The following is a 57671-nucleotide window of genomic DNA, read 5'->3' as shown; positions in this document are numbered from 1 at the left end:
TGAAGTGTGTCATTATTGATGGTTGGATGGGCGGTATAAGTATCATCGGCTAACTTACGAATGTTTTGAAAACGATTAAGAGGGTAGTTACTCTTGAGAGTCGTTTCATAAAAAAAATCGTACGCTTTATCCATCGAATAAGCATATAAAAAGGCATCTTTAGCGACGTTATCTGGTATCTTTTCAGCAAATGCAGAAGGGGCGCATGCAACGAGCAATGCACTTAACATAAACTTTTTCATAATGATCCTTATTGAGAGATATCCAACACTATTAATATAAGTGTTAATAGTGTGAGGTGTAGTAGCAAGGCTGATTAACATGCGATGGATCATCAAATTTAGATAAAAAAGGGGAATAAATGAGATCAGCATTACGCGATAAGATCATCAAAGTTTGTCAAAAGAAAATAGAGCAGAAAGGGGAGAATGTTGGAGTGTCTTTTTACGCTTTTTTTGCTAATAAGAATGATGAACCTGAATTATTGATGGAAGCCGCAACATGGTGGATTCAAACACACCAACTTGATCATTTCGAAAAAGCCCAAAAAATAATGGAAATGATTAAAGCAGAATAGTAGTTGGATTTTGGGCAATAAAAAAGGTCAAACACAGCAATGTATTTGACCTTTAAGCGAGCTTGTTGTTAGCGATATAGGCTTATAAAACCGTGATCACATCTTTTTTTGCTAAGCGTGCTTTCGGCTTACCAAAGTTATAATCTTCAGTTTCAAGTGGGTAACCCATCGCTAAAGCGAAATCACACACATAACCATCGAGTTCGTGGCCGAACATTTCGGTGATCATTTCAGCGTCAACACCTTCCATACAAGTTGAACCTACCCCCATGCGAGCAAGGGTATGCAGTGTATTGCCTAATGCAATGTATGTTTGTGCTTTTGTCCAATTACCATTAAAGCCTGTTTCATCGGTGTTGGATTCGGCAAAACCAAACGCACCATTTAGCATGCTATCGTAGTTTTCCGCAGGTAAATGACCAGAGGCGACTTCGGCATCCACCACTTTACGGTAATCATCTTTAGAAAATTTAGGATGGTTAGCGAAAAGAATAATATGAGATGCTTCTTTTGCGTGTGGTTGATTGAACTGGTACATGTTGGCAAACGTGCGATGGAAACGCTCTTTAGCTTCATCGCTTTCAATCACAATGAATTTCCAAGGTTGAGAGTTAATTGAAGACGCTGATAAACGAAGGGCCTCTAAGATCACTTCCATGTCTTGCGCAGAAATTCGTTTGTTTGAGTCGTATTTTTTAACCGTGTAACGGTGATTAAGATCGCTGATAATTTGATGAGTCATGTTTTCTCCAACACAGAATATTGTATGAGGTGAAGTGCTTGCACAAGTAATTGTGATTTGGCACTAAACGAATAGGGCAATTCTAGAGAAAAGATTATCTTGAATAAAGCGCTTTATGTTTGAATTACTTTCTCATATTTTTTGACAATGAGTTGGCGACCTTCAATTTTAATTCGCTTAATTAAAGTAAGTCTTGTAACTGTGTGTTGACGGTTTAATGGATCATATTAGTTTTGTTTGCGAACTAATTAGTGACGCTAGTTTCATGAGGAAAAATAGGGGTGTTGTGAGGGGTTAATGTGAAAATCCCCACATTAAAAGTGGGGATAGTCTGACAAGGTGGGTGAGTTGTTATGCTTTAGAGCATAAAACGCTAAGCAGTTTTAAAGCGTGTTCAGAGACTTCAATTCCTTCGCTAGTTAAGTAGCCACCATCTGGCAGAGTGCATAAATTTTTATCGAAAAGGCTTTTTGCAGCGTGTTGTAACTCTGGAGCTGCGTCATTGTGAACTTTGATACCAGTCTGCATGCTTGTTGGGTCAAATTGTAATAGTAGGTTGAGCTCTGCAACATGTTCAGCTGTAAATTTCATAATCGTTCCTTACGTTTTATCTTATTCATACATTAGTTCTGTACACCGACTTTTAGCAAGTAGAATTGATTGAATTGCTTAGATAATTAACGGTTACTTGATCTAGGTTCGTATATTGAAACAGATTTGAATAATTGTTGAACTTCAAGCTATGTGGATGCTGAACTGAGTAAATGCAGTAAATATTTTTGATGTGACCGATGACAAATTTTTTAAATAAGGTAAAGTAGCGAGCAAATTTATCCCTAGTTGTAATGCCGTTATTTTCCCCATTTTTTGGTGAATGATTAAAGATGGCGAAATGTCGTAAAATAGGAAAGCACATGATTCAAGTAGTTGGTCACAAAAACCCAGACAGTGATAGCATTTGTAGCGCCTTGGTTGCCACAGAACTTCTTAAGGCTCGTGGTCTTGAAGCCAAGCCAGTTCGTCAAGGTGAGTTAAACCGTGAAACTCGTTATATTCTTGAGCAAGCGGGTGTAGAGCAACCAGAAATGTGTACTGGCGTTGCAGGCGAGAAAGTTTGGTTGGTGGATTACACGGACTTGTCTCAAGCACCGGATGATATTGCTGAAGCCGAGATCCTTGGTATCGTTGATCACCACCGTTTAGGTGATGTGATGACGGTTAACCCTCTGGAAGCGTGGATTTGGCCAGTAGGTTGTACTTGCACCATTTTATTTAACCTATTCAAAATGGAAGAAACGGAAATCACTAAGCCTCTAGCAGTGCTGATGATGTCTGCTATTCTTTCCGATACCGTCGGTTTTGCTTCTCCAACTTGTACACCAAAAGATGAAGCAGCAGTAAAAGAGCTTGCTCAAATTGCACAAATCGAAAACTTAGATGAATTCATTAAAAACCTTCTTATCGCAAAAACTGATATTGAAGGCCTCACGGCTGCTCAGTTAGTCGAGAAAGATTTAAAAGCATACCCATTCAATGGTCGTGATGTTGTGGTTGGCCAAGTAGAATTAGCCACAATGGAACAAGTGGATGGCATGTTTGATGATTTGAATGCTGATCTTGAGCGTCGCTGTCAAGAAGACGGCCTAGCGTTTGCAGCATTAATGCTAACTGATATCACCACGAGTACCACTGAACTTTTGTTCAAAGGTGAATGGTCAGCTAAGCTTGAAAAGCATATGAAAGATGGTGCTTTAATCATGGAAAATACCTTAAGTCGTAAGAAGCAAGGTTGGCCGTGGTTGCAAGGTGAGCTAGTTTAATTTTACTCTTGGTAATTGACGCTGCAGCTTTATTGACTGCGTTCAATGACACCAATGACTTCGAGTAACATTTTTGATTACAAATCAAAAGGCGGGTGAATCACTCGCCTTTTTTGTTTTATAAAGGAGAACGCTAATGACTCATACTTTGGATACCGCAACGATTGACGCAATTAACGCCTATGATAGCGAAAAGCGTTTTCAATACTGCATTAAAGAAGTCGTTACCAATCGTGAGATCTGGATCTTAAAAGATGAAGATGGTTGTGTGATGCTTAACACCGAAGAAGAAGATTGTGTACCCGTATGGCCAAACAAAGAGTTTGCACAGGCGTGGGCAAATGGTGAGTGGGAAGAATGCCAACCAGAAGCGATTTCCTTAAATAAATGGCATAGCCGCTGGACTCACGGATTAGAAGATGATGATTTGTCTATTGTGGTCTTTCCAAATGCTGATCAAGAAGGCGTGATTGTCTTCCCTGATGAGTTTGATTTTGAGTTAAAGAAACAGGCTCAGAAGCGTTAAGAGTGACTATTTAGTAACACTAAAATTGATGACAGTCTTTGAGTTTAAAAGCGCATTTAATAGCAAATGCGCTTTTTTATTTGGTGTTATACCAATAATTACTTTATATGACTTGGTTTGCTGTGGAAATGGTTCTCTATGAGTCTTTGGCTGATAGGGTGCTGGGGATTGGCAATCAAAGATAAGGTTTCGCCTGATTCCACGACTTCACCTTCGTGCATCACGATGAGCTTATCAGTAATGTGTTTTACCACGCCAATATGTTGTGACACATAAACAAAAGAGACGCCCATTTCTTCTTGTAACTCTAAGAACAAGTTTATGATCTGTGAGCGCATGGCCATATCAAGCCCATTTAAGGCTTCGTCAGCCACAATAACAGAAGGTTGTAATACCAAGGCTCTTGCCAAACAAACGCGCTGTTTTTGACCTGTCGCGAGCATCTGAGGATAGAAGTGAGCATGTTCTGGCAATAAACCTACCCGAACTAAGGTTTCCTTTACTCGTAATGAACGAGCTTCTGGTGGCATTTGAGTATTACGTTTTAATGGCTCTTCTAATATTTTTCCAACTTGAATACGAGGATTTAAGGACGTATTCGGATCTTGAAATATCATGCGTATAAATTTGCAACGGGTAGAATAATCTTTATGAAAAAGCTGTTCACCGTTAACAAATATCTTTCCATGACTAGGCTCAACCACTCCAGCCAACATTTTTGCTAATGTGGATTTACCAGAACCATTTTGACCAATAATACCAAGGGTTTGGCCCGCATCTAATGTGAATGAGATCGGCATTACCGCTTGTTGGATACGCTTCTTGAAAAGGCCCGAACGAGTGACAAAGCTTTTGGACAAACCAATCACTTCTAATAGTGCACTCATACGTGTTTCTCCATTTTCTTCTGTTTTTCTAATGTTGTGCGTTTTTCCATGTTAAGCGGAAAGTGGCAACTGAACTTATGATTTTTAATCCGTTTTCTTACTGGTACATGCACACATTTTGTTTGTGCGTATGGACAGCGAGGGCCTAAACGGCAACCTATTGGTAAATGCTGTAACGGTGGAATGGAACCTGGCAAAGACGGTAAGCGGCTTTTATGCGGGATCCATTCGTTAAAATCAGGCATAGCATGCAACAAAGCGACAGTGTAAGGGTGCTTTGGCTCATTTAAAATTTGCTTGGTATTTGCCGATTCTACCGACTGACCACAATACATAACCGTAATACGAGTTGCCCATTGGGTAATGGTGGTTAAATCATGCCCGATTAACATAATAGTGGTGTTGTTCACCTGATTCATACGACTCAATAGACGTAGGATCTGAGATTGCGTGATTGGGTCTAAATCATTAGTGGGTTCATCAGCAATCAATATTTTTGGTTTAGAGGCAATCGCCATGGCAATCATGATCTTCTGGCATTGACCATCAGTCAGCTCATAAGGGTAACTGCTCATGACTTGGCGGTGATCTTTAATACCCACTTTGTGTAATAGTGCTTTGGCGAGTTTGTGACGCCAATGCCAACGCTGCCACCATTTACCCTCAAAAGATGTAGATGGGATAGATTCACGTAATTGATGCCCAATTTGCTCGGAAGGATCTAAACAACTTGAAGGCTCTTGGAATATGACGGCGATATCACGTGCGATCACTCGCCGTCTTTCTTTTGCTGTCAGTTGGAGTAAATCAATACTCCCTAAGCGCATTCGGTCTGCTGAGACTTTCCAGGTATCTTTAGTGAGGCCAACAATCGCCTTGGCAACTAAGCTTTTACCTGAGCCAGATTCACCTACTAAACCACGAATTTCACCTTCATTTAGCGTGATGCTCATGCGATCTACCGCTTTCACGATTCCGTGTGGTGTTTCAATTTCAATGGTGAGGTTGCGAATATCAAGTAATGGCATTATTCAGTCCCCGAGCTTAATGCTTGACGAATACCTTCACCTACTAAGTTGATGATAATAACGGAAAACATAATAAATAAACCGGGTAGGGTGACGGTCCACGGAGCAAGATAAATTAAGTCGACAGAATCACCCAACATAGTTCCCCATTCCGGCGAAGGGGCTTGTGCTCCAAGGCCTAGAAAACCTAATGCACTGATGTCTAAAATAGCAATTGAAGCAGCCATGGTCATTTCAGCCGCTATCACCGTGGTCAGGTTGGGAAGTATGGAACTCCATAACAGATGGAAATTGTTTGCACCGTCAAGACGAGCGGCAATATTGTAATCTTTCTCAATCTCCGAATTTACCGCTAAATAGACCGAACGAATAAAACGTGGAATGAGCGCTAAGGTGATGGCTAAAAGAATATTGAGTTCACCGGAGCCTAAAAAGGCCACGAAAATGATCGCCAGTAGGAGCGATGGGATCGACATAACCGTATCGAGCAGATGGTTCAATGTGCTTGAGAGTAACCCTTTTGTCATCCCAGCAAAAATACCAATGGTACAACCAATAAAAGTTGCAATGAACATCACTATCATGCCGGAGCCAAAAGTGAGCTGAGCGCCCATAAGAAGGCGAGACAAAATATCGCGGCCAATATCATCAGTGCCTAAAAAATATTCAACGCTCCCTTCATGGCTCCATGATGGCGGCTGTAATAAATGATTGGTTTGTGCTAAAGGATCATGTGGCACAAGGAGTGAGGCTGATAGCGTAATGATCACTAAAATAACAAAGCACCATAAACCGAACATCGCTAAGCTATTGGTACGGTAGCTACGCCAGAAACGCTCAAATTGACCCGGGATGCGATCTTCTTGATAGATATTATTTGACAGCATACCACTGCTTCCTTACCAAAGGGTTAACCATTGCACCAATGAGATCAGACAAAATATTGGCGATTAATACGAATGTCGCTACTGTCATTACACCAGCTTGAATTGAAACGTAATCTTTATCTGCTAGCGCTTCAAGTAACCAGCGACCAATCCCAGGCCAGTTAAAGATTGATTCGGTAATAATGGCGTAAGTCAGCATGCTAGAAAGTTGAACGCCGACTTTAGGAATAATAGGGGGAATCGCATTTCTTAGAACATGTTGGAAAATAATCTCATAAGTGGAAAGCCCGCGAATACGAGCAGCACGAATGTAATTTTGTTGCCTTACTTCAGCTACGTTCGAGCGCATTAAGCGAATCACTTCCGTAGTAGGGGCTAAGGCTAATACTAAGCATGGCAAGACTAAGTGCATTAAAACACTTTGGATCAATTGAAGCCGCATTGGATCGTCGGTTAGAAACGCATCGATGGTTGCAAAGCCAGTGACATATTGAATATCAAATAATAAATCATGACGACCAGAAACCGGGGTGTAGCCCAAGTTTAAAGAAAAGAACATGATCATCATCAGGGCTATCCAGAAAATAGGAATCGAATACCCAACCATGGAGCTAAATGAGATCACGGTATCAAGCACTTTACCTTGTCTCATGCCTGCCACCGTACCAATAGGAATGCCTACCATGAGTGAAAACACCATAGCGAAAAAACACAGCTCTAAAGTGGCGGGGAAGACCATCTTGATTTCATCAATAACAGGATCACCATGAAGGTTGACCCCTAAGTTCATTTGGGAAAGTTGCCCTAAATAAGTGAACCAACCCTGGAAGAAATCTTGAATGGCCCATGGCGAAAGGGGGTCTAAGCGTAAAATGCTGTAGCCAATCAAGGTTAAAATTAACAAGGTAATGATGAATAAATTTATTCGGCGCAGGGTATAAACCAGCATTATTTTTCCCTTACAACATGTTCGAAACTACCCGAATTAAAGGGGTTTAAGGCAAATCCACTGAGTGAACGGTGATGAACTTGATATTGTACACCATGCGCAATCGGAATGATTGGTAATGCTTGCGTTAACATCGTTTGTGCTTGGTGGTACAGATTGGTACGGAAGCGTTGTTGTTCACCATCGCGGGCCAGTGTTAATAAAAAATCAAAATCAGGTTTACACCACATTGAAATATTCAATCCTGCTCGTTGTGCCTCACATGAAAGAAGTGGGCGCAGTAAACTGTCTGGTTCTCCGGTATTGGCTGACCAGCCTGTTAACACTAAATCGGTATTGGGTTGGCTCGTTAATTGGCGACGTTTGACATTTTCTTCTGTCACAATATTGAGTTGTATACCGATATCAGCAAAATCTGATTGAAGGAGTTCCGCTGTTTTATGTGGATTGGGGTTAAAAGATTGGGCTGCAAGAGGAACCCACAACGTTAACTGTAATCCGCGTTCATAACCAGCTTGCTTCAACAATGCTTTTGCGTAGGCGCGATCATAACGAATTTGTTCGCTATTGTCTTGATAAGCCCACGATTCTGCGGGTAATAATGAGGTTGCGACTTGACCTTTTCCGTAATAAACAGAGTCTAAGATGTTTTTTCGGTTAATGGCAAAGCTCAGTGCTTGCCTTACGCGCACATCATTCAATGCAAAATGTTGAGTATTAAGAGCGACAAACGCCACATTCATAGCTTGGCTAATGTTCGTACGAATATTTTGAGCTTTATTTAAAACCGTTAATTGGCTGGTGATTGGATCAGTCATTACATCGCATTCATTTCTCAATAGCTTAGCCAGCGTTCCTGTACCTCGGTTGGCAAAATCAAACACCACCTGCTTCATTTTGACGTCACCATTCCAATATTGAGAATGACGAGTTAAACGAATGAAGTCATAGTTTTCCGTGCTGACCATTTGAAAGGGCCCAGTACCAATTGGAAGCAGATCGATGTTCGATTTTTTATTAGCATCAGCCAACAATTGTGCATATTCAGCGGAATGAATCGCGGCAAAAACGGTGGAGATATTGGAGAGAAAAGTATTGTCAGTTTGATTCAGGATGAATGTTACATGCTGGTCATCTAACGCCACGACATCTTTAACTAATTTTGATAATCCAATACTTTGAAACCAAGGATAGTGCGCACCATTGACGTAATGATAAGGATTACTTGAATCAATAATACGTTTGAAACTGAATACCACATCTTGCGCATTAAAGGGGCGAGTGGGTTGAAACCAGCCAGTTGATTGAAACTCAACATTCTCTCTGAGAGTAAAAGTATATTCAGTATTGTTTGCATTGCTGACCCACTTCGTTGCGAGGTGGGGTTTCGGCTGAAGAGTGCTTGGATCAAGAATAAGTAAAGAATCAAATAACTGTGGGGCGATGGCTTTAATACTCTCACTGCCATCGGATAATTGAGGATTTAAAAATTTAGGGTAGTTGTCACTGCAATAAATAAAACCTTGTTGCCGTAATTGGTCATCCTTTTTTAAATTGTCACAAGCCGTTAGCCCAATAATTGCTATAGGAAGAAATAAGATCTTTTTAAGAAAAGTGGGCAACTTAAACATACGGCTTTATTTACCTTTATCATTGTTATTCGTTGTGGTTATCTTTGCCGATCATATCGTACTTACGCAACATGCCTCTAAATTGATGGTAACTCAAACCTAGTAGCTTAGCCGCATTTCTTTGATTGTATTTTGCTTCTTGTAAGCTTTGATTTAATACATTGATATCGCCTTCAGATTGCCATTGTTTGTAATCTATAGGTAAAGATAGCTCAGTTTTAGCCGGTGGTTGTATCGTTTCACTTTGTGTACAGGTGACCACGTCACTTGAGTTGAAAGGGTTAAATACAATATTTTGAATTGGGGTCGTTTGCTCACCGTGTTGGTACACTGCTCGTTCAACGACATTTTTAAGTTCACGCACATTTCCAGGCCAAGGATAATCTAATAAACTTTTCTCAGCATGAGAGCTGAAACCTGAAAAATAAGCAAATCCTAATTCCTGACACATCTGAATCGCGTAGTGTTCGGCTAGGAGTGAAATGTCTTCGATGCGTTGCCTTAATGGTGGTAAGTGGATTACATCAAACGCTAGCCTATCTAATAAATCAGCTCTGAATGTTCCTTGGGTCGCAAGTTCTGGCAAATTAGCATTGGTGGCGCAAATTAACCGGACATTCGCATGCAGTGTTTTTTGTCCGCCCACACGCTCATATTCACCATATTCAATCACTCTTAATAGCTTTTCTTGAACGGATAATGGTGCTGTCGCTAATTCATCTAAAAATAGAGAGCCATTTTCCGCGCGTTCAAATCGCCCCTTATGTTGACCTTTCGATCCTGTAAAAGCGCCAGATTCATGTCCAAATAGCTCTGAATCAATTAAGCCTTCACTTAATGTAGAGCAATTTAAGGCAACTAAAGGTTGTTGCCAGCGTTTAGACAAATAATGCAAACGTTGTGCGATCAGCTCCTTACCAGTTCCTCGTTCACCGACAATCAAGACAGGGCGCTCTATGCTAGCCAGTTGAGAGGTTTTATCTAAAGCTGCAAGAAACGCCGTCGACTGACCAATGATATTTTGCGCTTTCATAGTGTTGGACTCTATTGAGTTGGTAAGATTTACTAAAAATTAGTCATAATGGTCATTGGTTGCAAGTGATATTTTGAAGTGTTCAATCTTATTTATATTTATCAATAGGTTAAAAGTTGGCACGGTTTCTGTATTAGTTAGGGCAAGAATCGCGATATGTTGAGCTTATTTCATCTATCGCAATGTCACTTATTAAATCAATCGTTAATTGAAGAAGGGATCGACCATGGGTATTTTTTCACGTTTTGCCGATATCGTTAATTCAAACATCAGCTCTTTACTGGATAAAGCCGAAGATCCAGAAAAAATGATACGTCTTATCATTCAAGAAATGGAAGACACCTTAGTTGAAGTTCGTACACATTCAGCTAAAGCACTGGCCGACGATAAAGAACTAACACGCCGAATTCAATTTGTTGAAGAACAAGTAGAAGAATGGAAAGCGAAAGCGGCACTGGCCATTCAAAAAGAACGAGAAGATTTAGCTCGCTCTGCTTTAATTGAAAAGCAAAAAATGGAAGACAGCTTAAAAGGGTTACGCAACGAGAAAACCTTATTAACAGAGTCGATTGAAAAGTTAGCCAGTGAAATTGGAAAACTTGAAAATAAAATTATTGAAACCCGCGCTAAACAAAAATCAATCGTTATGCGTAAACAAGCCGCTGGTCATCGTCGTGATATCAAAAAACAACTTCATACTGGAAAAACAGAAGAAGCGTTGTCTAAATTTGAGCAGTATGAGCGTAAGATCGATGAGTTAGAAGCGGAAGCGGATAGCTATGATTTAGGTTCAAAAGCTAAAGATTTGAATCAAGAGTTTGCAGAGTTGCAAGCTGATGATGAAATTGAAAAAGAATTAGAAAAACTGAAAAAAAGCCTGCAAGATAAATAGAATCTTGTGTTGAGCTCAATTTGGGTTCAATGAATCAATAAAGTGTTCAATAAAAAGAAGCGGGGCAGCAATGAGCAGCCCCAATAAGAAATAGGAGTTGTTCATGAGTGCCTTATTCGTGACGCCGTTAGTTGTATTTTTAATTTTCGTTGCTCCATTATGGTTGCTTTTGCATTATCGCAGTAAACGTAAAGTGGCGAGCGGGTTATCTAGTGAAGAGCTTGAACAATTAAAAACGTTAGCAGAACGTGCTGAAAGTGTTCAACAGCGTGTGAAAACATTAGAAAAAATCTTAGATGCAGAGGCTCCAAATTGGAGGCGTAATCATGGCTAAAGGAATGGATAGAAGCGCGTTATATCGCGAACCTAAAAATGGCAAAATTGCTGGAGTCTGTGCAGGTCTTGGGCGCTATTTTGGTATGGAAGTCTGGTGGATGCGCATCATTGCGGTTTCTGTCTTCTTATTAGGTGGCGGTATTTTAGTCTTATTCGCCTATGTTGGCTTATGGTTGATGCTAGAAAAACGTCCCGCCTCTTTTGATGCTGCTGATGAGTTTGATTTTGACCATACCATAAAAAGTAAACCTTGGCAGAAAGGGCAAGTTCCTGCTGATCTACTTAAAGACCTGGATAAAGAATACGCGGCATTAGAAGTGAAAATTCGCAATATGGAAGCTTACGTTACTTCTGATGCGTATAAAGTGAATAAAGAGTTCAGTCAGTTATAACCCATTTATCAAAGATCTGGTTAATGACTTCCTGCAATAATTTAATATTTCATCTGCCCTTGATTCAGCTATGCTGTCAGGGGCATTTTTGTATGTGTATTTTTAAATTGAGGATTTTCTATGACGATGCAAACAGATACCACATGCGGTTGGGCGATGAAGCATGATAATGAGCGTGAGTATCATGATCAAGAATGGGGCGTGCCTGTCTACAATGACACGACTTTATTTGAATTCATTTGCTTGGAAGGGGCGCAAGCTGGGTTAAGTTGGCGCACGATTTTAAATAAACGTGATGGTTATAAGGAAGCATTTGAAGGTTTTGATATTGATACGCTTGCCAAGTATGACGAACATCGAGTGCCTTATATCATTGAACATTTTGATGTGGTGAAGCATAAGGGTAAAATAGCTTCTGTCTATTCTAATGCCAGAGCGGCGCAAGCCTTGCAGAAAGAATATGGCTCATTGAGCAAAGCATTATGGCAATTTGTTGACGGTAAGCCTGTTCAAAATACTTGGACAAGTATGGAACAAGTACCCGCGGTGACAGAGCAATCAAAAGCCATGAGTAAGTTTCTTAAAAAAAATGGCTTTAAGTTTATGGGGGAAACCATTTGTTATGCTTTTATGCAAGCAACTGGCATGGTGAACGATCATGTTGTCGATTGCCCGTGTTATCAAAAATGTAAAGTTTAGGTGAAAGAAATCTCATTCTTTTATAAATCTTGTGAGTTGGTCTCAGATTATTTTCTGGGGGAATGGTTTTTTACTAATCATTAACAATAAAGCTCACATTTTAACCACGCAGTTAGTTTTGTAAGAAAAACCTTATCCATTTAGTGGATCATCCTGTCATCTGTTTGTACCCTAATTAAATGTTATGTCTTTAATATTCCTTATGTTGGCTTCTAAGAAGCTAGATATATAAAGAAAAGGCATAGATATTTATTAAAATAGGAGAAACACATGGATGTTAAATCGGATAAGCCGTCTTCAACGGTTTTAATCCCCGTTTTTATCCCTGCTGTAATAGTGATTGCTCTCATTGTTATCGGTACTATTTCTAATCCACAAATGGCGGGCGACTTTTTTGCTCACACTCTAGCCGCCATAACGAAAAACTTTGGTTGGTTCTACATGCTCTCGGTGGCGATCTTTTTGGTCTTTATCGTGAGTGTTGCGGTCAGTAAATGGGGTGAAATTAAACTCGGCCCTGATCATGCTGAACCCGAATACAGCTTTACGGAATGGTTTGCGATGCTGTTTTCTGCAGGTTATGGTATTGCTTTATTATTCTTTGGTGTGGCTGAACCAGTATTGCACTATGCTTCGCCACCATCTGGCCCTGCATTAACGGTTGATGCGGCGCGCCAAGCTATGCAGATTGCTTTCTTTCACTGGGGCTTCCATATTTGGGCGATTTACGGCTTAGTGGGCTTAACGTTGGCCTATTTTGCATTCCGTCACGGTTTGCCGCTTTCTATGCGCTCAACTCTGTACCCTCTGATTGGTGATAAAATTCATGGCCCAATTGGTCATACTGTGGATGTCTTCGCGATTCTGGGTACTCTGTTTGGTATCGCCACCACGCTTGGTTTGTCGGTAACCCAAATCAATACTGGACTCAATTATTTATGGCCAGAGATTCCGATTAATAGCACGGTACAAATCATTGCGATTACGTTAATTACCTTGTGTGCGCTGGTTTCTGTTTTAGCCGGTATGGACAAAGGGGTGAAAAACCTTTCGCTATTGAATATGGTGCTGGCGATTGCATTAATGGTGTTTGTTTTTGTTGCGGGCCCAACCATTTTCATCCTAAATACCTTCATGCAAAACACTGGTAGTTACTTAAGTAACATCGTTGAGCGTACCTTTAATCTTCAAGCTTATACCGCCAGTGATTGGATTGGTAACTGGACTTTGTTCATTTTCGGTTGGACGATTGCATGGGCGCCGTTTGTTGGTTTGTTCATTGCGAAAATCAGCCGTGGTCGTACCATTCGTCAGTTCGTTGTGGGCGTGATGGTGGTTCCGACTATCTTTACTTTCCTATGGTTCTCAGTGTTTGGTGATACGGCGCTGCACATGATCATGGTTGAAGGCTACACCAGTATTATTGCGGAAGTTCAAAATAATAATGCGATTGCGCTGTTCAAATTGTTTGAACGCCTACCATTTACTTCGATCATTTCGTTCTTAACGGTCATTTTGATCATTACTTTCTTCGTCACGTCGTCGGATTCAGGGTCATTGGTGATTGATTCTTTAGCTTCTGGTGGCGCAGCGTATACGCCACCTTGGCAACGCATCTTCTGGGTATCAACAGAAGGGATTGTGGCTTCAGTTCTATTGCTGGCAGGTGGCCTTGGCGCACTGCAAACGGCTACGATTGTGAGTGCTCTACCGTTTGCCATCATCATGTTGATTTCGATGTTTGGTATGATTAAAGCCTTACGTATTGAAGGGCACCATGAAGATAGCCAGCAACAATATATGCAAATGCAGCAATCTAACTCGCCAACTGGTAAAGGGTTGTGGAAAAAGCGTTTAGCAAACTTGGTGGATTTCCCATCGCGTGATTCGGTTGAAAAATTCATTCGTATTACCGCGCTTAATAGCATGCGTAAAGTGGAAGAAGAGCTTGAAGCGCAAGATTGGGAAGCGGAAGTTAACTTTGATGAAGAACAATGCCGTGCTCACTTTGAAGTATATAAAGAAGGGCAGGTTGAGTTTATTTATGAAATTCGCCTACGTGCATATGAAATGCCAGAGTTTGCGGGTAATGAAGAAGCCGATGAACCACAAGATGAATATTATTATCGCGCAGAAGTCTTCTTGCGTCGTGGTGGTCAGGCTTATGATGTTTACAATTATGAACCTCAAGACATTATTAACGATATCTTGAATCAGTTCGAACGTTACTTACACTTTGTTCATATCTCACCAGGTATCCTGCCTTGGAATATGGAAGAGCATGATGATGACGCATTGCCAGAGAAGTCTGATGCATAAGGGTTCTCATCACTAATCGTGCAACATATGGTTAGCGTTACTTTCAAGCCTCACTAGAAATAGTGGGGCTTTTTTAGTGCTAAAGAAAACCGTGATAGGCTCATTTGGTGTTTCTTGTTGACTTATGAGCTTGTGCGTTCTATTCTAATTTGAACTTAACACTAAATGAGCTTGTGTGTTTGCCGAAGGAGGTAATATGTCTCAATCAAAAATGATCGGATATCTTCGAGTTTCTCCTAAAATTGAAGATATCGATCAACGTATCGAAGTGATGAAAAATAATACTCAAGGTAAGCTGTTTATTGAAAAGGGGGTTAGAGGTAATGTTCCATTAAACGAACGGCCACAATTTCAAGCCGCCAGAGCAATGCTCAATGCCGGTGATACCTTACTGATCTGGTGGATGACGGATTTTGGTTTGGGCTTTAAGCTCGCTTATGACGTGATCACGGATTTATTATCAAAAGGTATTACGGTTAAAACGCACCATCAAGATTTAACTTTTAGCCCAAATGACGCGCAAACCGATGCCTTGTTACGTTTAATCAAAGGTTACGAAGAAATAGAAACCTACCAGCGTTTAATGGCCGCAGAATTAGGTCGTCGTAAATTGAAAGGTAAGCCGGGTGAATGGGAAGATAAATTTCGTGGTAGACGAGCCAATCACGAGTTGCATAAAAGCATCGCCAAACTGCTATTAACCGAGCGTACTTTACAATCGATTGCCGATGAAACCGGAGCCAGTATTTCCACCGTGAAGCGTGTGAAAGCAAAGTTGCAACATAAAATGGAAATGGGTGGTATGCATCGCCATAACGACGATAAAAAACATGCTGAATTTCTAGAAAAAGAAACACATCAAAATAATGCAGATCATAAGGAATCGTAATGAAGCCGAATCGTAAACCGAAAGCCGCCACTGTGATTGATTCTTTGTCACTAACGCCCAATATGCTTCGCATCGTGTTGCAAGGCGATGATTTTAAGCAATTACAACCGAGTGATCTTGGTGGTTACATTAAATTGATGTTTCACCCTGAAGGGCATACTGATATTCGTCAAGTACCTGAAGGCCAGCGTCCGATCATGCGAACTTATACCATCAGTGAATTGAACCTTGATAGAGGTGAGATCAGTGTCGATTTTGTTAAGCATGAAATCGTGTCTACTGAAGATCATAGCGTCAATACAGAAAGAGGTGGTTATGCGATTGCTTGGGCGATGCACGCCAGTGTTGGGGATAACATTTTTATTGGTGGTCCTGGTAGCAGTCAAGATATCGATTTTAGTGCTGATCAGTGCATCTTGATTGCCGATATGACGGCGATTCCAGCGGTGAGTGCTAAAATTACAACGTTAAGTGAAGATGCCATTGGTGATGTTTTTGTACAGCTTACTTCACCGCAAGATATGCCAAACTGGACACTTCCAAAAGGCGTAAAACTGCATACCGTGATTGGCGACGATCCGGAGCAGCTCGCAGATGCAGTGACCCAAGTTGAGATTCAAAACCAAGATATCGCGCTTTGGTGTGCTTGTGAGTTTACCGCCATGAAAACGATCCGTGCTCACTTTACCGAAAAAGACCTTATACAGCGTGATAAGAGTTATTTCAGTAGTTACTGGAAGCAAGGCGTCACGGAAGATGGCCATAAAATGATTAAGCGTGAAGATGCAGAGCGTGGTGAAGGTTAAGGCGGGTCGGGCTTTCTATTGATTCGAGATTCTTAATTGATGTTATTTTAAACCGGCAAGCATTAAGCTCGCCGGTTTTATTTGTAAAGAAAACGCAGCTTAATTAGCTTTGTAATGCCTCGTTATAGGCTGCAAAACCGCGCTCTAAATCTTCAATCAGATCATCGACATTCTCTAAACCAATATGCAGACGCACTAATGTGCCTTCAAAGTGTGGGTTAGACACTGTACGCATGTTATCAAAACTGCTTGGTTCATTAGCCAAGATCAAGCTTTCATAGCCGCCCCAAGAATAGCCCATGCTGAAGTGATGCACGGTATCAAGTAATGCTGTGGTTGCGGCTTTATTGCTGGTCTTCATCACAAATGAAAACAGACCATTGGAGCCGGTAAAATCACGCACAAAGAACTCATGGCCCGGGCACGATGGCAAAGCAGGGTGGCGAACATGATCGACCTCAGGGCGAGTTTCAAGCCATTTGGCAATCGCGATACTGTTTTGCTCGTGCTGCTTTAGGCGAACACTGAGTGTGCGCATTCCACGTAGAGCGGTGTAAGCATCGTCAGGTGAGACGCATTGACCTAATAAGTAACTTTGTTCACGCAGTTGGGGCCAGTGCTTCTCATTGGCAACCGCAGTGCCTAACATGACATCGGAATGACCAACAATGTATTTGGTGGCGGCTTGAATGGAAATATCCACACCATGCTCAAAAGGTGAGAAGTTCACCCCTGCGCCCCACGTATTATCAAGCATGACGATGATATCGTGTTCATGTGCAATGCGAGATAAGGTTGGAACGTCTTGAACTTCCATGGTGTAAGAACCTGGCGATTCGATGAATAAAATTTTGGTGTTTGGACGGATTAAGTCGCGGATGCCTTCACCGATGCTTGGCTCGTAATAGGTGGTTTCAATGCCAAGTTTTTTGAGCATGATATTACAAAAATCGCGCGTCGGTTCGTAGCAGCTATCGACCATTAAGATATGATCGCCATGTTCAACGAAAGATAAAATAGAATTGGTGATAGCCGCTGCGCCGCAAGGGTAAAGCGCGCAACCTACGCCGCCTTCAATCTCAACCATGGCTTCTTGGAAGGCAAAGTGTGTTTCTGTACCACGACGACCATAGAATAAAGTATGACTTTGGCGCTTCATGGTCGCTTCATTTTTTTGAGCAACAGTATCAAACACCACGGTTGAAGCGCGTTGCACGGGTGGGTTTACCACGCCATGAGTCCATTTCTTATTGCGACCTGCGGTAACCAGTTTGGTTTCGAATTTCTTTGACATTGTATATCCTTATTTCTGTCGCTATTCCATTACTTGATAATGGCGCTGAAGTTGAGCCTTAGAGTAGTGGATTAAATAAATAAAACCCACGTTCTAGCACGCGGTGTGCAAAATTTCGTTGTTCCCACTCACTTGGTGATATTGGAGTGGATTGTGATAAATAATGGTCTTGTACCCAATAAAGTTCTTTGGTGAATTCTTTATCATCGACGGCGAGGGTGAGCTCGAAGTTAAGCCATAAGCTTCGCATATCAAGATTAACACTGCCAATTAAACAATATTGCTGATCGATCACAACTGATTTGGTGTGTAAGAGTCCACCATCAAATTGGTAAATTCTGACACCAGCATCAAGGAGCTCACTAAAAAAGGACTTAGAAGCCCAATTTACTAGCAAGGAGTCATTTTTCTTAGGGATAATGAGTTCAACTAACACGCCACGTTGTGCTGTCATTTTTAATACTTGGAGCAAGTTATCACTCGGCACAAAGTAAGGCGTTGTAATACGAACGGATTCTTTGGCCTGGTTTATTGCCAAAGTAAGTACTTGTTGGATTAAGTTTTCTGGCATACCCGGGCCTGATGGAACAACTTGCACTGGATGTAAAGCACCATTGGTTTCGAGAGTGCAAACAGGAAAGCTAGGTAAATTACGTTCACCGGTTTCAACTTCCCAATCCCAAGCGTGAATCGCAGCGAGTACATTTACGGTAGGGCCTGTCACTCGCACCATAATGTCAACCCATTGGCCAACACCAGAACCTTGTTTGAAATACACAGGATCGACCATGTTCATTGAACCGGTATAAGCGACTTCATCATCAATTGTGATGATCTTACGGTGTAGACGCAAATCCAAGCGGCGGAAGAACATCCGAAAAGCGTTTACTTCGAGAGCTTGTATGATATGGATGCCGGAGTTTTTCATTAACCCATACCAATGGCTACGGAAAAATTTCGGACTACCAGCAGAATCGATCAATATTTGAATATTTACCCCACGTTTAGCCGCTTGAATAAGCGCACTATTAACGGCATCGACTAAACCGCCATTTTCCCAGATATAGAACTCGATGCGTATGTTGTCTTGCGCTTTTTCAATATCGTCGATAATGGAACGAAGAATTTTTTCAGGGGTATCTTGTAAGGAAAGGGTATTACCACACAACGCAGGAATGGCAGTGCGGTTAGTGCACAGATCATGGATTTGAGACAGTTGAATGTTGAGTAATTTAGGTTGATGTGCTTGGCATTCATGCAGTTGAGTAAACCATTCACCATAAGGTAGGAACATTTTTTGCGATCGCTCAGCGCGAGTGCGACCAAGGTTTAACTCACCAAATAAGAAATACAAGATCACGCCCACAAATGGGATGATGTAGATAATCATTAGCCAAGCGAGAGAAACACTCACTGCACGACGCTTGATCACAACACGGATAGTGACAGACGCGACTAAGAGCCAATAACCAATCAGCCCCGCTAACGCTAATATTTGATAGAGCTTTTCCATTTATTCCTTTGAAATCAAAATGCCATTTAAGGCTGATACTAACACTGAACGTGCGAAATTTTGAGTAATAAATAGGTTCGCTATTTTATAAATGAAAAGTACAACATCTCTCCGTTATACCTGTAAAAATAAATGCTCAGATTAAATGATGGTTGTTTCGATTTGTTGATATCAAGTCTTACGTGTAAGTCATTTATGAATGATTAATATCATTCTGATTAATACAACCTGGTCAGTTATGCTCACTGCAGAGAAAAATTGTTTTATTTGTGACCAATAAGATTATAAAAATCAACTTTTATGATGGTTTTTATTTTAATTGCTAGCATAAACTGCTTTACTTGCAACCCTATTGTTAATATTCGTTTTTGCTGGGTGTAAGGTATTTTTTACACCAATGTAAAGTTTACAAATAAAGCGCGAGATAGCTCTCGTGATTATAAATTCGGAAAAGATTATGGCTTCAGCTTCAAGGGCTCAATTCAGTTCTAAATTGGGTTTCATAATGGCCGCAGCAGGCTCTGCTGTTGGTTTAGGCAATGTTTGGGGATTTCCAACGCAAGCCGCCAGTAATGGTGGCGCGGTTTTCCTACTGGTTTATCTCGTGATGGTTGTGGTGTTGGCGCTACCAATGCTTATTGCTGAATTGACGATTGGTCGATATGGTCAAGCGAATCCATTGCGCTCTATTGCGAGTGTTTGGCCTAACGCTAGCAAAATTCCACTTGGTTTCGGTTTAATGGGGTTAATCACCGCCTTAATGATTCTGAGTTTTTATTCAATCATTGCCGGTTGGCTTGTGGGTTACCTAGTTAGCCCCATTTTAGATCTGGTTGGGTTGAATTCGGTTTCTCATTGGCTAGAAACGTTTAGCACTGAGCGTAATTTATTTTTAGCGTTTGTATTTATTGCTTTGACCATGAAAGTAGTAATGAAGGGAGTAACGGAAGGAATCGAACGCTGGTCTTCGCGTTTAATGCCATTATTAGTCGGTCTATTTGTGGTCATGATTATTTACATCATGATGCAAGATGGGGCGATTGAGGGCCTAAAAATGTACCTAGTGCCTGATTTCTCACATTTCAGTTCCGATTTAGTTGTGGGCGCGATGGGGCAAGCATTCTTCTCGTTATCATTAGGTGTAACCGTGATGATAGTGTACGGCTCGTACTTACCAAAAGATGTGAACATTCCAAAAACTGCAGCGCAAGTTGCCGCCATTGATACTGGGATTGCTTTTGGTGCGGGTTTATTGATTTTGCCTGCGATGTTTGTCGCGCAAAAACATGGCGTACAAATTTACGATCAAGCTGGGCAGTTACTGAATTCTGATACATTAGTGTTCACAGTACTTCCGGCTATGTTCGATAGCATGGGGAGCACTGGCGCGATAGTGAGTGTTTTATTCTTTGCATTGATGCTGATTGCGGCGCTGACATCTTCTATTTCAATGTTGGAAGTACCCGTTTCTTGTGCAATTGAAGAATTAGGTCAAAAACGCTCTACTGCGGTGTGGTGGATAGGTGGGCTAGCGATATTACTTGCGTCACTCATTGTATTTAACTTTGGTAGTCTGTTTGGTCTTGTGATCACGGTGTCTACGGTTTACTTACAGCCATTATTAGGCTTAGTGTGGGCTATTTGTGCAGGCTGGGTTTGGAATAGAGCTAAATTATTAGAAGAAATTCGTCAAGGTCACCCTGATATGGAAAATAGCTTCTTCTGGAAAGTATGGCCAAATTATTTGCGCTATGTCTGTCCGATTTTAATGGGCTTAGTTTTCTGGGCGACGATATGATTTTCTAAGGTAAACGATATGCCTACATGACGGTTCTGTCTGAGCAATAGCATCAAAGCCTCGTTAAGTCGGGGCTTTTTTACGTTTGCATGAAGCCTTGCAGTGGAATACGCGGTATACTTCGCAACTAAATTTTCAGCTATATTTTCCTTTGCGAACAATCTTCGATAAATAGGAATAGATAATACGACAGGCTCCCATGTTCGATATTCTGCATCAAAACTCTGATTTTATTGTGATTAACAAACATCCTAATGTCAGTGTGCACAAAGATGACGGTGAAACGTCCTTACTGATCGAATTAACGAAAGCTCTAGGTGATACTTTACCTTGTGATCAAAAACTCTACTTAGTTCACCGCTTAGATAAAATGACGTCAGGCATTTTGCTCCTCGCTAAGCACCAACAAGCAGCGAGTGATCTTTCTCAGTTATTTGCACAACGAATGGTGAGTAAATATTACTTAGCTATTGGTGTGAAAAAACCTAAGAAGAAGCAAGGATTAGTGTGTGGTGATATGGAACGATCTCGTCGTTCAAGTTGGAAGTTACTTAAATCTTTGAACAATCCTGCGAAAACACAATTCTTTTCAGCTGCTGGTCAAGAAGGGCAGCGAGTGTTTCTATGTAAACCTCATACTGGGAAAACACATCAAATCCGCGTGGCTCTAAATTCAATTGGGTCGTCTATTATTGGGGATGATATCTATACGCCGAGCAGTCAAGCTGACCGTGGATATCTGCACGCTTTTGCATTGTCTTTTTCTTATTTGAGCCGTGATTTTGAATTTATCTGCAACCCGACATCATTTCCCAATATGGGGGAGAAATGGCAGAGTGATAGTGTAAAGCAAGCTATTGAATCATGGTCAATACCTGGTGACTTACCGTGGCCAAGTATTAAGTAATTTTATTCAATCTTATTAAAGAAAGTGAACCGAACATGTTAATCACTGAACTACCAATATTTATTACCTACCTTCAAAAAACGTTGCCTGAATGCCAGCATGAAATGCGTCGTCTCTTTCATGGGCGTGGACAAATGTGGGCTGGGCTTGAACAAATTACTGCTGATTGGATTGGTGAGCATCTAATTATCACCTTATTTAAGCCTGTTGATGATGTTTTCCTCGCTGAGTTAAAACAACAGTTAGTGAGTTTTTCTAATAGCGCAGAATGGTTACAAGCTTCAGGTAAAGGGATTGGTCTTCAGCACAGATACGAACATGGTGCTCCTTTTGAAAGCGTTGTCGGTGAGGTAGCAACGGAAGTTGTTGGTATTGAAAATGGTCTTAAATATCAATTGGTATTAGGTAAGAACCAAAACATGGGTATCTTTTTAGATATGCGTAATGGCCGCCAGTGGGTAAAAGAGCGCTCACATGGTAAGAAGGTACTGAATTTATTTTCATACACCTGTGGGTTTTCTGTGGCTGCGATGGCTGGTGGAGCCGAGAACGTGGTTAATATCGATATGGCAAAAGGCGCACTGAGCCGTGGTCGTGATAACCATCGCTTAAATGAGCATGATTTATCAAATGTCACTTTTTTAGGGCACGATATTTTCCGTTCATGGGGAAAGATCACTAAGTTTGGACCTTATGATTTGATCATCATTGATCCACCTTCATTTCAAAAAGGCAGCTTTGCTTTAACTAAAGACTACAAAAAAATATTACGCCGTTTACCGGGCTTATTAACGGCTGGTGGTGAAGTTCTAGCGTGTGTTAATTCGCCGGCGGTAAGCCCTGACTTTTTAACTACGTCGATGGCTGAAGAAGCTCCCGATCTAAGCTTTGTTGAGCGTTTAGCGAATCCAGTAGAATTTGCTGATCTTGATGAACAAGCCAGCTTAAAAGCGTTAGTTTTTAACTTGCAGTAAAGTGCACGGGTATTGAAGTTGGTATAAGTGGTAGGTCAAATTTTATTTACATTACTTGAGTGGATAGATCAATAAACTAATGATTTTTTTGTTAAATTTATGATTTTTAGTGGCAATTTCTCAAGTTTGTAGCATGATTATATAAAAGTGATTCATTAGATATTCAGTCCAAGGAATAAAAGTTATGCCATTAGCGTCGTGTCCTACTTGTGAAAAACAAATATCCAAAAAAGCCGTTATGTGTCCGGGTTGTGGTGAACCGGATCCATTTAACCGCCAAGTTATTTCAAGAGTACTGAGCTTGGTCTTTTGGGTGGCGGTGTTAATTGGGGGCGGTTATGTATTTTGGACATACTTACTACCAATGATGATTGATTTTGTTCACGATATGTAATCGAATCAGCATTAAGCATTGGCTCAGCTAACATTTGTTTCTGGTTGAACCAATAAAATAAAAATGGTCTGTTGTAATAACAGACCATTTTTTTAACCTTCCAGTTCGGAACACGTCCCTTCATTGATGTATTTTTCTACCAACATTTTGCCACGTTCATTTCTAATTATGACATGGTAGCTAACACCTTTTTTCAACACTGAGCGAACTTCATTATCTTTACAGTAAACATTAGCACTTGCATCCACTAGCTTTTGTGGGGCAATACTGCCTGAGCTATTGTAAATCATGAGTAGATTAACCGTGTGGCCATCAGATTTTGCACTCATCACATTCAGAGGGCCAAGCTTGTAAGGTAAACCTGCTTCGATCACACTGGCACGGTGATCGGCCATCATGGCGATTTCATCGTGGCTTGCACAACCCATTAAAATGGTTGAAGCAATTAATGCCAGAAGAGGGGTTTTAAACTTCATAAATATCCCTATGGAAGAACTTTCTTAAATGGTTTAACCGTCACATTAGCGTAAACACCCGCTTCAATATACGGGTCTGCATCCGCCCATGTTTGAGCATCTTCTAATGAATTAAACTGTGCAATAACGGTTGAGCCTGTGAATCCAGCTTCGCCTGGGTTATCTGAATCAATGGCAGGCATTGGTCCTGCAACCAACAAACGACCTTCATCTTTTAATGTATTTAGACGTGCTAAATGTTTTTCACGAACGCTCATACGCTTTTCGAGAGAATTTTCAACATCTTGAGAAAAAATGACGTACCACATGTTCGATAATCCTTTATGTTTAATCTTTGATAGAAAGTAATATACGCTGCTGAAAAAAAGAAGGCCACCTTTTCACTAAAAAACGGGATTATGGTGGGGTGAACCGTCATAAAAGCCTACATTTTTGTAGTCCTATCACTCTGATTTGACTGGGCGTGGTTGGCCATTACTATCAATTGCTACGTAATTGAATGTTGCTTCGCAAACTTTGTTCTTTTCACCAACACCATCTAGGCTGACGGATTTGACCCAAACTTCCAAAGCAATTGACATTGAAGTACGGCCAATCTTAATACATTCACCGTAGCAACAAACTACATCACCAACTTTTACCGGTTGTTTAAAAGTGATACTAGAAACGGAAACAGTAACAACGCGGCTATTTGAGATTTCTTTTGCCATGATAGCGCCAGCTAAATCGAGTTGAGACATGATCCAGCCACCAAAAATATCACCATTGGCGTTGGTGTCAGCCGGCATAGCAAGAGTACGAAGGATCATTGAACCCTTTGGATGTTCGGTTGGTTTGCTCATAAGCGGTCCTAAATAAAAAAGTCCATTACTGAAATAAATTATGGCAGTAATGGACTTAGAATAGAATGTCTCACCATTTAATTGGTGAAATAACGTGCAATTTAATCTTCTTTTTTCTCTTTAGGCATATATTTGTAAATATAAACACCACTAAGAAGAGTAAATGCGAAAGTTGCGATTAATAAACCGAAGACTTTAAAGTTCACCCACACATCCAAAGGCATGTTGTAAGCGACATAAATATTGATAACGGCGCAGAAGGCAAAGAAGATAACCCATGCAATGTTGATGCGTTTCCAAACAAACTCCGGCAATGTTAGTTCTTTGCTTAACATGCCTTTAATGACGGGTTTACCCATAAAGTCTGAAACCAATAAACCAACTGCAAATAATGCGTAGATAATGGTGACTTTCCATTTGATGAAATTGTCATCGTGGAAGAACAAAGTCATGCCACCGAAAACTGCGACCATAGCAAAAGTGATGATTTGCATCTTTTCGACTTTCTTGTAAAGGAAGTAAGTCACGGCGACTTGAATTGCGGTTGCAACAATTAACGCACCGGTTGCAACATAGATGTCATAGCTTTTATAAAGAAAAAAGAAAATGACCAGTGGAATAAAATCAATAATTTGCTTCATGTTGTACTTTTACCGTTGTTAATAATGGATATCACCGCAAAATAGAATGTGATTCGTATATCAATAAAAATCTAAGTCTAACCATTTCAAACAGAATGAAAACCGTTTAGAGATACTTTGCTACAAAAAAGGGACGATAATCGTCCCTTAATATGTAATTCAGCATGAAATGCCTACTTTTGTGTTGCTTCTTTCATTGCATGTACAAAGTCATGTAACTTTTCTAGCATAACTTCTGGCTGAGATTGATTGTTTTCAATAATCTTAACGACAGCAGAGCCTGAAATAGCTCCGGCAGCTCCGGCTTGAATCGCTTCTTTTACTTGGCTTGGCTCTGAAATACCAAACCCTAATAATGCCGGTGGGGCATCATATTGATTTAAACGTTCAAGCAAAGCATGGACAGGCATATTGGCCTTGGTCTCTGCGCCTGTTACGCCCGAGCGAGAAAGTAAGTAAGTGTAGCCACCACCTAAGCGAGCAACATCGTTGAGTGTTTCATCGCTGGCGGTTGGCGGAGCGATGAAAATAGGATGAATGCCATGTGCTTTTGCCGATTGATTGAAAGGCGTACTTTCACCGGTAGGAACATCGGCAATGAGTACCGAATCAACGCCTGCTTTTTGGCAACGAGCATAAAAGTCGTCAATACCGCGAGCAAACACTAAGTTAGCGTACACCAATAAGCCGATTGGCAGTTGCGGATATTTCGCACGAATTTGACTGATTAATTCAAAGCAAGTATCGGGCGTAGTGCCTGAATCCAAAGCACGGATATTGGCACCTTGAATGGTTGGGCCATCTGCAAGTGGATCGGAGAAAGGCAAGCCTAATTCCAATGCATCTGCGCCAGCTTCCACAAGCGTGTGCATGATTTGTAAAGACTGTTCTGGGTTGGGATCACCAATAGTCACGAAAGGAACAAATGCACCTTGGTTTTTCTGCTCCAGTTGATTAAAGAGCGCTTCATAACGAGTTGAGTGAGATTGGGTCATTAGATCGCTCCTTTTTCTTCAAGTAACTTATGGACGGTAAAGATATCTTTATCGCCACGACCGGATAGATTCACGACTAATAGCTGTTCTTTTTCTGGATCCTCGTACGCCATTTTTAGAGCATAAGCCAAAGCATGTGAAGACTCTAAAGCCGGAATAATGCCTTCATGTGAAGCAAGGTTTTGGAAAGCATCTAACGCTTCATCATCCGTAATAGAAACATATTGTGCACGGCCTGTGGCGTTTAGGTGAGCATGTTGCGGCCCAACAGATGGGAAATCTAAGCCCGCAGATACGGAGTAAGATTCTTCAATTTGACCATGCTTATCTTGCATCAACGGCGATTTCATACCGAAGAAAATACCGGTTTTACCATGTTTAAGTGGAGCGCCATGTTGGTCAGTATCAATACCTAAACCGGCAGGTTCGACACCAATTAAGGCAACTTCTTCATCTGGAATAAAGTCTGCAAAAATACCAATGGCATTTGAACCTCCGCCGACACAAGCAATAATTGAATCAGGTAGACGACCTTCACGAGCGAGAATTTGATTTTTGGTTTCTTCACCAATGATGCGTTGGAATTCACGAACAATCGTTGGGAATGGGTGAGGGCCGGCAGCCGTACCAAGAAGGTAATGCGCATCTTCATAAGTGGCAGACCAGTCACGCAACGCTTCGTTACACGCATCTTTTAAGGTGGCTGAACCGGAATGAACAGGGATCACTTCTGCGCCCATTAATTTCATACGGAAGACGTTCGGGCTTTGACGCTCAACATCTTTTGCGCCCATATAAACGCGACATTTCAAATCGAGTAAAGCACAAGCAAGTGCAGTAGCAACGCCGTGTTGACCGGCACCTGTTTCTGCAATGATTTCTTTTTTACCCATACGTTTAGCAAGTAGAGCTTGCCCAAGCACTTGGTTGGTTTTATGTGCGCCGCCGTGAAGGAGATCTTCGCGTTTTAGGTACAGTTTAGTTTTTGTGCCTTTTGTCATATTGCGACAAAGGGTTAAAGCGGTAGGGCGGCCTGCATATTCTTGCAATAAGCCCATGAATTCTGCTTGGAATTCAGGGTCTTCTTGCGCATCAATGAAGGCTTGTTCTAACTGATCTAATGCAGGAACTAAAATTTGTGGTACATATTGACCACCATACTCACCAAAATAGGCATCTAACTTAGCCATAAAATATAATCCTTTTAACGGTCAACGAGCGTCTTATTAACAACGTTTTATTAATAAATGAATCGGTGACTTAATAATTTCTTAATGCAGTAAATGCTGCCAGTAGTTTTTGTGGGTCTTTTTTGCCAGGTTCAATCTCAACACCAGAGTTTAAATCCAAACCAATACAGCCAAGTTGACCCGCTTCTTCAACATTATCTGCTGATAAACCGCCAGCAATCATAATGTTTTTACGGTGACTGGTTGAAGTGTCGCCAGTTCCGTTGTTTGAATATTCTTCTAATAGTGCCCAATCAAAACTCATTCCTGTTCCTCCTGATTGACTTCCAACTTGTGCGTCCAATAAATGTTTATCGACATGCTTTTCAAGTAAGGTTGGAAGTGTGTCGCTCACGCCATACGCTTTCCAAATCTTGACGCTTTTAGGCAGTAGTGTACGAAGTTTAGTGACATCTGCTTGACTCTCGGCACCATGTAATTGCACTGCAGCTAAACCGAGTTGATTGGCGGTTTGCGCTACTTCATCCATCGATTGGTTTTGGAATACTCCAACGTAATGAAGAGGGGCACCGCTCATGATTAAACGAGCAGTTTCAATATCCACACGGCGTTTTGAGCCTTTAGCAAAGATCAGCCCACCATAAACACTACCTGCTTGATAAACAAGGTTGGCATCATCGGGGTGAGTTAATCCACACACCTTATTTTCACCGAGCAATACACGACGAACCGCGATTTCTAAGTTGTCTTCCGACATTAACGAGCTACCAATTAAGAAACCATTAGCAAATTTTGATAATTCTTTCACTTGCTGGTGGTTGTGAATGCCCGATTCGGAGATGACTATCGTACCTTTCGGTAGGCGTGGTGCGAGTTCTTTGGTGCGTTCAAGTGTAATTGACAAGTCACGTAAGTTACGGTTGTTGATCCCAACTATCGGCGCTTTTAAAGCAATCGCACGTTCTAATTCTTCTTCGTTACTGACTTCGGTTAAATACCCAAGGCTAAGGCTTGTTGCCACTTCAGCAAGATGACGGTATTCGTCGTCATCGAGTACTGAGAGCATCAATAAAATCGCATCGGCTTGATAATGACGAGCCAGATAGACTTGGTACTCATCGATCATGAAATCTTTGCAAATAACCGGTTGAGTGACTTGATTACGAACTTGAGGAAGAAAATTAAAGTCACCTTGAAAGTACTTCTCATCGGTCAATACTGAAATGGCACTAGCATGTTTAGCATAAACCGAAGCAATGTAGTCCAGATCAAAGTCATCACGGATCAAACCCTTAGAAGGGGAGGCTTTCTTGCACTCTAATATAAATTCGGTTTTTCCCGTATTCAGTGCTTGGTAGAAATCGCGATCGCTTGGCGTTAATTCATTTTTAAAGCTTTCAAGCGGTTGCTGCGTTTTACGCGCTTCAACCCAAATGCGCTTATCGGCAACAATTTTCGCTAATACAGTTTCCACGTTTCTCTCCTAAAATTCTTTGTATGCTTGGCCGTTAAAATTTTAAAGCCAAAGGTTTAGCCGCGAGATGCTAATTGAGTTACCAATTGGTACGCTTTACCTGAGTTCATAACTTCAATGGCTTGTAGAGTGTTGGCTTTAAGATCTTCTTGGCCAAATAAGCGCAAAAGTAATGCCACATTGACTGCCACAGCTGAAACCTGCGCTTCTGTGCCTTCACCATTGAGTATTTTAGTGATAATGGCACGATTTTCTTCTGGTTCGCCACCTTTAATTGCTTCCAGTGGGTGGGTTTTTACCCCGAAATCTTCTGGGGTTAAGGTGTATTCTTTAATTTCACCATTCACGATCTCGTTCACCAGCGTTGGGCCATGGATCGCGACTTCATCTAATCCACTTCCGTGAACGACAGCTGCGCGTTTTAAACCCATTTTTGCCATGGTTTCAGCAATAGGACGTACCAGCGACTCATCATACACACCCATTAATTCAATAGTTGGACGTGCTGGGTTAATTAATGGACCCAGTAGGTTGAAGATCGTGCGTGTTTTCATCGCTTGGCGAACGGGCATTGCATGGCGTACGCCGCCATGGTACTGCGGTGCAAATAAGAAGGCGACTCCAATTTCATCAACGGCTTTCTTGGTATCTTCTGGGCTCATGGCAAGATTAATACCAAAAGAGTCGAGTAAATCGGATGAGCCAGATTTGCTCGATACACCACGATTGCCATGTTTGGCTATTTTCACACCGCAAGCTGCGGCCACAAACGCGGCTGTGGTTGAGATATTAATGGTATTAGAGCCATCACCACCTGTGCCGACGATATCGGCAAAGTCGTAGTCAATGCTTGGAAAAGGGGAAGCATTCGCAAGGAGCGCTTCGGCAGCACCGGCTATCTCATCGGGTGTTTCGCCTTTGATTTTTAATGCCGTTAAGGCTGCACCAAGTAAAATAGGATCCATATCACCTTTGATAATGGTATCAAATAATTGTTGGCTTTCTGGCTTGGTTAAATCTTGCTGATCGTACAGCTTATTAATAATATCTTGCATATTCATGTCCTTATAAATTCTTCGTCGGCTTGTTGCTTTTATTTTTCTAATGCCCAATTAATGGTGTTTTCAAGCAAGGTTGCGCCGTATGTGGTCATAATGGATTCAGGATGAAATTGGAATCCACAGACTTTGTGATGTTCTTCGACCACCGACATGACGAGGCCATCGACTTCCGCGGTAATGGTCAATGCATCACTGACTTCGGTTGCCACTAATGAATGATAACGGGCGATGGCAAACGGTGAAGGTAAGCTTTGGTAAGTAGGGTGGTTGTCGTGCACCATCATAGATACCTTGCCATGAATGATTTCCCCTGCGCCAGACACTTTGCCACCGTAGGCTTCCACGATGGCTTGATGACCGAGACAAATGCCGATCATTGGCACTTTACCTTTTAAGCGCTGGATAAGCTCTGGCATGCACCCCGCTTTAGATGGTTCGCCCGGCCCTGGTGACAATACAACAATCGGGTTTTCAAGTTGATTGATTGCTTGTTCAATGGTTTCTGCTGCGATGTGGTTACGATAAATCGTGACATCGTGACCAAGGGTGCGGAACTGATCAACAAGGTTGTAGGTGAAAGAGTCAAAGTTATCGACAAATACAATATTGGCCATGATGTTCACCTTATCCTTGTTGAGTGTGAGTTGGATTAGCATCGGTTGTTTGATGCGCTAATTGAATCGCACTGATACACGCTTGTGCTTTTCCGCGAGTTTCATCGGCTTCCGATTGAGGGTCAGAATCAAATACCACACCGGCACCGGCTTGAACATGAGCAATGCCATTTTCGACGTAAGCGGAGCGAATCACGATACAAGTATCTAAATCACCTTCACCAGTTAAGTAACCGACAGCTCCGCCGTAAGTGCCACGACGTTGTTGTTCTACTTCTCGGATAAGTTGCATCGCGCGAATTTTTGGTGCGCCAGTTAATGTGCCCATATTCATACATGCTTGATAGGCGTGTAGGGCATCAAGGTCATGACGTAACTCACCGACAACACGAGACACTAAGTGCATGACATGACTGTAGCGATCCACTTTCAATAAATCAGCCACGTGGCGAGATCCGGCGGTGGCAATACGAGCGACATCATTACGGGCTAAATCGACCAACATCATGTGCTCGGCATTTTCTTTTTTATCGTTACGTAATTCCAACTCAATGCGGCTATCTAAATCGAAGTTGATGCTGCCATCTGTATTTTTGCCACGACGACGAGTGCCAGCAATTGGGTAGATTTCAATTTGTTCGCTATCAGCATCGTATTTCAGTGCACTTTCAGGGGAAGCACCGAACAAAGTAAATAATTCATCTTTCATGTAAAACATGTATGGGCTTGGGTTGCTTTGTTTTAATGCTTTATAAGCCGACAAAGGCGAAGGGCAAGGCAAGGTAAAGCGACGAGAAGGCACCACTTGGAAGATGTCACCTTTCACCACAAACTCTTTTAAGTCACGAACGATTTGGCAGAAATCTTGATCGTTGATGTTAGTTTGTACGGCCATGTCTTCCACTTGGGTGGCTTTTGGCAATGGTGCGACATCGGTACAGTGTTCTGCGATAGAGGCTAAACGTTGCTGTAATTTTGCGTTGATCGAGTTAGTGCTGTTAAATGCGCTGGCTTGTACGTGACATTGTTTTGCTTGATGGTCAAATACCATTAAGGTTTCAGCAACATAGAAAACATAATCAGGGCAGTTATCTATCGTATCGGCATCACCAAGGTTTTCGAAGTTAGCCACTAAGTCGTAGGCAAATAAACCGCCGATGAAAATAGCAAACTTTTCATTGATATCACTTGAACAAGACAACTGTTCCAAATCGAAACTATGCTGAACTACGCGCAGAGCATCAAAACTTGAAGATTGGCGTAAGCGAGAATCTTCGTCTAACACGTCATTGAGTGACTCAAAATGAAGGGTTAATGAGCAACTCGTTTCCTCAATCAAAACACCACTGGTTAAGTTCGCTTTTACGGCTTGTAATAAATTTTGACCATTGAGTGTTTTGGCTGTCATTACGACTTGGTGACCACGGCATTCAATACGAACAGCGGCGTCAATTAACAATAAACTCTTTAGGTTCTCTTTTGAGCTGATTTCCGCACTTTCTAACAACAGGCTATTTTGTGTCTCAAGAGCGTTGTCATTTACGCATAATGCGTTGAATACTTGCGTCGGATCTTCTAAGTAGGCGGTTTCTACTTGGAATACTTCAATCGGGTGCTTATGGCTAATATTATCTTGATGAATCTTTGCTGCCTTATTCATAAGACTTCCTTTGCTAATTTTTTCAAAATCCGTTTGCTTTCACAAGCTTATCGATATCTTTATTGTTATTGATAGTCGCATAAACTTTATGGATGCCCAATGTCTTTTTTGTGATTAATTGACATCCGTTGAGGTGAAAGCTACCTGTTTGTTGATTTCTCAATCACTTGTTCGTTTGTTGGTCACAATGTGCTCAAGAATAAATGTTTGGGCAATAAAAAACCCGCATTAAGCGGGCTAGTAGTGTCTGGGTCTCACTTAGAGAATTCTTCCATTAACCTACTTGCCCTATGAAAAGTGGCCAAGCACGCCAGCGGCTGATGTTATTGCCGATTTCACTATGAAAAGATTTGAAGCCAGATGCTTGTACAGAGAAAGCCGGCACTAAAGTAGAAAGTGCAGAAAGCGGTACATTGCCATTCGTATGAATGTTATTATCTTGTAACATAGTGTTTGACTGTAACATAACGGCCTCTAACGTAAGGTGGCTAACTGTTGGACTAGTTAACTAGTACGCGAGTTCAAAGTCAAGTTTTTATTTCACTTTCTTTTATTAAGCAGGTAGTCAAAATCCATGAGAATTGATTTACATAGCCATACAACTTGTTCTGATGGTCGCTTTACTGCCCAACAACTGCTTGAGCGCGCGGTTGAGTTTAATCTCGATGTGCTTGCTATTACTGACCATGATTGTGTGGATGCCATACCTGAAGCTCAACGGTTGATTACAGAGCATGAATTACCCTTGCATTTGATTTCGGGCATTGAACTCTCCACCGTTTGGCAAAATAAAGATATTCATATTGTTGGATTGAATATTGATATTGAACACCCACAGTTAGTGAGTTTGATTGATGATCAGAAACAACGTCGTATTGTGCGTTCTGAGTTGATGGCTGAACGCTTGGCTAAACACACTAGGCCAGGTGTTTTAGAAGAAGTGAAAGAAATCGCAGGGGATGCTTCGATTACTCGTGCACACTTTGCTAAATGGCTTGTAGACAATGGTTATGCCAAAACAATGCAGTTGGTGTTTAAAAAGTATCTTACCCGCAATAATCCGGGGTATGTGCCGCCTGCGTGGTGTGATATGAAAGAAGCGGTAGAAGCGATTCATGCCGCAGGTGGAATGGCGGTTTTAGCTCATCCGGGTCGTTATCAATTGACAGCTAAGTGGTTGAAGCGTTTAATTGCCGCATTCGTTGAAGCGGGTGGGGATGCAATGGAAGTTGCTCAGCCGCAGCAAGCACCGCATGAAAGACGCAACTTGGCGGACTATGCGATAGAATACAAATTATTAGCGTCTCAAGGTTCGGACTTTCATTACCCATCCCCTTGGATGGAGTTAGGCCGAAATTTATGGTTACCTGCTGGGGTTGAACCAGTGTGGAAGGATTGGCAGCAGATCGCGCATCTGCAAATTAATAGTGTCAGCACCTCAAATACTGATACGCAGTAAGCCAATCAACATCAAAATGGCTCAGATTGACTCAGCTATTTTGGTCTTATCTCAATGAGGAGTATCAATGAGCCAATTTTTTTACTTACACCCTGACAACCCTCAAGCTCGATTAATTAATCAAGCCGTTGCTATTATCCGTAATGGTGGTGTGATTGTTTACCCAACCGATTCTGGTTATGCCCTTGGCTGTCAACTTGAAAACAAAAATGCGTTAGAGCGAATATGTCGCATACGTAAACTGGATGATAAACATAATTTCACATTATTGTGCCGTGACTTATCGGAACTATCTCTTTATGCACGTATCGATAATACCGCCTTTCGTTTATTAAAAAATAACACACCTGGTGCTTATACTTTTATCTTTAAAGGGACAAAAGAAGTACCACGCCGTTTAATGAACGCAAAACGTAAAACGATAGGTATTCGAATTCCAGATAATAAAATTGCATTGGATTTATTGGAAGCACTTGGTGAGCCCTTAATGTCGACCACTTTGATTTTGCCTGGTAATGATCATGCTGAAGCTGATCCAGAAGATATTCGCGATAAGCTTGAGCATTCAGTCGATTTGATCATGAATGGTGGGTATTTGGGTGAGCAACCCACGACAGTGATTGATTTTAGTGATGATGAGATGATCATTGCTCGTCAAGGTGCTGGTGATCCAACACCGTTTCAATAAGCCGATTCAGAAATTTGTTGAACGAGCCTGTTTGATTTTAAGCCCCATTTTTTGGGGCTTTTTGTTTCCTGAAAAGCTTAACTGCGCTAGAGGTTAGTCGTAAGTCTTTTATGGTTCCAACGGGATTTCAAATAACGGTGATTGATTAACATTAAGATGGGATCAAACGTCATTACTGTGAGGATGACGAAGGCATATTTATTTAACCTTAAACAATAAACTGCAAATACAAAAACAATACCCATCATCGCTGCTAGCCAAGTCAAATCATAACTTAAGGCAATAAAAAAAGTTAATGTAGAGGCTACTACGTTAAGCCCTGCCCACACATTCCACCATCGAAATGATGTGTAATCTTCTTCTTCCATTTGATCAAACATGGCTTTTTGTTGAGCAAGACGTTTTGCTCGATCTTTCTCATCATCTTCAGGGTTTAAAAAATAACCACATTTTACACAACGATGGGAATGTGGCGCTAAGCTACTTTTACAAGCAGGGCAGTTTTGATTCATAATTTTTCTCCAATACCTTGTATCCAAATTTCAGTTGCTCGGCTAACTTTATATTTTGGATACAGGTAACAACTGAACTCTAAATAGAATGAAATGAGTGAACTCATCATTGACCTAAATATTGTTGATTACAATATAAATAGGATGGATTGTTGATGATATATTTTTGTAATGAAAAATAGAGATTTTTATCAGTAAAATTCATGTTAACAATTTGTTTTGTAAGTGGTTATTGATGTTGTGATTAGTGTTAATAAACACCAAAAAAGAAAGGGTGGACACGTGGTTTGGTGCCTGCTGCGAGATCATGATTTCAGTGAGGCATTTAATTCCATTCTGTTCATATAAGAACTCATGTATACTTCACAGCCTCTCTGAAACTTCATACAGTTTTAAGAAAGAAATTAAATTTAAATTATTGTTTAATATAGAGTTATGTAGTTAATGACTATTGAGCAGTGAAGACGGCTGTGAAGTCGACGAATAATAGGTAAAAAAATGAACGAAAAGTTACAGAAAATTTTAGCTCGTGCGGGTAATGGTTCTCGTCGTGAATTAGAAACGATGATCCAAGCAGGTCGTGTGAGCATAAACGGTCAAGTCGCCAAATTAGGTGATCGATTAGAAGATGAGAATGCGATAGTTCGTATTGATGGACACAAAGTTTCAGTAAAAGACTCTGATGAAGTGATCTGTCGCGTACTGGCATACAATAAACCTGAAGGGGAGTTATGTACTCGTCATGATCCTGAAGGTCGTCGTACTGTTTTTGACCGTTTGCCAAAAATTAAAGGTTCTCGCTGGGTTTCCGTTGGTCGTCTCGATGCCAACACCGGTGGTTTATTACTCTTCACCACTGATGGTGAGTTAGCCAACCGTTTAATGCACCCAAGCCGTCAAGTTGAACGTGAATATTTAGTGCGTGTTTTTGGTGAGATAAACGAAGACATGGTTCGTAATGTTACTAAAGGCGTTGAGCTAGAAGATGGCATGGCGCGCTTTGAAGATGTTGTTTATGCTGGTGGTGAAGGCATGAACCACACGTTTTATGTCATGATCACAGAAGGCCGTAACCGTGAAGTGCGTCGTTTGTGGGAATCACAAGGTGTGACGGTAAGCCGTCTGAAACGTGTGCGCTACGGTGATATTTTCCTTGAGAAAGGCCTACCACGTGGTGGTTGGGTGGAACTTGAGTTGAAAGAAGTCAACTACTTGCGTGAAATGGTTGAATTAAAACCTGAAAGCGAAACCTTGATTGATCCTGATATGCATTCTCGTAAACGTGATCGTTCGCGTGGACAGAAAATTCGTCGTGCTGTTAAGCGCCATGAAGAACGCACCACAACGGCGAAAGGTCGTGGTCGCAGTGCTACACGCGGTAATGTTGCAACAAAAGGAACAACAACCAATAAAACCAATAATGGTGAAGCGGTTGGTGGACGTCAAGGTAAGCCGACAAATCGTCGTAAGCCATCGTCTACAGCGGGTAAGACAAGAACTCGTCAGTAATATTACTTTTATCTGAATTGAACTACAGATATAAAAAACGCCTCATTTTATAATGAGGCGTTTTTGTAAGCTACTTGTGTATAGTTAGAACGATTAATCACGCTTCCAAAGAATATGACAAAATTTATTGTCAGGATCTCGGCTAATTAATAAGCGAGCAAAGACATCATCTAACGCATCATCGGTGTCATTGACTAAGCCAATAACCACTTCAGCGTAAGTTTCTTTATCAACGTCAAAACCCACATGCTCAACCCAATCGTCGCCAGTTTCAACCACTTCGGCTGCACCACGATCTTCGAATTGTGCAGTAAATAGGATCACATCCACTGCTTCTAGATTATCGGGGGCCATTTCCAAAAAAATGTCATAGCCCACTTCGATTACATCATCATAAGAAATTAAATCAGTCATTGTTACCTTATTTTACTTTATAGAATTATAGCTGGTTTGTTCTGTTGCTAAGTATGTCGATTAATCGGCACGGCTCATGAATTTACGCTCAACAACATTGATTTTGATTTTTTCACCGCCAGCAATGTATTCAGGAACTTGAACCACAAGGCCAGTTGTTAATGTTGCCGGTTTTGTGCGAGCACTTGCGGAAGCGCCTTTAATCGATGGTGATGTTTCAACAATTTCTAATTCAACGCTTGATGGTAGTTCAATCGCAACAGGAGAACCATTGACGATAACAACACTTAAGCCTTGAGTATCTTCGTTAAAGAATAGCACTTCATCGGCAATCGTTTCTTTGTTGAAGTGGTAAGGCGTGTAATCTTCATTGTCCATAAAGATATATTCATCACCGTCAATATAAGAAAACATCACGCTATGACGACTAAAATCGGCTAAAGTTAGGATTTCATCCGCTTTAAAGCTTTCATCAGATTTAGCGCCTGTTGCTACATCGTACATACGCATACGATAAAGGCTCGCACCTGCACGGCCACTTGGTGTTAATTTGCTCACTTCACGTACTGAGAAAACACGTCCATTGAGTTCAACAACGGCATTTTTTTTAATTTCACTAGCTTTTGGCATGATCTTTCCTAGAATATTAATCAAGGAGCACAGAGGCTCTATTTTTGTTTATCGATATCTGCGAGAAAATATCACGAACTTAAGTGAATACGCAAAATAATTAGTCGAATAAACAAAGAAAATGATGAAATAAAGGAAAGCTTAGAACAAACCAATTTGTGGAGCAATGATCGATTCAAAATCCAAGCCAATGAATGGCAAAATTGCATCTGCAACGGGTTTGATTTGTTTATCGATGTAATGTTGATAATCAATTTTACTTTCTAAGTAGTCTTTAGGCTCTGGTCCATTTAAAGTAAATAAATACTCGATTCGACCTTTATTTTGATATTGTAGAGGCCTGCCCATACGTGCATTTTTTTCGTCGGCAAGTCTTGCTGCTCTTACTTGAGGTGGAATGTTTTTTTGGTATTCATTTAACTTACGACGTAGTCGCTTTTGATAAACAAGATCGGCATCGTATTTTCCGTTTAAAGTATCTTCCACATATTGGCGTATGTAAGCTTGGGGCTCTTCATCATGGAAAATCATGGTATATAAATGATGCTGAAAATGATGAGACAGTGGAGTCCAGTCTGTACGAGCGCTTTCCAGACCTTTAAATATCATTTCTTCAACGCCATCATTATTGATTAGACCGCAATAGCGTTTCTTCGAGCCAGTTTCAGACCCACGAATTGTTGGCATTAAAAAGCGTTGATAATGGGTTTCATACTCAAGTTCTAAGGCTGAAGTTAAACCGTAAGTTTCTTTAATATGTTTCTGCCACCAAAGGTTCATTTCATCGATCAGTAATTGCCCAATCTTATTGGCTTTCTCTGGAGCATGAGGGGCGATTAATGAGACAAACAGCGAGTCGGTGTCGCCATAAATTACTTTATAACCTTTATCTTCAATCAACCTACGGGTTTGCTTCATGATTTCATGCCCACGCATAGTTATAGAAGAGGCTAAGCGGGTATCAAAAAAGCGACAACCAGACGATCCGAGTACACCATAAAACGAATTCATGATGATTTTAATCGCTTGAGAAAACGCAGCTTCATTATTTTTTTTTGCAACATCACGGGCAGCCCATAAATCTTCGATCATTTTCGGTAAAAAATGTTTAGAGCGGTGAAATTGCCCACCACGAAATCCTTCGACGGCTTGATTTTCTGAGGTGCCAATATTGAGTTTTAATCCTTCAACTAAACCCATAGGGTCAATAAGGAAAGTGCGAATGATAGAAGGGTACAGCGACTTAAAATCCAGCACTAAGACCGAGTGATAAAGCCCAGGATCAGAGTCCATAACATAGCCACCAGGGCTGGCGAACCAATTCTCTGGGTGAAGATTTGGGGCGATATAACCTGCGCGGTGTAATTGAGGTAAATATAGGTTGCTAAAGGCGGCAACTGAGCCACCAATGCGATCTAATTCAACACCGGTTAAGCGTGAACGTTCAATCGCAAACTCGAGTAAATGTGTTTTTTCAAAAATACGCGTAACCAAGCGACAATCTTGCAAGTTGTATGTTGCTAAAGCTATTTTATCTTCTCGAAACTGTCGATTAATTTCATCCATGCGATTAAAAGGGTCATGAATGATTTTTCCTTCGCCTAATAATTCTTGTGACACGGATTCTAACGCCCATGAATTAAAGTGATAAGTGGCCGTTTTTAAAGTATCAATGCCATCTAAAACCACTCGACCAGGAATGGATACAAATCCTTGTTGTGTGTTATTAGATTGCCGGAAGTATAAATTCTGACTGCCACGGCCGATCTTAAATGGTAATTTGTAACACTCTGCTCGTTTTGCTAATAAGCGAAAATCGAAATCAATGACGTTCCACCCAATGATGATGTCTGGATCATAGTGTTGAAACCAATCAATCAGAGCTTTGAGCAATGAAAGCTCATTTTCCACCCAATCAATGTGAAATCCTGGTTCATGGGTAGGTTCTGGCTTTGAACCCACCATGATGACTCGTTTATCATCTTTTGAATCTAATCCAACAGAATAAAGAATGCCTTTTTCAGAGCACTCAATATCTAAGGAAACAACATTAAACAGAGGTTTAAAATCAGCGGCTTTGCATTTTGCATGGGTGATTTTTTGGTATTGCGGATAAGACGTTATATCACCTAAAAATTGGATGCCGCCACGAATGAAACGTTCCATAAGAAAACGATCGGCTAGCCGAATATCATCTTCAAAAGTCGTGATACTGGCTTGATTCAATAATGCTTTGGCTTGTTGTAATGCTTTTGTGGTGTTGGCGTAACATGCAACAATGGGTTGGGATTCAAAGTTCTGTAAATCAACAGGCTTCAAATCAATTGCAAATGAGGCGTTTTGCAATAACGTGCTAGCAACTTGATAATCTGATTGTGCAATAAAGCAAACCGGACGTTCACCTTCTATGAGCAGTTGAACAGGCTTTGTATCGGTTTTAACCCATAACTCAATTAGCGTTTTTGAAGGTGAAGAGTAAGACGTCAGATCACGGGCTTGTCGAGTTAATACAAAACCGGTTTGAATATTCATGACAATAAATTACCCACTAAATCAGATTGAAGACTATGATAACAAAAGGATGTTCAGATCAACAAAGAAGATGATTGGCAGTTGAATAAGTCAATGGAAAAACTGGAAGGCCATATTGAAATCGCGAGTCAAATAATGAGAAAAAAGTCATGGTTTATATTGACTTAGGACTTGCATAATTATTAAAACCATCAATAATACTGAGGTTCATACATCATTTTCATCGCATTAATTCTTAAAAATAATCAAATGATGTATGTTATGAATTAATTCATTCAATGAATAGCAGGGTGATAATTGTGAAAATTTCACAATTCCTGATAATAACAGTAAATTTTGTCGTGTTATTACGGTAGAATAACGTAGTCAACAAGCAATAAAGCAATGTTGGTTTAGCGATAATCCAAGTGTGGAGATACAAGAGTGATAAATGTTTTCCTTGTAGATGATCACGAACTGGTTCGCACAGGGATTCGACGTATTATTGAAGACGTCCGTGGAATGAAAGTAGTAGGGGAAGCTGACAGTGGTGAAGATTCTGTAAAATGGTGCCGTGCTAACTACGCGGATGTTATTTTAATGGATATGAATATGCCAGGTATTGGTGGCTTAGAAGCGACCAAAAAGATCTTACGATTTAATCCTGATATTAAAATTATTGTTTTAACTATTCATACCGAAAACCCATTTCCGACGAAGGTCATGCAAGCTGGTGCTGCTGGTTATTTAACCAAAGGTGCGGCTCCTGATGAAATGGTCAATGCAATTCGTATGGTGCACAGTGGCCAGCGATATATTTCACCAGAGATTGCGCAGCAAATGGCATTAAGTCAGTTTTCTGCCCCTTCGGATAACCCATTTAAAGAGCTATCCGAACGTGAATTGCAAATCATGATGATGATTACCAAAGGTCAAAAAGTCACAGACATATCCGAACAATTAAATTTAAGCCCGAAAACAGTCAATAGCTACCGTTATCGATTATTCAGTAAATTAGATATTAACGGTGATGTAGAATTAACTCACCTTGCTATCCGATACGGTATGATCAGCACAGAGATGCTATAAGTGTCGACTGAGTTTGATTCGGCTTCTTTTTTATTAACGGTTTCTGATCAGCCTGGCGTTTACAGAATGTATAACGCTGAGGCTGATATCATCTATGTCGGTAAAGCTAAAAATCTTAATAAACGCCTTTCTAGCTATTTTCGTAAAAATCTTGATAACGAAAAAACAAAAGCACTGGTAAGTCATATTGCAAAAATTGATGTCACCGTTACGCATACTGAAACGGAAGCATTAATCCTCGAACATAATTACATTAAGCAATATCTCCCAAAATATAACGTGCTATTGCGCGATGATAAATCCTACCCTTATATTCTGGTTACGAAGCATAAACATCCTCGTTTAGCGTATCACCGTGGTACCAAGAAAAGAAAAGGCGAGTATTTTGGACCTTACCCTGATGCCGGGGCAGTAAGAGAAACACTTCACCTATTGCAAAAGATTATTCCCGTGCGTCAATGTGAAGATAGTGTGTATTCTAACCGCACCCGACCATGTTTGATGTATCAAATTGAACGTTGTTCTGGCCCTTGTGTAAAAGGGTTGGTCAGTGAAGAAGAGTATGCTGAAAACGTCAATTATGTACGGTTGTTTTTACAAGGCAAAGATGATCAGGTTTTAAATGCTTTAATCAATAAAATGGAAGCAGCTAGTCAAGCTCTCCAATTTGAACAAGCGGCCAAATACCGAGATCAAATACAATCGATACGTCGCGTTCAAGAACAGCAATCGGTTTCTGATGATAGTGCTGAAGATATGGATGTGATCGGTTTTGCAAAAGAAAATGGCTTAGCCTGTATTCACTTATTAATGATTCGCCAAGGTAAAGTGTTAGGTAGCCGAAGTCATTTTCCTAAAATTCCGAATGACACCGACGATCATGAAGTTTTTTCTAGTTTCTTAAATCAATATTATTTAAGTCACAATGACGCTTCGAGTATTCCGTCTAGGATTACTTATAATGCGGATTTGTTTGATGATGAAAGCCCGTTGCAAGAAGCCTTAATACAAATGGCGGGTAGAAAAGTGACATTTCATGTCAGCCCCAGAGGAATGCGTGGACGATATTTAAAATTAGCCAACACCAATGCGCGAAGTGCTTTAACTGCAAAAATCAGTCATAAGATGACTGTCAATCAGCGTGTTAAAGAGTTGGAAGTTGAGTTGAATATATCTCGTATTGAACGAATGGAATGTTTTGATATTAGCCATACTATGGGCGAAAGCACCATTGCATCATGTGTTGTGTTCAACCGAGAAGGCCCGATGAAACAAGAATATCGCCGTTACAATATTGAAGGCATTACCGGTGGCGATGATTACGCGGCAATGGGGCAAGTGCTTGAACGTCGATATTCTAAGCAACAGTATACGGATGAACAATACGCAGAAAAAATACCAGATGTCATATTTATTGACGGAGGTAAAGGACAGTTGAATAGGGCGTATGAAATAATACAGCAACATTGGCAAGATTGGCCAAAACAACCTGAGCTTATTGGTATTGCGAAAGGTGTAACACGTAAGCCGGGATTAGAAACTTTAATCAAAGTGTCAGGGGAGGAGTTTAATCTTCCTAGTGATGCTCCTGCGTTACACTTAATTCAACATATTCGAGACGAAAGCCATAATCATGCAATTGCTGGGCATCGAGCAAAAAGAGGCAAAACTCGCCGAACGAGTACATTGGAAGGTATTGAAGGAGTAGGGCCTAAACGACGCCAAGCCTTGCTAAAATATATGGGTGGGATTCAAGAACTTAAACGAGCAACTGTAGAAGAAATAGCCAAAGTACCTGGTATCAGCAAATCTTTGGCAGAAATCATTCATGAGGCATTGAAACCCTAAGCGTTTTAACGCAACATTAAGCCGCACTCTTCAGAGACGTAATTATGCGATTTACTATACCAAACATTTTGACCTTACTTCGACTTGCGCTAATCCCGGTTTTCGTTGCTGTTTTCTATTTGCCTTATGCTTGGGCTCCCTTTGCTGCTGCGATGGTTTTTTGGGTGGCAGGTTTCACCGATTGGCTAGATGGTGTATTAGCGCGTAAGCTTGGACAAACAAGTCGCTTTGGGGCGTTTTTGGATCCTGTTGCAGATAAAGTGATGGTGGCGGTGGCATTGATTTTAATTACCGAACATTACCATTCGCTTTGGATAACAATTCCTGCCGCAACCATGATTGCACGAGAAATTATTATTTCAGCATTGCGAGAGTGGATGGCTGAAATTGGTAAACGTGCAAGTGTTGCGGTGTCGTGGATTGGCAAGTGGAAAACACTTTCACAAATGTTTGCGCTGTGGGTGTTGATTTGGCGCTATGATGACTGGATGGTATGGCTTGGCTTTGCCACTTTATATATAGCAACAGCGTTAACCTATTGGTCTATGTATCAATACTTAAAGGCAGCAAAAGGTGATTTACTTGCCGAGCAAGATGAATAACCTCTAATGTTTTTTTACACGGAAAGCCTTACATAATTGTGAGGTTTTTTTGTATCTAATAACTTGATTAAGCTTGAAATAGTGAAGTGAAGAGATTTTTGTTATCAGTTCGCTATTTTTATAACTCATCTTATTTCAGTTTGGCGATATAAAGTCAAAAGCAATGTTATTTTGTGGGTTTTAATCTCATCAAAACTCATGGTTATCATAGGTTTTAAGTTAAGATATAGGATATTTTTGTTATAAAATTGACCGATATAACGGTTTTTGGCTATAAAGCATCCAAACGAATTAAAAATTAAAAAATAGTGTTGACGTGACTTGCGGAATCCGTAAAATGCCAATCCGTACTCAGGGGGAACTGAACAGCATTCGAAAGAAAGTTAAGTTCTTCCGCAAGGTAAGGCGCCTTGGCAGAGTGGCTATGCAGCGGATTGCAAATCCGTGGACCTCGGTTCGACTCCGGGAGGCGCCTCCATATATTCTTCTTATCGTGACTCTTTCTATTTATTAAGCACCTAACTAATCCAACTTATTGGCATAACACGGCAAAATTAGCACGAGTTAATTGAGCTAAGTCTTGTGGCGCAAGTTCAATTTCTAAACCACGCTTTCCTGCCGACACGCACATCACGCTAAGCGATTGCGCCGATTGATGAATAAAGGTGGGCAATGCTTTTTTTTGACCTATAGGGCTAATTCCTCCTACCACGTAACCTGTCGTTTTTTGGGCAATATCTGGATCCGCCATTTCTGCTTTTTTTGCCCCTGCCGCTTTTGCTGCTGCTTTTAAGTTAAGTTTCATTTCAACTGGGATGATGGCGACGGCTAAGTTTTTAGCTTCACCGTTTAAGCAAAACAATAACGTTTTAAAGACAGTCGAAGGATCTTGCCCCAACGCTTCTGCGGCTTCTAAGCCATAACTCGCCGCATTTGGATCATGTTTGTATTGGTGTACGGTATGAACAATTTTTTTCTTCTTGGCAAGATTAATAGCGGGTGTCATGTGAGTTCCTAACAACTATGATTTAGATAAGAAAAAAGCAGCACCATACGGCGCTGCTTTATAGTCGATCAAAGTGAAAATGAATTCAATAATTCTATTCACTTAACCTTTGTTAAGGCTAACATCCGTTTACTTATACTGGATTTCACCTTTTGGCTCATAATCTGCAACTTTAATTGGATTATGCTTTTCTAGGTAATCTTTCAACACTTCTGCATCAACAAAACCGGTGTTTACATAGCCTGGTTTATCACTGATTTTAGGGTAACCGTCGCCACCAGCTGCATTAAAGCTTGGGATAGAAAAACGGTACATCTTATTCATATCAAGCGGCTTACCAGCAATCTTCACATCATTCACTTTGCCGTTTGCAACGATCATTGAGATGCCCGCAAACTGTACATAAGCACCAGAGTCAACCGGTTTAGTACCGACTGCATTAAGGTAATCTAAAACATCACTGCCTTTCATATCCATGTAAGCAACAATATTGCCAAATGGTTGAACCTTAAGAACATCTTTATAAGTGATGTCTCCTGCAGCAATCGAATCTCGCACACCACCAGAGTTCATCACTGCAAAATCAGCATTCACGCGCTCCATGTGAGCAAGGCCAATCAAACGTCCTAAGTTAGTTTGCTTGAAGCGAACCACATTACGATCACCTTCCAATTTGCCATCCGATGCAGCAATTTTAACACTTAATTTTTCTTGGCCTTTGTCTTGGTATGGTTGTAAGAAATCTTTCAATTCTTGATCATGAGGGATTTCTTTCTGCACAAAAATTTTGGTCTTCTCACCATTGACCATCACTTTTTCTTTCAAGTTCACAGGGATCAAGTTGTAGCTCACCATGTTGAGCTGGCCATTTTGAAATTCAAAATCAGCGCGACCAACATACTTACCCCACTCATGGGCTTGAACAATCCAAGTGCCATTTTGTTGATCTGGGATACATTTTTGACCTGGCTTGTAATCTTCTTTGCGCTGATTATTTTCGGTGTAATCTGCATTTTCCATACATACGGGTTCTTGCGAATGACCACCAATGATCATATTTAGTTCACCCGCAGGTAGATAACGCGCAAGTGTTACGTCACCTGGCGCATTCACACCTCTGTTGCCATTATCGTAATGGCCCATGTGCGTTACTGCAAAAATCAGGTCTGGCTTTTCATTTACTTCTAGATCAGCAATAACTTTCTTGGCTTCTGCTTTGGGATCGCGGAATTCAACATCACCAATGTATTCTGGATTACCAATTTTGGCGGTATCTTCGGTAGTTAAACCAATCACAGCAATTTTGATGCCTTGCTCGTCAAAAATCTTATATGGTTCAAACAAACGCTGCCCAGTTTTCTTATCGTAAATATTAGCCGATAGCATTGGGAAATTAACCCAATCACGCTGCTTCATTAAAACTGAAAGTGGGTTATCAAATTCATGGTTACCGACTGCCATCGCATCGTATCCAATTTTGTTCATTCCTTTGAAATCAGGCTCAGCATCTTGTAGATCCGATTCAGGCACACCAGTGTTAATATCACCACCAGAGAAAAGTAAAACGCTTCCCCCTTCCGCCATCACTTGCTGACGAATGCTATCAACCAAGGTTTTACGTGCGGCCATACCATATTCGCCATCGTTGTTATGCCAAAAGCGACCATGGTTATCATTGGTGTGAAGGACTGTTAATTTGTATATTTTATCGGTTTGCCACTCGTGTTGCGCTGTCGTGTCCGTCTGAGAAGTACATGCCACGATGGATGCCAGAGCAATAGCTACTGTTGATGTTTTTAATACAAAATGTTTCATCTATGAATACCTGTATAAAATAGGGGAGTCTAAAAAGGGCAAGATAGTGACATTAATTTACGATCCATATCACTAACATACTGATAACAGTGTAATGGATTCGGAAAATTTCGGAATAAAGCGCACAATAATCTGGCGTATTGATCACACGCAAACGTTTGGCTTCACTTGAATAAGGTGAATATCCTTGAAACCATTCACTTGGCAAATAATTGGCCCAAATCCTTGAAGGCTTTAAACTCCAGTGCATTACCACATGGATCAAAGAAAAACATCGTCGCTTGTTCTCCAACTTGCCCTTTAAATCTTACGTATGGTTCAATCACAAATTCAACATTGGCGTGTTTTAGTTTATCTGCCAACGCTTGCCATTGTTCCCACTCAAGCACCACACCAAAATGAGGAACAGGTACGTCATGCCCATCAACGGCATTCGTATTAGCAGATTGCTGAGAGGAGGTTTTAGGATGCTCGTGGATAACCAACTGATGACCAAAGAAATTGAAATCCACCCATTGTTCACATGATCTCCCCTCCTCTAACCCAAATACATCTCGGTAAAAGGTTCTTGCAAGCGGAACATCATAAACTGGAATCGCTAAATGAAATGGACGTAAACTCATACTTTCACCTCGAATATTTCAAGTTATTTGGTTTAATTCTAAACTAGCATTGAATGTAAGGTTTAGAAAGTAAGCAATAGCTAAGTAGTGAGCTGACTGATCTTCAAAAATAGATAATCAGATATTTCCTCCAACTAATAGACGTAAAAAAATCCAGTGACCGACTTAGCCACTGGATTCTCAATTAAAGCGATATCTCGTTAGAATTAACGAATATCAATATGCTCGAAACCTTTGATCAAATCATCAAGCGCTTTCATTTGTTTTAGGAAAGGTTCTAGTTTGTCTAATGGTAAGGCTGATGGGCCATCACATTTCGCTTGCTCTGGATTTGGGTGAGCTTCGATAAATAAACCTGCAATACCTGTCGCTAAACCTGCTTTAGCAAGTTCAACGGTTTGCTCACGTCGACCACCTGAAGCTGCGCCAGATGGATCACGCATTTGCAATGAGTGTGTCACATCAAAAATAATTGGGCTGCCATTCGATGATTTTTTCATAACACCAAAACCAAGCATATCGACCACTAGGTTGTCATAACCCATGCAGGCTCCACGCTCACATAATATGATCTTATCGTTACCACATTCGGCAAATTTATCGACAATATTACCCACTTGATTTGGGCTCATAAACTGTGGTTTTTTCACGTTAATAACCGCACCTGTTTTTGCCATTGCTTCAACAAGGTCGGTTTGACGTGCTAAAAATGCTGGAAGTTGAATCACATCAACCACATCTGCAACCGGCTGTGCTTGAGCTTCTGTATGAATATCGGTAATGATTTTCACACCAAACGTGTCTTTCAACTCTTGGAAGATTTTTAAACCTTCTTCCATACCTGGTCCACGGTATGAATGGATAGACGAGCGGTTCGCTTTATCAAACGACGCTTTAAATACGTATGGGATACCAAGCTTTTCAGTTACCTTCACGTAATGCTCACAAATCTGCATAGCAAGATCACGAGATTCCAGCACATTCATGCCAGCAAAAAGTGTAAATGGCTTATCATTTGCCACTGGAATGTCGCCTACATGAACGGTTTTTTGTTGCATCGCTGTTGATTGCATTGTTTGCTCCATCAATCAATAAAACTCGACATTTGAGTATTAGTGAATAGTTACGTGGTTATCATTTAAAGCATTCACCTGTAATTTTAAAATTTCAGATGAAGGATCTTCTGGGCAATTATCTATAAAATATTGAAAATCATCCGCTGCCATTTGGTGACAGTCTAACTGTTGATAAATGAAACCTCGATCGCGGATTTCATAAGGGTCATCTGGCACAAAGCTTAGTGCAATATCCGTACATTTTAATGCTTGAGTAAAATTATCTTCTCTTAATAATGCACTTTTAATCACCGCCAACCAGCGACCTAACGTTGTTGGATTATCTGACGCCGATAGGTCTTTGGGCTTGAGAGTAGCCAATGGTCCATCGTGGCCAATTAACCAAGCTCTTAAAATTCCTTTAGAGACATATTCGCCATTAAAAGGGTTAACGTAAAGTGCTGGCTCATTGTGCCAACACACTTTCACAATGAACTGACTAGGGAACGTCACGCCTTCCAAAGGAAAACCAAGACGCTGACCAAAATAAAGTAATAAAGCACCCAAGCTAACAGGAATGCCTTTTCGACGTTTTATAACTGAGTCGATACGAGTATTTTTTGAATTGAAGAATTCATCACTGTCTCCATGAAACGTCCATTCATGGTAAAAATGGCGAATAAAGGCTTCAAACTTTTGTTTTTCATTTTGCTCATGAACTAACGCTTGTTCAAGTTCATCAAACATTGAATCTAAGGTTAGCATGATCCAATGCTTATCGGTTTCTGGGAAGATTAAGCAAGTTAATGCCACTGCCCCTTCAATCAGGCTACATTCATCCAGATCTTGCTCAAACAACTCTATATCACTCATTAGTTACCAAAATACTCATTTTGAATCAATTAAAGGGTTGGGACTTTTGTCATGGCTAAATGCGCAGCCCAATACAACCAACCTAATGCACCGAAGAAAGCAACACTGCGGATCAGTTTGCCTCTACCAAGTTTTAAGGTCACAAAACCTAATGCAATATACACAAGAACGCAGGTGATTTTTTCTGTCAACCAAGCACCTGCTGGGGTAAAGGGAATGAAACCTGTGATGAAAATTAAAGAAATACCAGAGGCAAGTAACACAGTATCAACAATATGCGGTGTCACTTTAAAGAATTTCTTTTGTAATAACGGCGAGTCCATCATCATCAAAATATAACGAATGGTAAGAAATAAAACGCTTAACGCTATCGCGAGTAAATGTATGTGCTTCACAGAGGTGTATAACATTGTTTTCTCTTATCGTTTTAGACCGACATAATGCGGTTCTATATATCCATATAGGTAAGCTATGACCAACAGCCTAATGTTACTCGGTCATTATGCCCATAATCTTTCTCAGTGGTAATTTGTTGATAGCCGTATTCTTGTAAAATATCACGAACGGCCTTGCCTTGCTCAAATCCATGTTCCATTAACAACCAGCCGCCATCTAATAAGTAGTGACGAGCGTGTTCGGCAATGTAACGTAAATCGGCCAAGCCTTTTTCTTCGGCAACTAACGCTGTCAATGGTTCAAAACGCACATCCCCTTGTGCAAGGTGTGCATCCATTTTATCGATATATGGGGGGTTACTAACAACACAAGCAAATTGAGCCGATGCTTCAATTGGACTAAACCAACTGCCTTGTAAAAAATGGGCATTGGTAATCTTCAACTTTTCAGCATTTCGAGTCGCGAGTTGTTGTGCTTCAACTTGTAAGTCAATCCCAACCACATTGCGTTTTGGGAATTCGGTCGCTAAAGCTAATGCGATAGCTCCGGTTCCTGTGCCTAAATCGAGAATATCGCCATCCAGCAATGACACTTTATCAATCGCTAATTCAACTAAACGTTCAGTATCAGCGCGAGGGATCAACGTTGACGTGGACACTTCTAAAGGCAATGACCAAAACTCTCGCTCACCCACAATATATGCAACTGGTTCACCCGATGCACGCTTTGCAATTAAAGCATCAAAACGTGATTGCTGTTCTTGCTCTAGCTCTTTTTCTGGCCATGTCAGTAAATAACTTCTTGGCTTATCGAGTATGTGGCACATCAACACGGCAGCGTCCAAAGATGGACTCTCGCTACCGCTGTTGATCAAAGCTTGAATCGCTGCGTGTAGATTCTGTTCAATACTTAACATGACGTTATTAATACTTAGTGATTTTCCGACAAAGCAGCCAACTGATCGGCCTGATGCTCTTGAATCACAGGATCCACTAAGCTTTGTAAGTCACCTTCCATCACTTCATTTAAGCGGTAGAGGGTTAAATTGATGCGGTGATCAGATACACGACCTTGTGGGTAGTTATAGGTACGAATACGGTCACTACGGTCACCAGAACCTAATAAATTACGACGGGTGTCAGATTCTTCTGCTGCTCGCTTTTCTTCTTCTGCTTTAATAATACGTGCGGCAAGAACCGCCATCGCTTTAGCTTTGTTTTTATGCTGAGAACGTTCATCCTGACACTCAACCACTGTGCCGGTTGGTAAGTGAGTAATACGAATGGCAGAATCAGTGGTGTTAACGTGCTGACCACCCGCGCCCGATGAGCGGAAGGTGTCAATTTTCAAATCAGAAGCTTTAATTTCTGGAATCTCTGCTTCTGGAATTTCTGCCATCACTGCCACAGTACAAGCAGAAGTATGAACACGTCCTTGGGATTCAGTGGCTGGAACACGTTGTACGCGGTGACCGCCTGATTCAAATTTCAGAACGCCATACGCGCCATCGCCATTCACTTTCGCGATCATTTCTTTAAAGCCGCCTTGCTCTGAAATATTGCTGCTAACCACTTCCACTTTCCAACCTTTCTTTTCAGCAAATCGGCTGTACATGCGGAATAAATCACCAGCAAAAATACCCGCTTCATCACCGCCCGCACCTGCACGAATTTCTAAGAAACAGTTGCGGTCATCATTTGGATCTTTTGGCAATAACAAAATCTGTAATTCAGCAGCTAAACGCTCAATCGATGATTTGGCTTCTTTAATTTCTTCCTGAGCCATCTCGCGCATTTCGGCATCATCTTCTTGCGCCATTTCTTCTGCAGCGTCTAAATCATCTTGCGCTTGCTGGTATAGCTGGAAGCACTTGGTTACTTCTTCAAGTTGAGAATATTCTTTTGATAAAGCACGGAATTTATTTTGATCCCCAATAACACCAGGATCACCAAGTAAATGTTGAACTTCTTCGTAACGTTCAACGAGTGTTTCTAATTTGGTCAAAATTGACGAGTTCATAATTTTATCTTTAGTTTGAGTATCTATTGTGAAGGCGTATTAATCGATATTTGTCGCTTGAAGGTTGAGCCTAGCTACCACTCTTCAAGCCCAAGGCTTTGGCGAATAATGGCAAGCTTTTCTGGTTCACCTTGTTCTGCCACTACTTGCATAGCACGCGTTGGAGTATGGATTAAACGATTGGTAAGTTTATTACTGAGTTCTCTTAATACTTTTTCAGGATCACCACCTGCAGATAAAGCATTAAGGCTTTTTTCAAGTAAATCTTCTTTGATCACATTCGCGTGTTGGCGATAATCACGAATGCTGTCGACGGCTTGCAATGAGCGGAGCCAAGTCATAAAGGCGGCACTTTCTTCTGAAACAATCGCTTCAGCTTGAATGGCTTCAACTTTGCGTTGTTCCATGTTCTTATTTACGATGCCTTGCAGATCGTCAACGCTATATAGATAAGCATCATTTAAGTCCCCTACTTGAGATTCAATATCGCGCGGTACTGCGATATCGACCAATAACATAGGTTGATGCTTACGTTTTTTCAAGGCACTTTCCACCATGCCTTTGCCAATGATAGGAAGCTGGCTGGCGGTAGAGCTAATCACAATATCGGCTTGTGGTAAATACTCTGGAATTTCAGCTAATGTGATGGTTTCGCCACCAAATTGACTGGCAAGCAATTTTGCTCGCTCTAACGTTCTATTAGCCACAATGATTTTTTTGCATTGAGTCGATGAAATGTGTTTTGCGACAAGCTCTATTGTTTCGCCGGCACCAACCAACAACACAGTAATATTGTTCATCGATTCGAAAATTTGTTTCGCAAGAATACAGGCTGCATAAGCAACAGAAACGGCACTACCACCAATGGCAGTTTCGGTTCTCACACGTTTGGCAACCGAAAATGCTTTATGAAATAATTTTTCTGTCATGCCATTAACTGCATTCAATTCTGTAGAAGCGGCGTAAGCTTGTTTCACCTGCCCTAAAATTTGAGGCTCACCTAATACTAATGAATCTAAACCACAAGCGACACGCATTAAATGACGCACAGCCGCTTGTTCTTCATAAGTATAGATACTTGGCATTAAATGTTCAGCATCGACACCATGAAAATTCATAAGCCAGTCAATCACATGACCTTTATGAATCCCCTTGCGAACATCACAATAAATTTCAGTACGATTACATGTCGAAACAATGACACCGCTTTTTATGGTGTCACTCGCCCCTATCTCCGCTAATGCTTCAGACAGTTTTTCAGGTGAAAATGCAATTTTCTCTCGCAACTCAACCGACGCTGTATTGTGATTGATACCAATAGCAAGCAAGGACATGTAGTAGGGCTACTCTGAAATTAATGATAAAAGGGAGGTAATTTTACTTGATGGGCTGTATGAATGAAAGGGCTAGAATTTTTTATTAACTCTCAAGTTAAAAAACACAAACAAAGCACTGATTTAAAACAAGATTAATAATATTATTTTTTGCGCACCCCTTGATTAATAAGGAATATAGCTGCTACTCATAGCAAGAGAATGATATAGTAATCACCATATATGAACTTCAATAAGGAAGCGACCTTGTCATTTCTCTCAAGCCTCTCTCCCCTTCGTTTTACTGATGTATCATTGTTTTCTCGCATTCAAGACCGATCGTTAAAAACAAACTCAGCATTTCGCGCATGGGCATGGTTCCCTATTACGTGTCTGCTTTTGATTATTTCCGGTTGCAGCAGCGTTCCACCAAGCCAAGAAAACTACTCCGTCGATTGGCAAAGTCATAAGCAAAAACTTGAGCAACTCAACACTTTCAAAGTCAGTGGAAAAATTGGCTATAAAGATCCAGAAAACCGCCAATCTCTTAATTTTATTTTAAAACATGCCTCTCAATATGATGAACTAAAGTTACTCTCGTTTTTGGGCCAAACTGTTTTAACGGTGCAAATGACACCGAGCGGCGCAATGATCACCACTTCCGATGGACAAGTACGTACAGCCAAACAAGCCAACGATCTGATTAAAGAATTAACTGGTTTAAGTATTCCGGTTAGCCAACTTCCAGATTGGATAAAAGGTTTACCAACCGAAGCTGATAACGTGGCTTATAATCAATCTCATACTGTTGAGAGCCTTGAAAAGAATATCGATAACCGTCAATGGAAGCTCACATACGTTAGCTATCAATCAACATCGGTTTCAAGTGACTCAACATTGCCATTACCAAATCAATTGTTTTTAGAGCAAGATGCCACTCAAATTAAGATTCTAATTAGCAAATGGATATTTTAATGCCATCAATATTTGATTCTGCCATTTCTGACATGAAATGGCCCTCCCCCGCCAAGCTGAATTTATTTTTGTATATCACGGGTCGCCGAGCAAATGGCTACCACGAACTACAGACGCTCTTTCAATTTATTGATTATGGCGACACGCTGCAGTTCTCACCAAATCGAAACGGTAACATTACCATTACGCCGGAAATCGAAGGGGTCAGTCTGGAACAAAACCTGATCTGGAAAGCGGCCAACGCCCTTAAAATTGAAGCGCAAAAAACACTCAACATGGATTCATCAGCATTAGGTGTTGATATTCAATTGAATAAAATTCTACCTATGGGTGGCGGCCTTGGTGGTGGCTCGTCGAATGCTGCCACGGCATTAGTAGTTTTAAATGAATTATGGTCACTTAATTTTTCGCTCGACACATTGGCACACATAGGATTAGCACTAGGTGCAGATGTTCCTGTATTTGTACGTGGTCACTCTTCATTTGCAGAAGGCGTGGGCGAACAACTGGTTTCGGTTGATCCAAAAGAAAATTGGTATTTAGTGATTAAGCCCAATGTAAATATTGCAACGGCTGACATTTTCACCCACCCAGATTTAACCAGAAACACCCCAAAACGTGAACTCACTACGCTTTTACAACATGCATACGAAAACGATTGCGAAAAAATCGTCACTTTGCTGTATCCGGAGGTTGCTAAGCAACTTTCATGGCTGCTACAATACGCGCCGTCGAGATTGACTGGAACAGGGTCGTGTTTATTCGCTGAATTCAATACTCAGCAACAAGCCGAAAGCGTTTTGGAACAACTCAACACACAAAATTCAAATAGTGTCTTCGGCTTTATCGCCAAAGGGGTGAATATTTCACCGCTTCATAAGACTTTGGCTGACTATAAACAAGCCAACCACAACTCAATTTAAAACTGGACGCAACCCGAGGTTTCCACCGTGCCTGATATGAAGCTATTTGCTGGTAACGCCACACCTGAACTAGCCCAACGTATTGCAGATCGCCTATACATTTCCCTTGGTGACGCAACTGTAAACCGTTTTTCTGACGGTGAAGTCGCTGTACAAATCAATGAGAATGTTCGTGGTAGTGATGTATTTATCATCCAATCTACTTGTGCGCCAACCAATGACAACTTAATGGAATTGGTCGTAATGATCGATGCAATGCGCCGCGCTTCTGCGGGCCGTATTACAGCCGTCATCCCTTACTTTGGCTATGCACGTCAAGACCGTCGTGTCCGTTCAGCTCGTGTTCCAATTACTGCGAAAGTAGTTGCTGACTTCCTTTCTAACGTTGGTGTTGACCGCGTTCTAACGATCGACCTACACGCAGAGCAAATCCAAGGTTTCTTCGATGTTCCTGTAGATAATATCTTCGGTACTCCGGTACTAATGGAAGATATGAAATCTCGTAACTTAGAAGATCCAGTTGTGGTTTCTCCTGATTTAGGTGGTGTTGTACGTGCTCGTGCAACCGCAAAAATGCTAGACGACACAGACATCGCTATCGTTGATAAGCGCCGTCCTCGTGCTAACGTTTCTGAAGTAATGAACCTAATTGGTGATGTTAAAGGTCGCGACTGTGTGATCGTTGATGACATGATCGATACAGGTGGCACACTCTGTAAAGCAGCTGAAGCTCTAAAAGAACGCGGCGCTAAACGTGTATTTGCTTACGCAACGCACGCGGTATTCTCTGGTAACGCTGCACAAAACATCGCAGGTTCTGTGATTGACCAAGTTATTATTACTGACTCAATTACATTATCAGATGAAATGAAAGCAACGGGTAAAGTAACTCAACTTACTTTATCTAGCATGCTTGCTGAAGCGATCCGTCGTATTAGCAATGAAGAATCTATTTCTGCGATGTTCAACTAGTCTTTTCTAAGTACTAGCTGACAACACAAAATTTATAAAAACCACTGCACTTCTGTGTGGTGGTTTTTTTATTGGTTTTCTGGCTGCACACCTTGACAGAAAATATGCTATCATGCCGCGCTTTGAAAATTTGCACAGAGAGCTAAATCTTGACTCAATCTATCAAATTGCTGGTTGGCCTTGCTAATCCAGGACCAGAATATGTCAGAACTCGCCACAATGCTGGAGCATGGGTGGTCGAAGAGTTGGCGCGAGTTCACAATGTAAGCTTAAAAGATGAAGGTAAATTCTTTGGCTTAACCGGTAGGATATTAGTGCACGGACAAGATTTACGTCTCCTTATCCCAACGACATTTATGAACTTGTCGGGTAAATCAGTCGCCGCACTGGCAAAATTTTATCAAATCAAACCAGAAGAGATCATGGTGGCACACGATGAACTCGATTTACCCCCAGGCGTTGCGAAGTTTAAAAAAGGCGGTGGTCATGGGGGCCACAACGGCTTAAAAGACATCATTGCCAAACAAGGCAATAATAAAGAATTCTACCGACTACGCATTGGCATTGGACATCCCGGCCATAAAGACCGTGTAGCCGGCTACGTACTCGGTAAAGCACCAACCAAAGAACAAGAATTACTCGATGCCGCAGTAGATGAATCGGTACGCAGTTTAGATATATTGCTCAAAGATGATCTTGCTAAAGCACAAAATCGCTTACATACGTTTAAAGCTGAATAGAGCGCTCATAATGAGCTACATTTAGCAAAACAATCAAATGACAACATAAGTCGGTAATACACCGAATGAAAGAAGGTTTATAACATGGGTTTCAAATGTGGAATTGTCGGTTTACCTAACGTAGGTAAATCCACTTTATTTAACGCACTAACTAAAGCGGGTATTGAAGCGGCTAACTTCCCTTTCTGTACGATCGAACCTAACACTGGTGTTGTTCCAGTTCCCGATCTTCGTTTAGATGCTTTAGCTGAAATTGTGAACCCAAAACGCATTCTTCCAACCACTATGGAATTCGTTGATATTGCAGGCTTGGTTGCTGGCGCATCAAAAGGTGAAGGTCTTGGTAACAAGTTCTTAGCTAACATCCGTGAAACTGACGCGATTGGTCACGTTGTTCGCTGCTTTGAGAACGAAAACATCGTTCACGTTGCTGGCCGTATTTCACCAATTGAAGATATCGAAATCATCAATCTTGAGCTTGCTCTTGCTGATTTAGATAGCTGTGAGCGCGCAATTCAACGCCAAGCGAAAAAAGCAAAAGGCGGCGATAAAGACGCAAAATACGAAATCACCGTATTAGAAAAGCTTTTACCTGTATTCACTGAAGGCGGCATGGCTCGTTCGGTAGAGTTAAGCAAAGAAGAATTAGCTGCTGTTGGTTACTTGAACTTCTTAACCTTAAAGCCAACCATGTACATTGCTAACGTAAATGAAGATGGCTTTGAAGATAACCCATTCTTAGATCAAGTTCGTGAATACGCACAAGGTGAGAACGCGGTTGTGGTTCCTGTTTGTGCTGCGATTGAGTCTGAAATGTCAGAGCTTGACGAAGAAGACCGTGATGAATTCCTTGCCGACCTTGGCATTGAAGAGCCAGGGCTTAACCGTGTAATCCGCTCTGGATATGAGTTATTAACGCTACAAACTTACTTTACTGCAGGTGTACAAGAGGTTCGCGCATGGACAATTCCTGTTGGTGCTACGGCCCCTCAGTCAGCAGGTAAAATTCATACTGATTTTGAAAAAGGCTTTATCCGAGCGGAAGTGATCGCTTATGAAGATTTTATTCAATTTAAAGGTGAAAGCGGCGCAAAAGAAGCTGGTAAATGGCGTTTAGAAGGTAAAGAATACATTGTAAAAGATGGTGATGTGGTTCATTTCCGTTTTAACGTGTAAATCAACGCTCTGAATATATCTACATACAAAAGCCAGTGACTGTCACTGGCTTTTTAGTTCTGTTTATTCTTCAAATTGCAAATCTCATCTAACCATCAATTTCGCCTTACAACCCCTGTTTTTGTTCACAAACAACCCTTTTTGTTTAAAAAAAGTGCGAACGATTCATTTTGGCCGATTTATTCAAAAAAACTATTGACGCTTACAGCCCGAATCCGCATAATGCGCTCCGTTCTCGTCGCAGAGTTATTGTGATGAGAGAGATGAAAATCTCAGT

60 protein-coding genes and 1 tRNA gene (1 of these 61 only partly in view) are annotated in these 57671 nt (G+C 41.1%); 26 read left to right on the top strand and 35 right to left on the bottom strand.

Features of this window, described 5'->3' with window-relative positions:
- Positions 1-242 carry the 5' portion of a DUF1254 domain-containing protein gene (locus A1QC_RS05010; RefSeq protein ID WP_017026206.1) on the bottom strand. 1066 nt of this gene lie to the left of the window's left edge, so only the first 242 of its 1308 coding nucleotides appear in the window; it begins with the start codon at positions 240-242; the stop codon falls past the left edge of the window.
- A gap of 119 nt (positions 243-361) precedes the next feature.
- Here A1QC_RS05010 and A1QC_RS05005 point away from each other — a divergent pair, with 119 nt between their 5' ends.
- The gene (locus A1QC_RS05005; RefSeq protein WP_017026205.1) at positions 362-577 is read left to right on the top strand and encodes a DUF6500 family protein; all 216 of its coding nucleotides are present in this window, start codon (positions 362-364) and stop codon (positions 575-577) included.
- An 82-nt stretch (positions 578-659) separates the two neighbouring features.
- On the opposite strand, the gene A1QC_RS05000 is transcribed toward A1QC_RS05005, so the two are convergent.
- Entirely contained in the window at positions 660-1319 is a 660-nt protein-coding gene (locus A1QC_RS05000) for an NAD(P)H-dependent oxidoreductase (RefSeq protein ID WP_017026204.1), read from the bottom strand.
- Positions 1320-1670: 351 nt separating this feature from the next.
- Positions 1671-1910: a TIGR02647 family protein gene (locus tag A1QC_RS04995; RefSeq protein ID WP_017026203.1), complete on the bottom strand. Its 240-nt coding sequence runs from the start codon at positions 1908-1910 to the stop codon at positions 1671-1673.
- Positions 1911-2233: 323 nt separating this feature from the next.
- Between A1QC_RS04995 and A1QC_RS04990 the strand changes: the two genes are divergently transcribed.
- Together A1QC_RS04990 and A1QC_RS04985 are read left to right on the top strand one after the other, a co-directional pair.
- Positions 2234-3139: a manganese-dependent inorganic pyrophosphatase gene (locus A1QC_RS04990; protein WP_017026202.1), complete on the top strand. Its 906-nt coding sequence runs from the start codon at positions 2234-2236 to the stop codon at positions 3137-3139.
- A gap of 136 nt (positions 3140-3275) precedes the next feature.
- On the top strand, positions 3276-3665 hold the full coding sequence (locus A1QC_RS04985) for a DUF2750 domain-containing protein (RefSeq protein WP_017026201.1): 390 nt from the start codon (positions 3276-3278) through the stop codon (positions 3663-3665).
- 98 nt (positions 3666-3763) lie between these two features.
- Here the strand turns inward: A1QC_RS04985 and A1QC_RS04980 are convergent, their stop codons facing one another.
- From A1QC_RS04980 to pspF, 6 genes are read right to left on the bottom strand one after another with little or no spacing between them, the layout of a single operon-like run.
- Positions 3764-4552 carry a peptide ABC transporter ATP-binding protein gene (locus tag A1QC_RS04980; RefSeq protein ID WP_017026200.1) on the bottom strand — a complete coding sequence of 263 codons (789 nt, stop codon included), beginning with the start codon at positions 4550-4552 and terminating at the stop codon, positions 3764-3766.
- Complete coding sequence (locus A1QC_RS04975; RefSeq protein WP_017026199.1) at positions 4549-5580, bottom strand: peptide ABC transporter ATP-binding protein; 1032 nt, start codon at positions 5578-5580, stop codon at positions 4549-4551. Before A1QC_RS04975 ends, A1QC_RS04980 begins: the two co-directional genes overlap by 4 nt.
- A complete protein-coding gene (locus A1QC_RS04970) occupies positions 5580-6467 on the bottom strand; it encodes an ABC transporter permease subunit (RefSeq protein ID WP_017026198.1) in 888 nt (295 codons plus the stop codon). The genes A1QC_RS04975 and A1QC_RS04970 overlap by 1 nt, the downstream gene beginning before the upstream one ends.
- The gene (locus tag A1QC_RS04965; RefSeq protein ID WP_017026197.1) at positions 6454-7416 is read right to left on the bottom strand and encodes an ABC transporter permease; all 963 of its coding nucleotides are present in this window, start codon (positions 7414-7416) and stop codon (positions 6454-6456) included. Before A1QC_RS04965 ends, A1QC_RS04970 begins: the two co-directional genes overlap by 14 nt.
- Positions 7416-9047, bottom strand: coding sequence for an ABC transporter substrate-binding protein (locus A1QC_RS04960; protein ID WP_017026196.1), 1632 nt, complete (start codon positions 9045-9047; stop codon positions 7416-7418). Before A1QC_RS04960 ends, A1QC_RS04965 begins: the two co-directional genes overlap by 1 nt.
- A gap of 25 nt (positions 9048-9072) precedes the next feature.
- Positions 9073-10080 (bottom strand): phage shock protein operon transcriptional activator, encoded by a 1008-nt coding sequence (gene pspF / locus A1QC_RS04955; RefSeq protein ID WP_017026195.1) that lies wholly within the window; start codon positions 10078-10080, stop codon positions 9073-9075.
- A 226-nt stretch (positions 10081-10306) separates the two neighbouring features.
- Here pspF and pspA point away from each other — a divergent pair, with 226 nt between their 5' ends.
- The 7 genes from pspA (at position 10307) to A1QC_RS04920 (ending at position 16413) form a co-directional block, all read left to right on the top strand.
- Positions 10307-10972, top strand: a complete 666-nt coding sequence (gene pspA, locus A1QC_RS04950) for a phage shock protein PspA (protein WP_017026194.1) — start codon at positions 10307-10309, stop codon at positions 10970-10972.
- 103 nt (positions 10973-11075) lie between these two features.
- Positions 11076-11306, top strand: a complete 231-nt coding sequence (gene pspB / locus A1QC_RS04945) for an envelope stress response membrane protein PspB (protein WP_017026193.1) — start codon at positions 11076-11078, stop codon at positions 11304-11306.
- A 4-nt stretch (positions 11307-11310) separates the two neighbouring features.
- Positions 11311-11700 carry an envelope stress response membrane protein PspC gene (gene pspC, locus A1QC_RS04940; protein WP_026025967.1) on the top strand — a complete coding sequence of 130 codons (390 nt, stop codon included), beginning with the start codon at positions 11311-11313 and terminating at the stop codon, positions 11698-11700.
- Positions 11701-11826: 126 nt separating this feature from the next.
- Entirely contained in the window at positions 11827-12399 is a 573-nt protein-coding gene (locus A1QC_RS04935; protein WP_026025966.1) for a DNA-3-methyladenine glycosylase I, read from the top strand.
- A 270-nt stretch (positions 12400-12669) separates the two neighbouring features.
- The gene (locus A1QC_RS04930; protein ID WP_017026190.1) at positions 12670-14718 is read left to right on the top strand and encodes a BCCT family transporter; all 2049 of its coding nucleotides are present in this window, start codon (positions 12670-12672) and stop codon (positions 14716-14718) included.
- Between the two features lie 196 nt (positions 14719-14914).
- Positions 14915-15607 (top strand): recombinase family protein, encoded by a 693-nt coding sequence (locus A1QC_RS04925; RefSeq protein ID WP_017026189.1) that lies wholly within the window; start codon positions 14915-14917, stop codon positions 15605-15607.
- The gene (locus tag A1QC_RS04920; RefSeq protein WP_017026188.1) at positions 15607-16413 is read left to right on the top strand and encodes a siderophore-interacting protein; all 807 of its coding nucleotides are present in this window, start codon (positions 15607-15609) and stop codon (positions 16411-16413) included. Before A1QC_RS04925 ends, A1QC_RS04920 begins: the two co-directional genes overlap by 1 nt.
- 103 nt (positions 16414-16516) lie before the next feature.
- Here the strand turns inward: A1QC_RS04920 and A1QC_RS04915 are convergent, their stop codons facing one another.
- Together A1QC_RS04915 and cls are read right to left on the bottom strand one after the other, a co-directional pair.
- On the bottom strand, positions 16517-17707 hold the full coding sequence (locus A1QC_RS04915) for a cystathionine beta-lyase (protein ID WP_017026187.1): 1191 nt from the start codon (positions 17705-17707) through the stop codon (positions 16517-16519).
- A 58-nt stretch (positions 17708-17765) separates the two neighbouring features.
- Positions 17766-19220, bottom strand: coding sequence for a cardiolipin synthase (gene cls / locus A1QC_RS04910; protein WP_017026186.1), 1455 nt, complete (start codon positions 19218-19220; stop codon positions 17766-17768).
- Positions 19221-19677: 457 nt separating this feature from the next.
- Between cls and A1QC_RS04905 the strand changes: the two genes are divergently transcribed.
- From A1QC_RS04905 to A1QC_RS04890, 4 genes are all read left to right on the top strand, one after another.
- Positions 19678-21018, top strand: coding sequence for a sodium-dependent transporter (locus tag A1QC_RS04905; RefSeq protein WP_017026185.1), 1341 nt, complete (start codon positions 19678-19680; stop codon positions 21016-21018).
- 199 nt (positions 21019-21217) lie between these two features.
- Complete coding sequence (locus A1QC_RS04900; protein WP_017026184.1) at positions 21218-21925, top strand: TIGR01621 family pseudouridine synthase; 708 nt, start codon at positions 21218-21220, stop codon at positions 21923-21925.
- A gap of 35 nt (positions 21926-21960) precedes the next feature.
- Positions 21961-22899 (top strand): class I SAM-dependent methyltransferase, encoded by a 939-nt coding sequence (locus A1QC_RS04895; protein WP_017026183.1) that lies wholly within the window; start codon positions 21961-21963, stop codon positions 22897-22899.
- 184 nt (positions 22900-23083) lie between these two features.
- Positions 23084-23293 carry a hypothetical protein gene (locus A1QC_RS04890; RefSeq protein ID WP_017026182.1) on the top strand — a complete coding sequence of 70 codons (210 nt, stop codon included), beginning with the start codon at positions 23084-23086 and terminating at the stop codon, positions 23291-23293.
- Between the two features lie 92 nt (positions 23294-23385).
- Here the strand turns inward: A1QC_RS04890 and gspS2 are convergent, their stop codons facing one another.
- The 11 genes from gspS2 to A1QC_RS04835 form a co-directional block, all read right to left on the bottom strand.
- Positions 23386-23769, bottom strand: a complete 384-nt coding sequence (gene gspS2, locus A1QC_RS04885) for a type II secretion system pilot lipoprotein GspS-beta (RefSeq protein ID WP_017026181.1) — start codon at positions 23767-23769, stop codon at positions 23386-23388.
- An 8-nt stretch (positions 23770-23777) separates the two neighbouring features.
- Positions 23778-24077 carry a YciI family protein gene (locus tag A1QC_RS04880; RefSeq protein ID WP_017026180.1) on the bottom strand — a complete coding sequence of 100 codons (300 nt, stop codon included), beginning with the start codon at positions 24075-24077 and terminating at the stop codon, positions 23778-23780.
- Positions 24078-24212: 135 nt separating this feature from the next.
- Positions 24213-24611, bottom strand: a complete 399-nt coding sequence (yciA, locus tag A1QC_RS04875; protein ID WP_017026179.1) for an acyl-CoA thioester hydrolase YciA — start codon at positions 24609-24611, stop codon at positions 24213-24215.
- A 101-nt stretch (positions 24612-24712) separates the two neighbouring features.
- On the bottom strand, positions 24713-25252 hold the full coding sequence (locus tag A1QC_RS04870; RefSeq protein ID WP_017026178.1) for a septation protein A: 540 nt from the start codon (positions 25250-25252) through the stop codon (positions 24713-24715).
- 173 nt (positions 25253-25425) lie between these two features.
- Positions 25426-26247: a tryptophan synthase subunit alpha gene (gene trpA, locus A1QC_RS04865; protein WP_017026177.1), complete on the bottom strand. Its 822-nt coding sequence runs from the start codon at positions 26245-26247 to the stop codon at positions 25426-25428.
- A complete protein-coding gene (gene trpB, locus A1QC_RS04860) occupies positions 26247-27437 on the bottom strand; it encodes a tryptophan synthase subunit beta (RefSeq protein WP_017026176.1) in 1191 nt (396 codons plus the stop codon). The genes trpA and trpB overlap by 1 nt, the downstream gene beginning before the upstream one ends.
- A 70-nt stretch (positions 27438-27507) precedes the next feature.
- Entirely contained in the window at positions 27508-28911 is a 1404-nt protein-coding gene (gene trpCF, locus A1QC_RS04855; RefSeq protein ID WP_017026175.1) for a bifunctional indole-3-glycerol-phosphate synthase TrpC/phosphoribosylanthranilate isomerase TrpF, read from the bottom strand.
- A gap of 56 nt (positions 28912-28967) precedes the next feature.
- The gene (trpD, locus tag A1QC_RS04850; protein WP_017026174.1) at positions 28968-29966 is read right to left on the bottom strand and encodes an anthranilate phosphoribosyltransferase; all 999 of its coding nucleotides are present in this window, start codon (positions 29964-29966) and stop codon (positions 28968-28970) included.
- A 38-nt stretch (positions 29967-30004) separates the two neighbouring features.
- The gene (locus tag A1QC_RS04845; protein ID WP_017026173.1) at positions 30005-30586 is read right to left on the bottom strand and encodes an aminodeoxychorismate/anthranilate synthase component II; all 582 of its coding nucleotides are present in this window, start codon (positions 30584-30586) and stop codon (positions 30005-30007) included.
- A 10-nt stretch (positions 30587-30596) separates the two neighbouring features.
- The gene (locus A1QC_RS04840) at positions 30597-32246 is read right to left on the bottom strand and encodes an anthranilate synthase component 1 (RefSeq protein WP_017026172.1); all 1650 of its coding nucleotides are present in this window, start codon (positions 32244-32246) and stop codon (positions 30597-30599) included.
- A gap of 274 nt (positions 32247-32520) precedes the next feature.
- Positions 32521-32712: a hypothetical protein gene (locus A1QC_RS04835; protein ID WP_017026171.1), complete on the bottom strand. Its 192-nt coding sequence runs from the start codon at positions 32710-32712 to the stop codon at positions 32521-32523.
- A gap of 108 nt (positions 32713-32820) precedes the next feature.
- Here A1QC_RS04835 and rnm point away from each other — a divergent pair, with 108 nt between their 5' ends.
- Together rnm and A1QC_RS04825 are read left to right on the top strand one after the other, a co-directional pair.
- Positions 32821-33705 carry an RNase RNM gene (gene rnm, locus A1QC_RS04830; protein ID WP_017026170.1) on the top strand — a complete coding sequence of 295 codons (885 nt, stop codon included), beginning with the start codon at positions 32821-32823 and terminating at the stop codon, positions 33703-33705.
- 67 nt (positions 33706-33772) lie between these two features.
- Positions 33773-34393 carry an L-threonylcarbamoyladenylate synthase gene (locus tag A1QC_RS04825; protein ID WP_017026169.1) on the top strand — a complete coding sequence of 207 codons (621 nt, stop codon included), beginning with the start codon at positions 33773-33775 and terminating at the stop codon, positions 34391-34393.
- An 86-nt stretch (positions 34394-34479) separates the two neighbouring features.
- On the opposite strand, the gene A1QC_RS04820 is transcribed toward A1QC_RS04825, so the two are convergent.
- Complete coding sequence (locus A1QC_RS04820) at positions 34480-34905, bottom strand: hypothetical protein (RefSeq protein WP_017026168.1); 426 nt, start codon at positions 34903-34905, stop codon at positions 34480-34482.
- 498 nt (positions 34906-35403) lie between these two features.
- Here A1QC_RS04820 and rluB point away from each other — a divergent pair, with 498 nt between their 5' ends.
- Positions 35404-36414: a 23S rRNA pseudouridine(2605) synthase RluB gene (gene rluB / locus A1QC_RS04815; RefSeq protein ID WP_017026167.1), complete on the top strand. Its 1011-nt coding sequence runs from the start codon at positions 35404-35406 to the stop codon at positions 36412-36414.
- A 93-nt stretch (positions 36415-36507) separates the two neighbouring features.
- Here the strand turns inward: rluB and A1QC_RS04810 are convergent, their stop codons facing one another.
- The 3 genes from A1QC_RS04810 to A1QC_RS04800 form a co-directional block, all read right to left on the bottom strand.
- Positions 36508-36828, bottom strand: a complete 321-nt coding sequence (locus tag A1QC_RS04810) for an HI1450 family dsDNA-mimic protein (RefSeq protein WP_017026166.1) — start codon at positions 36826-36828, stop codon at positions 36508-36510.
- A 60-nt stretch (positions 36829-36888) separates the two neighbouring features.
- Positions 36889-37458 carry an elongation factor P-like protein EfpL gene (efpL, locus tag A1QC_RS04805; RefSeq protein WP_017026165.1) on the bottom strand — a complete coding sequence of 190 codons (570 nt, stop codon included), beginning with the start codon at positions 37456-37458 and terminating at the stop codon, positions 36889-36891.
- Positions 37459-37599: 141 nt separating this feature from the next.
- Positions 37600-39990 carry a DNA polymerase II gene (locus tag A1QC_RS04800; protein ID WP_017026164.1) on the bottom strand — a complete coding sequence of 797 codons (2391 nt, stop codon included), beginning with the start codon at positions 39988-39990 and terminating at the stop codon, positions 37600-37602.
- Positions 39991-40413: 423 nt separating this feature from the next.
- On the opposite strand from A1QC_RS04800, the gene uvrY reads away from it, so the two are divergent.
- From uvrY to A1QC_RS04780, 4 genes are all read left to right on the top strand, one after another.
- A complete protein-coding gene (gene uvrY, locus A1QC_RS04795; protein ID WP_017026163.1) occupies positions 40414-41058 on the top strand; it encodes a UvrY/SirA/GacA family response regulator transcription factor in 645 nt (214 codons plus the stop codon).
- A complete protein-coding gene (gene uvrC / locus A1QC_RS04790) occupies positions 41059-42906 on the top strand; it encodes an excinuclease ABC subunit UvrC (protein WP_017026162.1) in 1848 nt (615 codons plus the stop codon). It begins immediately after the preceding gene.
- Positions 42907-42950: 44 nt separating this feature from the next.
- A complete protein-coding gene (gene pgsA / locus A1QC_RS04785; protein WP_017026161.1) occupies positions 42951-43508 on the top strand; it encodes a CDP-diacylglycerol--glycerol-3-phosphate 3-phosphatidyltransferase in 558 nt (185 codons plus the stop codon).
- Positions 43509-43912: 404 nt separating this feature from the next.
- A tRNA-Cys gene (locus tag A1QC_RS04780) sits at positions 43913-43986 on the top strand.
- Positions 43987-44040: 54 nt separating this feature from the next.
- On the opposite strand, the gene ybaK is transcribed toward A1QC_RS04780, so the two are convergent.
- The 9 genes from ybaK to hemA all read right to left on the bottom strand — a co-directional run bounded on the left by ybaK (position 44041) and on the right by hemA (position 52629).
- On the bottom strand, positions 44041-44514 hold the full coding sequence (gene ybaK, locus A1QC_RS04775; RefSeq protein WP_017026160.1) for a Cys-tRNA(Pro) deacylase: 474 nt from the start codon (positions 44512-44514) through the stop codon (positions 44041-44043).
- A gap of 129 nt (positions 44515-44643) precedes the next feature.
- Positions 44644-46329 carry a bifunctional UDP-sugar hydrolase/5'-nucleotidase UshA gene (ushA, locus tag A1QC_RS04770; protein ID WP_017026159.1) on the bottom strand — a complete coding sequence of 562 codons (1686 nt, stop codon included), beginning with the start codon at positions 46327-46329 and terminating at the stop codon, positions 44644-44646.
- 197 nt (positions 46330-46526) lie between these two features.
- A complete protein-coding gene (locus A1QC_RS04765; RefSeq protein WP_017026158.1) occupies positions 46527-46952 on the bottom strand; it encodes a VOC family protein in 426 nt (141 codons plus the stop codon).
- Positions 46953-47158: 206 nt separating this feature from the next.
- Positions 47159-48010, bottom strand: coding sequence for a 3-deoxy-8-phosphooctulonate synthase (gene kdsA / locus A1QC_RS04760; RefSeq protein ID WP_026025963.1), 852 nt, complete (start codon positions 48008-48010; stop codon positions 47159-47161).
- Positions 48011-48064: 54 nt separating this feature from the next.
- Positions 48065-48880 carry a SirB1 family protein gene (locus A1QC_RS04755; RefSeq protein WP_017026156.1) on the bottom strand — a complete coding sequence of 272 codons (816 nt, stop codon included), beginning with the start codon at positions 48878-48880 and terminating at the stop codon, positions 48065-48067.
- 29 nt (positions 48881-48909) lie between these two features.
- Positions 48910-49290: a SirB2 family protein gene (locus tag A1QC_RS04750; protein ID WP_017026155.1), complete on the bottom strand. Its 381-nt coding sequence runs from the start codon at positions 49288-49290 to the stop codon at positions 48910-48912.
- Positions 49291-49349: 59 nt separating this feature from the next.
- Positions 49350-50192 (bottom strand): peptide chain release factor N(5)-glutamine methyltransferase, encoded by an 843-nt coding sequence (prmC, locus tag A1QC_RS04745; protein ID WP_017026154.1) that lies wholly within the window; start codon positions 50190-50192, stop codon positions 49350-49352.
- A gap of 14 nt (positions 50193-50206) precedes the next feature.
- On the bottom strand, positions 50207-51295 hold the full coding sequence (gene prfA, locus A1QC_RS04740) for a peptide chain release factor 1 (protein ID WP_017026153.1): 1089 nt from the start codon (positions 51293-51295) through the stop codon (positions 50207-50209).
- Between the two features lie 74 nt (positions 51296-51369).
- On the bottom strand, positions 51370-52629 hold the full coding sequence (hemA, locus tag A1QC_RS04735; RefSeq protein ID WP_017026152.1) for a glutamyl-tRNA reductase: 1260 nt from the start codon (positions 52627-52629) through the stop codon (positions 51370-51372).
- Positions 52630-52875: 246 nt separating this feature from the next.
- Between hemA and lolB the strand changes: the two genes are divergently transcribed.
- The 5 genes from lolB to ychF all read left to right on the top strand — a co-directional run bounded on the left by lolB (position 52876) and on the right by ychF (position 57394).
- Positions 52876-53583 carry a lipoprotein insertase outer membrane protein LolB gene (gene lolB / locus A1QC_RS04730; protein ID WP_017026151.1) on the top strand — a complete coding sequence of 236 codons (708 nt, stop codon included), beginning with the start codon at positions 52876-52878 and terminating at the stop codon, positions 53581-53583.
- Positions 53583-54506: a 4-(cytidine 5'-diphospho)-2-C-methyl-D-erythritol kinase gene (gene ispE, locus A1QC_RS04725; RefSeq protein WP_017026150.1), complete on the top strand. Its 924-nt coding sequence runs from the start codon at positions 53583-53585 to the stop codon at positions 54504-54506. Before lolB ends, ispE begins: the two co-directional genes overlap by 1 nt.
- A gap of 27 nt (positions 54507-54533) precedes the next feature.
- Positions 54534-55478: a ribose-phosphate pyrophosphokinase gene (locus A1QC_RS04720; protein WP_017026149.1), complete on the top strand. Its 945-nt coding sequence runs from the start codon at positions 54534-54536 to the stop codon at positions 55476-55478.
- Positions 55479-55627: 149 nt separating this feature from the next.
- Complete coding sequence (gene pth, locus A1QC_RS04715) at positions 55628-56218, top strand: aminoacyl-tRNA hydrolase (protein WP_017026148.1); 591 nt, start codon at positions 55628-55630, stop codon at positions 56216-56218.
- An 84-nt stretch (positions 56219-56302) separates the two neighbouring features.
- On the top strand, positions 56303-57394 hold the full coding sequence (gene ychF, locus A1QC_RS04710; RefSeq protein ID WP_017026146.1) for a redox-regulated ATPase YchF: 1092 nt from the start codon (positions 56303-56305) through the stop codon (positions 57392-57394).
- Positions 57395-57671 lie beyond the last annotated feature (277 nt).

The organism is Vibrio rumoiensis 1S-45 (genome assembly GCF_000286955.2).
Taxonomy (GTDB): Bacteria; Pseudomonadota; Gammaproteobacteria; order Enterobacterales; family Vibrionaceae; genus Vibrio; species Vibrio rumoiensis_A.
Note: the sequence above shows the minus strand (reverse complement) of the source record. Positions and strands in the feature narration are given on the sequence as shown.

Bases quoted from the DNA above. Each gene is read 5' to 3' on its own strand.
- trpD (WP_017026174.1), bottom strand. From the start codon at position 29,966: ATGCAAGATATTATTAATAAGCTGTACGATCAGCAAGATTTAACCAAG.
- cls (WP_017026186.1), bottom strand. From the start codon at position 19,220: ATGGAAAAGCTCTATCAAATATTAGCGTTAGCGGGGCTGATTGGTTAT.
- A1QC_RS04970 (WP_017026198.1), bottom strand. From the start codon at position 6,467: ATGCTGTCAAATAATATCTATCAAGAAGATCGCATCCCGGGTCAATTT.
- pspC (WP_026025967.1), top strand. From the start codon at position 11,311: ATGGATAGAAGCGCGTTATATCGCGAACCTAAAAATGGCAAAATTGCT.
- prfA (WP_017026153.1), bottom strand. From the start codon at position 51,295: ATGAACTCGTCAATTTTGACCAAATTAGAAACACTCGTTGAACGTTAC.
- gspS2 (WP_017026181.1), bottom strand. From the start codon at position 23,769: ATGAAGTTTAAAACCCCTCTTCTGGCATTAATTGCTTCAACCATTTTA.
- A1QC_RS04990 (WP_017026202.1), top strand. From the start codon at position 2,234: ATGATTCAAGTAGTTGGTCACAAAAACCCAGACAGTGATAGCATTTGT.
- A1QC_RS04765 (WP_017026158.1), bottom strand. From the start codon at position 46,952: ATGAGTTTACGTCCATTTCATTTAGCGATTCCAGTTTATGATGTTCCG.
- ychF (WP_017026146.1), top strand. From the start codon at position 56,303: ATGGGTTTCAAATGTGGAATTGTCGGTTTACCTAACGTAGGTAAATCC.
- trpB (WP_017026176.1), bottom strand. From the start codon at position 27,437: ATGGCTAAGTTAGATGCCTATTTTGGTGAGTATGGTGGTCAATATGTA.
- A1QC_RS04985 (WP_017026201.1), top strand. From the start codon at position 3,276: ATGACTCATACTTTGGATACCGCAACGATTGACGCAATTAACGCCTAT.
- efpL (WP_017026165.1), bottom strand. From the start codon at position 37,458: ATGCCAAAAGCTAGTGAAATTAAAAAAAATGCCGTTGTTGAACTCAAT.
- A1QC_RS04890 (WP_017026182.1), top strand. From the start codon at position 23,084: ATGCCATTAGCGTCGTGTCCTACTTGTGAAAAACAAATATCCAAAAAA.
- A1QC_RS04920 (WP_017026188.1), top strand. From the start codon at position 15,607: ATGAAGCCGAATCGTAAACCGAAAGCCGCCACTGTGATTGATTCTTTG.
- A1QC_RS04965 (WP_017026197.1), bottom strand. From the start codon at position 7,416: ATGCTGGTTTATACCCTGCGCCGAATAAATTTATTCATCATTACCTTG.
- A1QC_RS04980 (WP_017026200.1), bottom strand. From the start codon at position 4,552: ATGAGTGCACTATTAGAAGTGATTGGTTTGTCCAAAAGCTTTGTCACT.
- ushA (WP_017026159.1), bottom strand. From the start codon at position 46,329: ATGAAACATTTTGTATTAAAAACATCAACAGTAGCTATTGCTCTGGCA.
- kdsA (WP_026025963.1), bottom strand. From the start codon at position 48,010: ATGCAACAAAAAACCGTTCATGTAGGCGACATTCCAGTGGCAAATGAT.
- prmC (WP_017026154.1), bottom strand. From the start codon at position 50,192: ATGTTAAGTATTGAACAGAATCTACACGCAGCGATTCAAGCTTTGATC.
- A1QC_RS04870 (WP_017026178.1), bottom strand. From the start codon at position 25,252: ATGAAGCAAATTATTGATTTTATTCCACTGGTCATTTTCTTTTTTCTT.
- A1QC_RS04825 (WP_017026169.1), top strand. From the start codon at position 33,773: ATGAGCCAATTTTTTTACTTACACCCTGACAACCCTCAAGCTCGATTA.
- A1QC_RS04755 (WP_017026156.1), bottom strand. From the start codon at position 48,880: ATGAGTGATATAGAGTTGTTTGAGCAAGATCTGGATGAATGTAGCCTG.
- A1QC_RS04925 (WP_017026189.1), top strand. From the start codon at position 14,915: ATGTCTCAATCAAAAATGATCGGATATCTTCGAGTTTCTCCTAAAATT.
- A1QC_RS04840 (WP_017026172.1), bottom strand. From the start codon at position 32,246: ATGAATAAGGCAGCAAAGATTCATCAAGATAATATTAGCCATAAGCAC.
- A1QC_RS04895 (WP_017026183.1), top strand. From the start codon at position 21,961: ATGTTAATCACTGAACTACCAATATTTATTACCTACCTTCAAAAAACG.
- rnm (WP_017026170.1), top strand. From the start codon at position 32,821: ATGAGAATTGATTTACATAGCCATACAACTTGTTCTGATGGTCGCTTT.
- pspB (WP_017026193.1), top strand. From the start codon at position 11,076: ATGAGTGCCTTATTCGTGACGCCGTTAGTTGTATTTTTAATTTTCGTT.
- yciA (WP_017026179.1), bottom strand. From the start codon at position 24,611: ATGAGCAAACCAACCGAACATCCAAAGGGTTCAATGATCCTTCGTACT.
- pspA (WP_017026194.1), top strand. From the start codon at position 10,307: ATGGGTATTTTTTCACGTTTTGCCGATATCGTTAATTCAAACATCAGC.
- A1QC_RS04820 (WP_017026168.1), bottom strand. From the start codon at position 34,905: ATGAATCAAAACTGCCCTGCTTGTAAAAGTAGCTTAGCGCCACATTCC.
- ybaK (WP_017026160.1), bottom strand. From the start codon at position 44,514: ATGACACCCGCTATTAATCTTGCCAAGAAGAAAAAAATTGTTCATACC.
- A1QC_RS04800 (WP_017026164.1), bottom strand. From the start codon at position 39,990: ATGAATATTCAAACCGGTTTTGTATTAACTCGACAAGCCCGTGATCTG.
- A1QC_RS04930 (WP_017026190.1), top strand. From the start codon at position 12,670: ATGGATGTTAAATCGGATAAGCCGTCTTCAACGGTTTTAATCCCCGTT.
- A1QC_RS04900 (WP_017026184.1), top strand. From the start codon at position 21,218: ATGTTCGATATTCTGCATCAAAACTCTGATTTTATTGTGATTAACAAA.
- A1QC_RS04960 (WP_017026196.1), bottom strand. From the start codon at position 9,047: ATGTTTAAGTTGCCCACTTTTCTTAAAAAGATCTTATTTCTTCCTATA.
- A1QC_RS04845 (WP_017026173.1), bottom strand. From the start codon at position 30,586: ATGGCCAATATTGTATTTGTCGATAACTTTGACTCTTTCACCTACAAC.
- A1QC_RS04750 (WP_017026155.1), bottom strand. From the start codon at position 49,290: ATGTTATACACCTCTGTGAAGCACATACATTTACTCGCGATAGCGTTA.
- A1QC_RS04810 (WP_017026166.1), bottom strand. From the start codon at position 36,828: ATGACTGATTTAATTTCTTATGATGATGTAATCGAAGTGGGCTATGAC.
- trpA (WP_017026177.1), bottom strand. From the start codon at position 26,247: ATGACCCAATCTCACTCAACTCGTTATGAAGCGCTCTTTAATCAACTG.
- A1QC_RS04915 (WP_017026187.1), bottom strand. From the start codon at position 17,707: ATGTCAAAGAAATTCGAAACCAAACTGGTTACCGCAGGTCGCAATAAG.
- A1QC_RS05005 (WP_017026205.1), top strand. From the start codon at position 362: ATGAGATCAGCATTACGCGATAAGATCATCAAAGTTTGTCAAAAGAAA.
- hemA (WP_017026152.1), bottom strand. From the start codon at position 52,629: ATGTCCTTGCTTGCTATTGGTATCAATCACAATACAGCGTCGGTTGAG.
- A1QC_RS04880 (WP_017026180.1), bottom strand. From the start codon at position 24,077: ATGTGGTACGTCATTTTTTCTCAAGATGTTGAAAATTCTCTCGAAAAG.
- A1QC_RS04975 (WP_017026199.1), bottom strand. From the start codon at position 5,580: ATGCCATTACTTGATATTCGCAACCTCACCATTGAAATTGAAACACCA.
- rluB (WP_017026167.1), top strand. From the start codon at position 35,404: ATGAACGAAAAGTTACAGAAAATTTTAGCTCGTGCGGGTAATGGTTCT.
- A1QC_RS05000 (WP_017026204.1), bottom strand. From the start codon at position 1,319: ATGACTCATCAAATTATCAGCGATCTTAATCACCGTTACACGGTTAAA.
- A1QC_RS04935 (WP_026025966.1), top strand. From the start codon at position 11,827: ATGCAAACAGATACCACATGCGGTTGGGCGATGAAGCATGATAATGAG.
- pspF (WP_017026195.1), bottom strand. From the start codon at position 10,080: ATGAAAGCGCAAAATATCATTGGTCAGTCGACGGCGTTTCTTGCAGCT.
- A1QC_RS04995 (WP_017026203.1), bottom strand. From the start codon at position 1,910: ATGAAATTTACAGCTGAACATGTTGCAGAGCTCAACCTACTATTACAA.
- A1QC_RS04835 (WP_017026171.1), bottom strand. From the start codon at position 32,712: ATGTTACAGTCAAACACTATGTTACAAGATAATAACATTCATACGAAT.
- pgsA (WP_017026161.1), top strand. From the start codon at position 42,951: ATGCGATTTACTATACCAAACATTTTGACCTTACTTCGACTTGCGCTA.
- A1QC_RS04905 (WP_017026185.1), top strand. From the start codon at position 19,678: ATGGCTTCAGCTTCAAGGGCTCAATTCAGTTCTAAATTGGGTTTCATA.
- ispE (WP_017026150.1), top strand. From the start codon at position 53,583: ATGCCATCAATATTTGATTCTGCCATTTCTGACATGAAATGGCCCTCC.